Origin of the sequence: Mesorhizobium sp. B2-2-4 (genome assembly GCF_006442375.1) — a bacterium.
In the GTDB taxonomy this organism is placed as follows: Bacteria; Pseudomonadota; Alphaproteobacteria; order Rhizobiales; family Rhizobiaceae; genus Mesorhizobium.
The window spans coordinates 1-57,113 of sequence record NZ_VFWB01000002.1; the positions used below are offsets into that span (position 1 = coordinate 1).

Here is a 57,113-nt window from a genome sequence, read left to right on the forward strand (position 1 = left end):
GTGGTCGCCGTCTCGTCAAGCGCTACCGTAACGCCGGTGGCGGCGACAGCCGTCACCTTCGGCCCGTCGTCGTCGAAACTGATCTGGCCCGAGACGTCGGCGCTGGCGCTGGCGGAGTCGCCATCGCTATCCGTGATCGTGACCTTCACGGCCAGCGAGCCGGCGGTGAGTGCAACCGTGTCGTCGGGATTACCGGTGTCGGAATGGTGGAGCGACAGATATTGCTCGACGGTCACCTTGCCGGTGGCCGGATCGATCGACAGCGCGAACGCGGCCTCGCCCTTGAACGCGCCGCCCTGCACGACTCCGACAACCGCTCCGTTCGCAAGCGTCTGCAAGGTGATCGTTGAGCCGTCGGTGACGGTCAGGCCGGAAACGGCGTTCGTGACGCTCAGCTGATAGACGGTGGCGGTGCTTGCCGCCGGGCCGTCGCCGCCGAACAGCGCCGTCACATTGACCAGGGCGCCGTTGCTGGTGCCGGAGGTGATCGCCCCGGTACCGCCGATATCGGGATCATCGCCCTTGACGATGGTTCCTGTGTTGATCGCAGCCGCCATGCTCAAGGCCTGCGTTTCGTCGAGTGAGACCACGGCGCCGGCGTCGGCGACGACTGTTACCAAAGGTCCATCGTCGTGGAACTGGATCGCGCCGCCGATCTGGGCACCGCCGAATGCGCTGTCGCCATCGAAGTCGGTGACGGTCACCGAGGCTGTGATCTTGCCCGAGAGGGTCAGCACGTCGTCATGGGCAGCAGCGCTCGATCCATCGACAGTGTGCTCCAGCGGAGCGTATTGGGTGACCGTAAGCGTGCCATTGCCGTTGATGACGATGGTAAAGGCGGTGTGGGTGCCGCCGTTCTGATAAGTGCCGGTGACCGTCGTCGCATTGGTCTGCAGCAGCGTGATCGCAAAATCGCCAATGGCCGTCTTCAGGCCCGAATCGAGCGATGCGACATTGCCGGTCAGGCCCAGCGCATAGGCGATGCCGCCGCCGGCGGCGGCGCCGTCGGCACCGAAATTGGATGCAACGGAAATAATCGGGTTGGCGCTCGTCACATCGATCGGAAAGCCGGCCGGCGAACCGGCATTGGTTTCATCGAGCACCGCGGAACTGGCTGCCGTGTTGCCCACCGTCAGGGCAGGGCTGTCGTCCTCGACGATCACGGTCATGTTGGCCGTTGCCGAGCCGCCGAACGGATCCTGCACGGTAACCGGGACGACGATGGAGAGGTCATCCTCGAAACCGGCCAGCGGGTGGTCGAGGGGACCGAGCAGGGCGATCTGGAAGGTTCCCGTGCTCGCATCCGTGATGGTGACGCTGATCACGACGTCCGATCCGACCCTGCCGACGAGATGCGTCGAATCGACCAGTTCCCACACGACGTCGGTGCCGTGCGAGGTAAGCGTCGTGGCAGGCACTCCGAGGCCGTAGGTCAGCGGATCGCCATTGGGATCCGTAGCGCCGAAGCTGCCGTTGATCACCGAAAGATTCGATTCGTCGAAGGGTGAGCCGGGATCGCCGTCCGGGTTTGCGCCGGAAAGCCCTTCTTCCGACACGCGGACGGTGAGATCGCCAAATTCCGGGTTCGCATTGGGAAGGAACAGTTCCCGCCTCTCGGCCTGCCCGAACTGCAGATCGGTCGGCGGCAAGAGCGCCGAAAGATCAAATCCATCGCCGATGCCGCCAGGAGGAATTTCAAAATTTCCACCGGCGCTCGAGGTCGAACCTCCAGGGCCAGCCGACATCGAACCATCGGCGCCGAAGGCGACATCCACATGGCTCGCCTCGAGCGCGGCGATCAAGGCGACGCGCGGCACCTCGACATCGCCAAGGACGAAGGTCGGCACGTTGAGCGCGCCGTCCTTGATCACGATGACCGAGCCGTCGGCCTGTTCGAGCACGAGATTGTGGCCGTCAACCTTGATGTTGTCGATCGAGACGTTCGCCGGAAGCTTCACGACGTTGCCGGCGTCGGCGACGTATTCGTGCGGCGCGGCTGCCGCCTGGGCCTTCGCCTCCGCGGGTGCTTCCGCCGGCGCGCCACTGCCCACATCGACCGGCACTGGTTCGGCCGCTGCCGGCGCGGCCTGTTGCGTCGAAGCCGCCTGTGCGACCTGGAACTCTGCCGGCGAGGTCTGGTCGTGACGTTCACTGGCCATGGAATGCTCGTCCCACGAACCCGAAACGGCGTCCAATTCGTTATTGATGGTCATTGCTTGTACCCCTCCGGCATTTCCCCGAAAGAGACAGCGGCAACCATTACTTTGCAACCGTCCGTCAATCTACTTTATATACCATTATATGCCTACAATGGCATTTTTTACGCGTGGTAAACTGGGAGCATATATTCTGTTATATAAGTCGATATGTGCCGGTGCGGATGAGGCCTCGCCCCCGGTTGCATGGTAAATAGAAGTATAAATTCAAATAAAATTTTACGAAAAATAGGGGAAACAAGTTTCGTCGCCATTATCTACCTTCATTGCCAATAATTTGAGACAAGATCGATACCGTCCACAGTCAAAAGGTGGGCGTTATGAAAAAAGAAAAAACCGCGCCGGGAACAGCCGGCCTCAAGCTACTCTTGCTGACGATCAGCCTCGCAGGCCTGCCGCAGCCATCGCTCGCGAGCGTCCATTTAGAGGACACCGCTTCGGTCGGCGGGCTTGTTGAAGACGTGCGGATGCCGCCCAGCCTGGGCGGCGTTTCCCTGGAAAGATTCCAGCCTTGGCGATCGGCGGTAGGATACCAGCCCGACCTGGTTTCCATGAGTTACACGATCGACGATGCCCAAGCGGGCGTTGCGCCGGCGCCTGCGAATGTCGGAATTGATCCCATCAAGACGGCAACGATTATCCCCGGCGTGTTCGGCTCGGTCGCGTTGTCCATGCATAACTTTCCCGTCGCCGCGCGGTGGGCACCGGTCTACCAGGCAATTGTCGGCTGCTCGGCGGGCAGTGCCTGCGAGCAGAAGAGCGCGGCTTTTGCCAGGCTGATCTCGTCGGCACAGGGCAAAGGGTTCAGCGAGAAACTGTCATTCGTCAACAGCGGCATCAATCACCTGATCGCCTACAGGAAGGACAGCGTCATCTATGGCAAGCTCGATTACTGGGCAAAGCCCACCGAGGTGCTCGATAAGCGCGCCGGCGACTGCGAGGATTTCGTCATACTGAAGATGACGGCGCTGCTGAGGGCCGGCATCCCCGCGCAAAGCATGGCGTTGGTTGTTCTCCAGGATCGCAGGCGGGGATTCTTCCATGCGGTCCTGTCGGTAAGCACGGCAAGTGGCGTGTTCATTCTCGACAGCCTCAACAACACCGTGCTGCGCGACAGCGATCTCCCCGATTATGTGCCGCTTTATTCCTTCAGCACGGACCGAGCCTGGATCCATGGTTCGAGATCGGGCAGCGCGCAGGTCGCGGAGATCAAGGGCGGTTTTGCAGGCGTCGCGCCCGGCGAGGGATTGCAGCCCGACACGGCTTCTGGAGCGCTTGCCCGTCGGTGAGCAACCGCGGTTCGCCGGCTTTTATGGAAAACGCCGAACCGCTCTATCTCTTTGTTTTGCGCAATTCCCAAGGGAAAGCGCTACACGCTTTTCCCGGGAAGCGTTTCGCACTTTTCCTGGAACTGCTGCTAGCCGCTGACGAATGCCATCAGCAGGTCCTGCCCGACCAGCGGTGCTCGCACGGCATTCAATTGGCCGCGATATCGGCGTTCGCCGGCGCCGATGACGAACCCGCTGGCGACCGGAATCTCGCCATTGGCATCCAGCCGCGCGAAGATGTCCGCCACGTTGAGATCGAGCGCCAGCCTGAGATCCTGACGCCCGTCATCGCTCGGCGCCGTCGGCAATTGGCGCTTTACCAATTGTTGGAACGGAGCGTTGAAGGTCAGGATCTTTTTCGACGATGAAAGGGCGAAGGCGGGCGAGGGGCAGGCGACCAGTATCGCGGTGATCGTCCTGATCGACGCAAGCCTCTTCAACGTCAGGTTTTCTTCCGTCAAGTCACGAATGCAGGCAACCCTGATCGCCGACGTCAGATTGCCGGCCGGAGGCTGGCTCTCGGCGATCTCATCGACAAGCATGCCGATCGTGCATTTGCGGCTTTCCGCCATCTGCCTGAGCGACGTCCAGAACGTCCGCTCCAGGCGGATGCCGCGGCGGATGCCGCGGCGCGCGACAACCCGGAACTCCATGCCGAGGTCTTCCGTGGCCATCGGCACGAGCAACCGCTCGAGAACAGCGGGAGGCGTGGCGCTATCGTTCACTCATCGCCTCCTCTCGTGCCTTGTTGATGGGTTTCAGCAGGTAGGTCAGGATCGTCTTGCGGCCGGTCTTGATGTCGACGGAGCAGATCATGCCCGGGATGATGGAATAGGTCTTGCCATCCCGCGTCAGCGTCGACCTGTCGGTCGCGACGCGCACCTGATAATAGGGCTCGCCTGTCTTCTGGTCGACGAGACTGTCGGCGGTGATGTTCGAGACCTTGCCTTCGATGCCGCCGAAGATCGAGAAATCATAGGCGGTGACCTTGATCAGCGCCTCCTGGTCCGGCCGGATGAAGGCAACGTCGCGGGGCGAAACCCGCGCTTCGACCAGCAAGGTCTCCGAAGTCGGAACGATGCCGGCGACCACCGCGCCGGGCTGCACGAAGGCGCCAACCGTATTGATGTCAAGCGTGTTGACGATACCGTCGACTGGAGAACGGATGTCGGTGCGGGCCACCTTGTCGGTCGCGCCGCGAATGGTTTCATCGACCACCGAGAGGTCAGCCAGCGCCTGCGTGAGGTCGCTCAGCGCCTCCTGTTGCAGCTGCAGGCCGAGCTCGTCGACCTGAAGCTGGGCCTCGGTGATAGCCGATTTGGCTTTCTTGGTGGTTTCTCCAGCAAGCGTCAGCTGCCCATTGAGCTCGGTCTGCTCGCGTTCGACCCGGAGTTGCTCGGTTCGCGCCATCAGGCCTTTCTTGACCATGGCTTCGACCAGCTTTGCCTCCTGGTCGCTGACGACCAGATTCTTCGTGAGGCGATCGGAATTGGCGGTCGCCTCGTCCAATTCCTTCTCGCGCTGATCGAGGCGCGACTTGAGAACCGACAGCTTGACTTCGAAGTTGTCGCGGCGGGCGACGAGCAGCTTCTGCTCGTTGTCGCAGATTTCCGGGGCGACCTTCTGGATTTCGGCTGGACATGGAAATTCGCCTTGCAGATCGCCGCTCTGCTCGAACTTCAGCCGTGCAATGCGGGTCTGTAATGCCCGTGCCTTGGCCTGTTGCTCGCCAAGGCTGGAGGTGTTGAACGTATTGTCGAGGCGGATGATGAGGTCGTTCTTCTTCACGACCTGCCCGATCTTGACGGCAATTTCCTGGACGACGCCCGGCTCGCTGGCCTGGATGATCTGCGTTTTGGAAGCAGGTATGACCTTGCCGTCGCCGCGTGCGATTTCATCCACCTCGGCAAAGGACGCCCAAGCAACGGAAGACACGAAGAGTGCACCTATGATAAATATGGACGCCGACGCAAAGAGCGGCGGCCGGTCTTCTCTTGCAAGCATTTCCCACGGCCCCAACGCATTGAATACTTTGATAGTTTTCGTTCTTCAGGTGCTTTTTTTCTGCAGCGCCTGTATCACTTGGTCCTTTGGTCCATCGGCAACGATCCTGCCTTGCTCGATGACGATAAGCCGGTCGGCAAGTTCGAGCATGCTGAAGCGGTGCGTCGAGACGATCAGCGTGGTGTTTCGATCGAAAGCCACTTTGAGCTGCTTGATCAGTTGACGCTCGGAAGCCAGATCCATCGAGCCGGACGGCTCGTCCAGGAAGACGACTTTCGGTTTCGTCAGCAACAGCCGGGCGATCGCCATCGTCTGTCTCTGGCCGCCCGAGAGATTGGTGCCGCGCTCGCCGACATTCATGTCATAGCCACGCGGGTGGCGGGAGACGAAATCGTCGACGCCGGCGGCCTTGGCCGCTTCGACGATCTGCTCATCGGTCGCCTCCGGACAGGCCATCAAAAGATTTTCCTTGATGGTGCCTGAAAACAGATCGTTCGCCTGCGCGACGATGCCGACGGCGGCGCGAACCTCGGAGGGGTGGTATTGACGGATGTCGATGCCGTCCAGCAGCAGTTCGCCGGAACTCGGCAAGAAAAGCCTGCCGATCAGCCGCCCCATCGTCGTCTTTCCCGATCCTATGCGGCCGATGATGCCGATCCGCTCCCCCGGCTTCACGGAGAAATTCAGGCCGGTCAGGACTTCGTTCTCGGAGCCGGGATAGGTAAAGCCGACGTTCCGGAACACCATGGCGCCGTTGCGGATGGGCCGGTTGACGAAGCCCACAGTGTCCGGACGATCCTCCGGCTGAGCCATGATCGAATTCACCATCCGCAAAGAGAGCATGGCCTGGCGCAATCTGGACAAGGTGATGGCGATCTGCCCGAGCGGGGCCACAGCCCGGCTGGCCAGCATGACGGTGCCGATGATGGCTCCGGTGGAGACATGTCCTTCGGAGAAGGCGTAGGCGCCGGCCACCACCAGCGCGACGGTGACCAGCTGCTGGATGGCCTGCGTTATATTGCCGGCGGCGGCCGAAAGCTGCTTGATCTTCTCGGAGGTGTTGGAGGCGTTTTTGGAATGCTCTCCCCATTTTCGCAACAGGTAGGCTTCGGCGCGCAGCGACTTGATCGTCTCCAGCGTGGAAATGGATTCGACCAGCAGCGCCTGGCGCTGCGAGGCCTCGTTCATGGAGGCCGCCACACGCTTGCCGATGCGCCGCTGCGTGACCAGTCCGACGATCACCGACGCGACGAAGGCCAGCGCGGGTATCATGACCAGCCAGCCGCCTATCGCATAGATGACGAGGAGAAAAACAAACACGAAAGCCGTGTCGATGAACACGCTGATGGTGTTGGACGTGAAGAATTCGCGCACGAATTCATATTGGGTCACGCGATTTGCGTATTCGCCCGTCGAGCCCGGCCGTGCCGCCAGAGACGAGTTCAGCACCTTCTCGAACAGCATGTATGAAATGCGCAGATCCGCCTTGCGCCCGGCATAGTCGATGAGCGATGCCCGGGAGGTCTTTAGCAGCAGGTCGAACAGGATGACCGCGCCGATGCCGATGGCCAGCACCCAGAGCGTCGATATCGCTTTGTTCGGCAGGATCCTGTCGTACACGTTCATGGTGAAGATCGGCGAGGCGATGGCGAGCAGATTGATGAACACCGCCGACAGGACAACCTTCGAATAGGTGCGCCAGAACGGCCCCATCGTTCCCGTCAGCCAATGTCGCCGCTCGATTTTCGGCGCCGAGCCGACGCTCATGGCCTCCGTCGCGTTGGCGTAGGTGATCGAGAAGGACGCACCGCCGCTGATATAGCTGTTGGCCAGTTCCGACCGGCTGATCGTGGTGCGCCCGTCCTCCTGGGGAGCGGTGAAATATTCGCCGGCTTCACCATCGGCCAGCAGCGCGACCGGCAGCTGGCTGACGCGAAAGACGATCGCGGGGAGGTCGATGCGCCCCCGAACAAAGTCGCGATGGCTGAACTCGGTTATTTCAAGGCCGACGCGCTCGGCAAGATGCCGGATCGCGTCGATGTCGATGCGCGTTTCCGCCAGCGGCACGCCGGCAAAGAGCACGGTTTCGGCGCTGGGGCGGCCGAGATATGCGGCGACGGCCGAAAAGCAGGCCTTGAAAGCCTCTTTCGGTGACAGAATGTTGGGTTGCTGGTTCACGATCCGCCCGCGGGGACTCTCGATCGATCCTTAGGCCCGCCTATTTTTTCCTGACCGGTGCCAGAATATCGAACGGCACGTCGTTTTTCTGTTCCGAGGGCGTGCGCGCATAGGTTTCGGTGTCGGCCGTTTCCGGCGCGGCGAACTCGGTCCGCGCGTATGCCGTAGCCTGTTTTGGCGGGTGGACGTCCATCGTTTTCAGCAACTGCCCGGTCGCCGCCAGAAGCCGATATTGCGCGAAAAGGGATGCGTAGGACGCGGTGTCGGCCAGTGTCGCGGTGTTGAATCGCGTGTTCTGCGCATCGAGCACGTCGAGCAACGAGCGCTGACCGACCTTAAACTGTTCGCGATAGGACGCGACCAGCTTTTCGTTGGAGACTGCTTGTAGCTTCAGGGTCTTGGCCAGATCGGCCTGCCGGAAGCGACGATCCCATGACGTGCGAACGGCTTCCTCGATCTCTCGGAGAACCTGGTGCATCGCGAGCCGCTGCTCGCTGGTGCGGCGGATCTGCTCCTGCTCATTGGCCTTGTCGATGCCGCCCCGATAGAGATTCCAGCGCAACACCAGACGTGCCTGCAGATCGGATGCGTCTCCATTGTCGCCGTCAATGTCGTAGCCCGCCCGGGCAGAGCCTTCGGCAATGATCGAAGGGCCGTATTTCGCGCGCGCCGCGTCCACCAGCGAGGCCGCCGCGGCAATATCGCTGTTGGCCATGTGGACGCGCGGGTTGCTCTCGCGCGCAAGGCCCAAGGCATCGTCCAGCGACCTTGGCAGCGTGCCGGACACGTCAGCCGGCCTCGCTGCATTGGTCAGCGGCTTGCCGACAGTCTTGAAAAACCGTATCCGCGCGGCCTCCAGTTCCTCCGACGCTTCCTGCATGCGGGCCTTGGCCGCGAACAGCCGCTCCTCAGCCTGTTGCCGGTCGGCTTCGTTCAACCCGCCGCCGGCAATGCCTTCCTGGATGTCGTGGAGGATTGCTTGATGGAAGCCCAGGTTTTTCTTTGCCTCGGCAACAATCGAAGCCTGGAGCATGTATTCGAGGTAGTCCTGGACAACAGAGAGGCCGATGAATTCCGACCGTTCCAGCACTCGAAACGACGCGCCATCGACGCGGGAGGCCTGGCGGTTCAATTCTGCGCGCCTTGCGCCGCTGTCATAGAGCGTCTGCGAAACGGTCAGGTCGGTTTCTGCCGGATAAAGCGCGTCGTCCTCTATCGAGAGTGCGCGCCGTGACGAATTGTCGAGACGGCGAGCGCCAGCCGACGCCTGCAGGTCGACGCTGGGCAAATAGAGGCCCTTTGCCTGACGCAATTCGAACTCGATCGCTTCGCGATTTTCTATCGCCTGGCCGATCTCCGGATTGGATTCGACCGCTACCGCCACGGCCTCCTTGAGCGTGAGGGCGTTCGCCCCCCCGCAAGTCAGCATCGTAGCCGCCATCAAAAGACCAAGGCGCTTGCCTATGGCCGACATGCCAGTTCTATTCATTTAGCCCACCCGTTTCCCCAACGCCTTCCTCAAGGCGCATAAGCGGGCCAACCCCAGGCCCACCATTGCCGAATTACCCGATATATTCAGAAAATACGTGAGCGAATATTAATTTAGGCGACTCTAAATGGGTTTTCCCAGTCATGAGCAGCGACATGTAGCAAAAATAACACATAACAGCGGGACCGATGGGGGTGGGAGAATGCCGATCGGCTGCAACGAAAAAATGCCTTGGTTGGAGCGGCTAGGGCACTTTTTGAAAAAAACCGCATAATGGTCCCGAAAGTTGCCTGGGCCGAGACGGTGGCGCTGTTGCCGAACGGGGATGCCGGACGCGGACTATAACGGATGTAGCCTCCGATAACTGCCGATAACGCGTCAATGGAGTGCTGCCCATCCAGTCACAAGAATAAGGGCAAGCGTAACCAGCGCTCCCGAAACGTACAGAACCGTCCTGACACTGCCTCCCTTTGCGGCGTTTCCGCCACGTAGGTAGATTCCCAGATGAATCAGGCGTATCGCCAGGTGCAGCCCCACAAGCGTCGCCAATGTGGTCGGTCCAACACCAACCATCATCGCCAGCACCGCGGGCACGACAAAGGGCGCCAGCGCCTCAACCGAGTTCATGTGGACGCGGTCGATCCTGTAGAGCGGGTTGTGGTCGTCCGCCGGGACTACCGGTCCTGAAAGCACCCCTGCAAATCCCTTGGACGAACCGGAATAGACTGCCAACACCACCGACAGCAAACAAAGCGTAAGCACGCCGAGGATGCTTAACCAATAGACTTCCATATTGTCTCTGCTCCTGGAATCTCAGTGGGCGATACGGTGCTTGCGAGTCATACCCCATGAACTGCAACGCGGTTGTCAGGCTGTCCGATGGTTGAACAAGTCGTGGAACCGTTGCAGGTAGAGCGGCCAGCCCTGATCGCTATCAACTGCACCCCTCACGCCTACCCAGCCTTCCCCATGGCGCTCGAAATGCCGGTGCTCGATCTCAACTCGGGTTCTGTTCTCGGTCTCGGCCGTGAACCGGACCTCCCATTCGCTCGTCTTGTTCGGGTCGGTCTCGATCTGCCACCGAGGGCTGATGTCCCAGCTCAGAACCAGCCGGCTGGGCGGATCGTAGGCCAACACACGAGCCCAGCGGCACTCGCTGCCATCCACACCTCGGTCGTAAATGTGCCCTCCGACCCGGGGTTCGAAGATCGTTTCTGCGATCGGAACGGCAAGAAGATTGTGCTCTCGAGGTTTGAATCTCCCGAAATCCTCGGTGAAAACCTTGAAGGCACGCGCAATGGATGCCTCGACAACGACGAAATGCCTTACGGGCGCGAGTGCAGGGTCCTTACTCATGCTTGGTCCTTTTTTGGATACTCGACGGCTAATTTGTAGCCCGCCAGGGTCTTGCTCCAGAACTGGTCGATTTCCGCGCGCAGGCCTGCCAGCCCATCCTGATCGATACGGTATATGCGTTCTTTGCCCGAGCGCGTGTCGGCCACAAGCCCGGCAGCCTTGAGTATCTTCAAGTGCTGAGAGACGGCCGGCCGGGTTACAGGCAGGGCACGAGCAAGTCCGCTGACCGAACAGGGCTGTTCGACCAGCAGTTCGAAGATCGTGCGCCTTGTCGGATCTCCGAGCGCTGTCCAGTAGTTCGCGTTAGTGGCCACTAACGCGAACTTAAATCGATGGCCGCGACCTGTCAATATCGGGAGGTCAACGATGCGTCGTCCAAGCCCCCGTCCGGCTCCGCGGGATTAAAGGAAACCATTCAGCGACCTGCGCCGTCTCGTGGCGTGAATCATGCGGCCGTCGCAGAGAGTGCCCGTTGCGCTTTGACGGTATCGGCATACCGAATTGCATTTTTTGAATTGGTCTTTGCCGACCTGCCTTGGCATTTATCGAGCAGTCAGTTGATGCTGGGATCGAGGATGGCCAAAGTGGCGCAAGTCTATTGCAATCGGCGTTACATGCCCGAAGACGAGGCGCGCATCGGTCTCTTCGATCGGGGGTTCCTCTTTGCAGACGCGGTCTACGAGGTGACCGCCGTGATGGGCGGCAGGCTGATAGACAATGATTTCCATCTCAATCGTCTCCAGCGGTCGCTTGCCGAGATATGTATTCCCATGCCCGTGACGCTGCCTGAGATAGAAGCCATTCAATTGGAACTGATCTCGCTCAACGGATTGGATGAAGGAACGGTCTATCTCCAGATTTCGCGCGGCGAAGCCAAGCGCAATTTCCTGTTTCCCGATGATCTTGAGCCGACCATGGTCGCCTTCACAAGCGCCCGCAAACTCGTAGGAACCAAGGCTCAGGCCGAAGGCGTCGCCGTCGACCTGGCGCCTGATCCGCGCTGGGCGCGGCGCGACATAAAGACTGTCATGCTGCTGGGGCAGGTTCTGGCAAAGCATGCTGCAAGCGAGAAAGGCTTCGATGATGTCTGGTTTGTCGAGGGTGGACAGGTGACCGAGGGCGCATCGGCGACGGCTTTCATCGTTACGCACGACGGCCGTGTCATTACTCGCGCCAATTCTCAAGCCATCCTGCCCGGCTGTACGCGGCGAGCAGTGGCGCGTCTATGTGAAGACCAGGGCATTTTGTTTGAAGAGCGTGCGTTCTCGCCAGAGGAGGCGTTTTCGGCGGCGGAAGCGTTCCTGACCTCCGCCTCCAGCCTGGTCACCCCCGTCATCCGTATTGCCGGCCACAGGATCGGAAACGGCCAACCTGGTCCATTGACACGCCGCCTGCAGGAAATTTACGTCCAGACAGCTTTTGCAGAGATGAACGGGCATGCGGCCGGAAGAGCGGCCCTTGCTTGATGAGTGGGATGTGAAAATGGGCGCGGCACGGCGTTTAGGCCTTTGCATGGGGCGGCTGCCGCCCGGCCCGAACAATGCGATCACGGACGTGCCGGGTGTCCTGGTCGGCCATAAGACGATCATCGCCGACGGACTTGCGACAGGCGTCACCGCCGTCTTGCCCCATGGCGGCGACCTGTTCAGATCCAAGGTCAGGGCGGCGGTCGATATCATCAACGGTTTCGGCAAGTCCGTCGGGCTCATGCAATTGTCCGAACTGTGCACGATCGAAACGCCGATCCTTCTGACCAACACGTTCTCGGTCGCACCATGTGCGGAGGCGCTGATCAAGCGTGCCATTGCCGCCAACCCGGAGATCGGGCGCAAGACCAGCACGGTCAACCCCGTCGTTTGCGAATGCAACGACGGCGGCATCAATGATATTCAGGCAATGGCGGTCACCCGGCATGACGCCGAAGCGGCGCTGGATGCCGCGAGCGCCGGTCCGGTCGAACAGGGCAGCATCGGCGCCGGCACCGGAATGACGTCGTTTGGCTTCAAGGCGGGTATCGGCAGCGCGTCCAGGTCTGTCGAGATCGGGTCTCGCGCCTTCACGCTTGGCGCTCTGGTGTTGTCCAACTTCGGCAGGGCAGGGGATCTTGTCCTCCCGGATGGCCGCAGAGCCGATCCCAAAGGGCTCGGCGAGCCTGAAAGCGGGTCGATCATCATCATTCTCGGCACGGATATTCCTCTTGACGACCGGCAATTGAACCGTGCCGCCAGCCGGGCCGGCGCCGGCATTGCCCGCCTCGGTTCGTATTGGGGACACGGCAGTGGCGATATCGCCATCGCCTTCACGACCGCCGATCCTCTGCCGCACGTCTCGCCTTCACCGTTCATTTCGATTTCGCGTGTCGATGACAGATACATCGACCTCGTTTTCGAAGCGGTTGTGGAAACCACGGTCGAGGCCGTTCTGAACGCCCTGTGCGCCGCGCAAGGCGTGGTTGGACGAAATAGACGCAGGATTCCGGCGTTGACCGACTGGCTGAAGGAGCCCCTTTGAGCATGAAGATTTTCATTTCGGCCGATATCGAAGGCACCGCGGGCATTCAATCCTGGGACGAGGCGGAAAGAACGCATGCCGACCACAGGGAATTCCGCGAACTGATGACCGGGGAGGTCCTGGCCGCCTGCGAAGGAGCGCGAGCCGCTGGCGCCACCGAAATCATGATCAAGGATGCGCATGACAGCGGGCGCAACCTTATTCTCGAACGCATGCCGCCTTTCGCGCGCATCGTGAGGGGCTGGTCGGGACATCCGGACGCAATGATGTTCGGGATCGATGAAAGCTTCGATGCCGCGCTTTATACCGGCTACCATTCCAAGGCCGGCGTCGAGGACAACCCGCTTGCACACACATCGACATTGCGAATATCGCGGCTGATCCTGAATGGCGAAACAGCGTCCGAATTCACATTGAATGCGTTGTGCGCCGCGCGCTATGGCGTGCGCTCGGTATTTCTTTCCGGCGACGAAGGCATTTGCGCCGACGCCAGAGCCCTCGTCCCGGGGATAGCCACTGTCGAAACCCTCAAAGGCATCGGCGCGGCCACCATCTCCCTGGCGCCTGCGGCGGCGCGCGGCGCAATATGCGAGGGCGTTGAAAGGGCGTTGCGCGACAGGGCGCGGCAGGCTTTGCCGCCAATGCCGGAAAGGGTCGAGATCATCATCGAATTCAGCAACCCCGTCGATGCCTATCGCGCCTCCTGGTATCCCGGAGTGCGCCGGCACGGGCCACGTGCCGTCGCCTTTGCATCGAACGACTATTTCGAGGTGCTGCGCGCCTTCCGCTTCATGAAGAGCTGAAGGTCGCCGTGCCCGCGGCTGGCGCGGCGGGCCTCAACGTTTGCGCCAGCGTCTTGGATGATTGCCAAAGAGCCTCTACCATGGTGCTTCGCGTCTTCTCCGAGCTGCGATACAATCGTACCTCGAGATCGAGCGTCCATGTGCTGTCATTCGAACAGATGACAAGGGCTCCATTGGAGATGTCGTTCTCGACGAGGCTTTCTGGCAGCCAGCAGATGCCCGCGCCGGTCAGCGCAAGTTCCTTGAGTCCGGCGCTTATTGTGCTTTCATGCACTGTCTGACGCCGGAACGGCGAGTGCTTCGAGAACAGTTTTCCGAGGGCGACACCAAAGAAAGAGCTGTAACCATAGCCCAGATAGGGCAAAGCTCGCTTTGCCGTTTCCGGACTGTCCAGAATGCCCGCCGCGGGCACGGTCGACTTGTCGAAGCGCAGTTCCGGCGCCGCGACCGGGATGAGCCGATCCGATCCGATAGCCAGATGAGAAAACTTGTCGCGATCCAGGTGAAACGGCACTTCACGGTGCGCATAGGTCAGGAAGAAGTCGGTTTCGCCATCGGTCAGTGCAGCCAGGTTCGCCTCGATGCCACCCCTGTCAGCCATGAAGGATGTGCCGAAGGTGCGAGTGTTCCGCTGCACCTCCCGCAGCCAAACCGGAAAGAACGTGATGGTCAATGTGTGAAGGGCCGCAAAGCGTACAAGCCCCTGTTCCGCAGGCGGGCGCAGAGACTCGCGCACCGAATAGAACATCCTGATGGCGTCTTGCGCCATCGGAAGAAAATTGCGTCCGGCCGATGTCAGTTCGGCCGGCATGGTGGCACGACTGATGAGCGGTGCTCCGAGCCACGTCTCAAGCTGCTTGATGCGCCGACTGAAGGCCGACTGGGTGACATTGCGGATTTCGGCTGCCCGCGAAAAGCTCGAGGTTTCTGCAAGCGTCACGAAATCTTCGAGCCATTTGATTTCCACGCGGCCTCTCCTCCACTGCGTTCGAGCATTGATCGAGCCGCAATGGGAGCATATTTCATTATAATTGCAATGTTATGCAAATTTTGCATGCTTGATTGCGAAAACCGAATTGGCCTTGTGATCGCTGACACCCCAACGTCTGCAAAACGAAAAAGCTGGCAACTGGAGCCGGTGGCAGGGGAACGTGACGTCGAGCGCGGGAGAAGAATCTGACCGCACACGAAACGGAATGCCACTCAAAGTCAAATGTATGTCGGCGACGTCCGTGAACGCCGGGGAGAAGAAAAGGCAGCATGAATTCGCAGAACCAAGCCGATCTCGTTTTGCATGGCGGCAAGATTTGGACCGGTTACGGAAATCCGATCGCGGAGGCGATTGCGGTCTTGGGCAACCAGGTCGTGGCCAGTGGCTCCAACGCCGATATCAAGCCCCTGATCGGAAAGGGCACGAGGGTCGTGGATCTGGCCGGGCGCTTCGCAATGCCCGGTCTGAACGATGCGCACCTGCATCTGATCTCGACGGGGCTCCTGCGCGGCAAGGTCGATGCGACGCCGGATGCCGCGCCGACCCGCGACGCGCTGATGGCTGCGCTGCGGGCACGGGCCGCCGAAACGCCTAAAGGCGCATGGGTGACCGCGCGCGGTTTTGACCAGACCCGCTATCCCGACGCACTGATGCCGACCGTGAAGGAGCTGGACGCCGCCCTACCCGATCATCCCGTTTCGGTCACGCGCGCCTGCGGCCATGTCACTGTCGTGAATTCGCTGGCGCTGGCGCTGGCGGGAATCGATGTCGACACGCCAGATCCGGATGGTGGCCTCATCGGGCGCGAGGCCGGGCAACTGACCGGAATGCTGGCTGAGAACGCCCAGACCCTCGTCTACGACGTCCAGCCGACACCCTCTTTCGCCGAGATACTCGATGCTATCGAAGCGGGGGGCCGTGACCTTCTGCGGTTCGGCATAACGTCCTGCATGGACGCGGCCACTGGCCAGATCGACGGTATGACCGAGATCGAGGCTTATCATGAGGCCGAGCGCAGCGGCCGGCTCCCGGTACGGGTCTGGGCAACACTTCTGGGCGACCCCGGTTCGTCCATCGTCGAGCCTTGCCATGCCGCGGGTCTCGTTACCGGGGTCGGCAGCGACATGTTCCGCATAGGCGGCGTAAAGATATTCACGGACGGCTCGGCCGGCGGACGCACGGCCTGGATGCGCCAGCCATATATTGACCAGCCTGACAATTTCGGTGTCCGGATGCTGCCAGACGCTCAATTGTTCGAACTGGTCGACCGCTACACCGCAATGGGCTACACCATGGTCTGCCATGGCATTGGCGATGCCGCCATCGACCAGCTCGTGCGCGCTTATGAACGTGTGCGCGCCGCCAGGCCGGATCACAAGCACCGGCACCGGATCGAGCATTGCGGCTATGCCGATGATGCCATCAATCAGCGGATGTTGAAGGCAGGCATCCTGCCTGCGCCGCAGCAGGCCTTCATCTATGATTTCGGCGACGCCTACGTCTCTGTTCTCGGGCCGGAGCGCGGGTTGCGCTCCTATCCGATCGGAACCTGGGATCGCCTCGGCATGAAGCCGTCCACCGGCAGCGACTCGCCGGTCTGTTCGCCCAATCCCTTCCCGGACCTCTACGCCATGCTGACGCGCAAGACGCACAAGGGCACGGTAATGGACGCTTCCGAGATACTGACGCCCGAACAGGCGTTGCGCGCCTATACCGAACATGGTGCCTACTCCCAGGGCGCGGAAATGGTGAAGGGCCGGCTGGAGCCTGGAATGCTCGCGGACATCGCCGTGTTCTCCAACGACCTCCTGACGGCCACACCGGAGACAATCCTGCGTGAAACGCGCTGTGAGATGACAATTCTGGATGGGCGCATCGTCCATGAAGGAAGTTGAGGCGGAATGCCGGCTGGGCCCGTCTCTGACAGGAAATCAACAACGAACCACAGGGAGGAATTGAGGGATGTTGAACAGACTTGGCTTGATCGCGGCGCTTGCGCTTGGGACGGCGACCGCCGCGCTGGCGCAGGACGCCACACCGAAGGATGGGGGGAAATTGGTGTTCACCGCGCCCTATGGCAACTCCATCACATCGCTGGACATCACGGCGACACCGCATACGCAAGACGAGATCGTGGCCAAAGCGATCAACCGCTCCCTCTACAAATGGAACCCGGAAAGCGGCAAGCCTGAGCTCGACCTCGCCGAAACGGTAGAGAAGTCGGCGGATGGCAAGACCTATACCTACAAGCTCCGGGAAGCGACCTTTCACAATGGCGACAAGCTCGACGCCGATGACGTGATCTGGTCCTACAACCGTCTGGCCGATCCCAAGAAGGCCCTGCCGGGCGCCGAGCAGATGTTGCAGATCGCCGGCGTCGCCGAATTTCAGGCAGGCAAGGCCGATCATATTTCCGGGTTGAAGAAGATCGACGACAGGACCATCGAAATCACCTTCATCAACCTGGCCGATCCGGGCTGGAACCTGATGTCCAACTATGCGCCGATCTACTCCAAGGACTATCCGGAGGATCAGCTCGCCTCCAAGCCGAACGGCCTTGGCCCGTTCAAGCTCGCCAATTACGTTGCGGGCTCGAAGGTCGAACTGGAGAAGTTCGACGGCTACTATGAGAAGGGCAAGCCGCATCTCGACAAGCTCGACATCATGCTGATGGGCGAAGCTTCGGCTCGCGACGTCGCCTTCCGCAACGCGGAGATCGATACCAACGTTCTCGGCCCTGTGCAGTATGAGGCCTACAGCCAAGATCCGGCGCTGAAGGATCACATCCTTGAGGTGGCCGAAGTCTACACCCGCAATATCGGCTTCAATCCGAAGGTCGAGGCATTCAAGGACAAGCGCGTCCGGCAGGCGATCAATTATGCGATCAACAAGGACCTGATTGTCGAGAAACTCTTGAAGAACAAGGCTTATCCCGCGGTCTCCTGGCTGCCGATTTCATCGCCGGCCTTCGACAAGGACGCCAAGCCCTATGCCTATGATCCGGAAAAGGCCAAGGAACTGCTGAAGGAGGCAGGGTTCGAGACCGGCCTGAAGTTCTCGGTCACCGCGACCTCGAACGAAAGCTGGGGCCTGCCGATCGTCGAGGCGATCATCCCGATGCTGGCCAAGGTGGGCGTCACCGTGACGACCGACCCGGTGGAAAGCTCGGTCCTGTCCGACAAGATCCTGTCCGACAATTTTGATGCCTTTATCTGGTCGAACTCGTCGGGCCCGGATCCGCTGAAATATCTGAACTGCTTCTATTCGAAGACATCGCAAACCGCCTGCAACTACGTCAAGTTCAACAATGCCGACTTCGACAAGCTGATCGAGCAGGCAGGCAACGAAACCGATCCGGCCAAGCAGAACGATCTTCTGAGGCAAGCCAACAACCTGCTGCAGGACGAGGCTCCGGTCTGGTTCTTCAATTACAACAAGGCCGTCATGGCCTACCAGCCATGGGTTCACGGGCTGAAGCCGAACGGCGCGGAACTGGCGATCCAGGATTACGAGGACATCTGGATCGACGACAGCGCACCCGCATCACGCAAGTAGCGCGATGGCATGGCTGGCGGGCGGGACCGGTTTGTACGGCCCCGCCCGCCGCATGGCGCCCACTTCCCGCCCGCCGCATGGCGCCCAGTTGTTGAAAGGCAGGATTCGCGGATGTCGCGCTTCATCTTTCGTCGCACGCTGCAGATGATCCCGACCCTGCTGGCGGTCGTGCTGATCATTTTCGTGATATTCAGCGTTATCCCCGGCAGCTTCATATCGAGCCTGATGTCGGAGGGGCGCAACGCCACGAATGCCGATGTGATGGCGCATCTGAACGAGCAGTTCGGGCTGGACAAGCCTCTGCCGGTCCGCCTGTGGGACTATCTGTGGGGGCTGGCGCATTTCGACCTTGGAATTTCCTACCGCACCCGCGAACCGGTGTGGAACGTGATCGAGCCGCGGCTCTGGCCTTCGATCAAACTGGCGCTGGCGGCGATGGGCTTTGCCGCGGCGGTCGGTATTCCTCTGGGATTTCTGGCCGCGCTGAAGCCCGGCAGCGTGTTGGACACCGGCACGATGATGCTGGCGGTTTCCGGCCTGTCGGTTCCCGAATTCTGGCTAGGCTTGCTGCTAATGTACGTCTTTGCGCTGCAGCTCGGCTTGCTACCGAGCTTCGGCTACCAGCCCGGCGGCATCCGCTACATCATATTGCCTGCCATCGCCCTCGGCGTATCGCCGATGGCGCTCCTGGCGCGAACCACCCGCGCGGGCGTTCTGGACGTGATGAACGCGGATTTCGTGCGCACGGCGCGAGCCAAAGGGTTGACCGAACCGCGTCTGGTGCGCAGTCACGTTACCCGCAACGTGCTGGTGTTGATCCTGACCACGCTTGGCCTTCAGATCGGTTCGCTCATGGGGCAGGCGATCGTGATCGAGAAACTGTTTTCCTGGCCAGGGATCGGGTCGCTTCTGGTCGACAGCGTGTCGGCACGCGACATTCCCGTGGTTCAGGGTACGGTCATCGTGATCGTGTTGTGGTTCCTTGTCATCAACATGCTGGTCGATATCGCCTATGCCATGATCGACCCGCGCATCAAAGTGGCCTGATCCATGCGGTTGCGTTTCAATTTCGCCCTTGGGCTGGCGCTGGCGTTGCTCGTGGTCGCCGCAGCTGTCAGCGCCGGCTGGATTGCCCCGTACAACCCGATATTCGACGCCGACCTGATGAATTCTGAAATGCCGCCGAGCTGGGATCATCTTTTGGGCACGGACGGGCAGGGTCGCGACGTCTTTTCCCGTATCCTCTACGGCGCCAGGGTGTCGCTGACCGTCGGCCTCGTTTCGCAGTTGATCAACTCGTGCATCGGTATGGCGCTTGGGGTTTCGGCCGGTTATTTCGGAGGCTGGTGGGACGACCTGGTGAACGGGCTGACCAACGTCATGCTGGCGATCCCATCCCTGGTGTTCGCGCTCGCCATCATGGCGGTGTTGGGACCCGGCTTGCCAAGCCTCCTGATCGCATTGGGCCTGACCAACTGGTCCTGGACCTGCCGCATCGCCCGCAGCTCCACCTTGTCGCTCAAGAATCAAGGGTTCGTGCAGGCCGCCAGGGCGGCCGGCTTCAGCGACGCCAATATCATGCGCACGCAGATACTGCCGAATATCGTCGGTCCGGTGCTGGTCATCGCGACACTTGGCATCGGCGGCGCGGTTCTGGCGGAAGCTGCACTGTCTTTCCTCGGCGTCGGCATCCGGCCGCCGCAGCCGAGCTGGGGCAACATGCTGACCGACGCGCGCGAACTGATCCGCACCGCCCCCTGGGCCTCGCTGTTCCCCGGCCTCGCAATCTTCGCCACGGTCCTTGGCTTCAATCTGCTCGGTGACGGGCTGCGCGACATGCTGGATCCGCATATGAGGATCAGGCAGGCATGAGCGGCATTCTTCCCGACCCTGTTCTGTCCATCCGCGACCTGCGCATCGGCGTCGGCAAGCGGAAGGAAATCCTTCACGGCGTGTCTTTCGATATCCTGCCCGGGGAAACTTACGGACTTGTCGGCGAATCCGGTTCGGGCAAAAGCATCACCGGCCTTTCGGTGATGGGGTTGCTTAAACGCCCGCTGGAGGTGACCGGCGGCTCGATCTTCTTCCGGAGCCAGGACGTGTTGAAGCTTGGCAGCCGCGCCAGGCGTCGTCTACGCGGCGACCGTATGGCGATGGTGTTTCAAGAGCCCATGACGGCGCTCAATCCGCTGATGGCGATTGGCCGTCAGATCGCGGAAATGTTCGTCGTTCACAGGGGCTTCGGGTGGTCGGATGCGCGCAGGAAAGCCGTCGAGGCGCTGGAAAGCGTTCGTGTGCCGGCGCCCGAGGAACGCGCCCTGTCCTACCCTCATCAACTGTCGGGAGGGATGCGCCAGCGCGTCATGGTCGCCATTGCACTGGCCTGCCGTCCCGACCTGCTGATTGCGGACGAGCCGACCACCGCACTTGATGTGACGGTCCAGGCAGGCGTCCTGGAATTGCTTGCCGAACTTTGCACGGCTGAAGGAACGGCCGTGCTGCTGGTCAGTCACGATTTGGGCGTGATCGCCAATATGTGCCGGCGCGTCGGGGTCATGGACCGGGGGCGGCTCGTCGAGGAGCAGGACACCAAGGCTTTGTTCGAAAATCCGCTGCATCCCTATACCCGAGGCCTGCTCGCGGCGCGCCCGCGCCTGGGGTCGCGAACGCTGGTGGGACGAGCCCGCCTGACCGAACTGGACCAGGTCGTGACCAGCGAGGAGCGTGGACATGACGCACCGACGCTGACCACGCCGCGCGGCTTTGGCCTGGAGGCGATCGCATGAACCAGCCTCTTCTGGAAATCCGCGACCTCAACGTCCATTTCCCGCTGCGGCGTCGCTCGCTGCTGGGGCCAAAGCGGACGCTTCGTGCCGTTCAGGGCGTGAATCTGACCCTGAACGAGGGAGAGTGCCTGTCCATCGTCGGTGAATCCGGCTGCGGAAAATCCACCACCGCGCTGACCGTGATGGGCCTGCAGGAGCCGACTTCGGGAAAAATCCTGTTCCAGGGCAAGCCGTTGACAGGCCCTGGCGCTCCCGCCCGCAAGGAGCGCGCGCGCATCGCTCAGATGGTGTTTCAGGACCCGTATGCGTCGCTGAATCCGCGCCAGACCATCGGCCGCATGCTGTCCTCGCAGCTTTCCCTTCATGGAATCGCCAAGGGAAGCGAGGCCAGCCACCGCGTCGCCGAGATGCTGACCCGTGTCGGCCTGACGCCCGATCACGCCGACCGTTATCCGCATGAATTCTCCGGTGGGCAGCGCCAGCGGATCGGCATCGCGCGGGCGTTGATGCTCGATCCGAAGATCCTGGTGCTGGACGAGCCGGTGTCGGCGTTGGACGTGTCCATCCAGGCGCAGATCATCAACCTGCTGATGGACCTGCAGGAAACGCTGGGCTTGAGCTACATCATGATTTCCCATGATCTGAGCGTGGTCGAGCATGTCAGTGACCGGGTTGCCGTCATGTATTTCGGCCGCGTGGTGGAAGAGGGTGACTGGCATTCGATTTTCAGCCGCCCAACGCATCCCTACACGCGTCGCCTGATCGGTTCGGTTCCCGATCCCGACGCGATCCTGACCGGGGCACGCGCCTTGCCAGATGCTGCCTTCGTCCCAGACGCCGCCCGCTTTTCGCCCGACATTTCGCGCCGTCCGGACCCCGACGAAGAACCCGAGTCAAGCGAGCTTGTCGAGATCGGCCGCGGTCATCGCGTCCGCCTCGCGCAATAGGAATTGCCGATGACCTTCACCGTCCTTACCTGCGAATTCATGCACGAGAGCAATACGTTCTCGCGCTTCCGCACCGATTTGCCGCAGTTTCAGGTGGACACGCTTCTCCTTGGCGACGACGCGATCCGCGCCCGCCGCAACGCCAACACCGAACTTGCTGGGTTCATGGATGTGGCGGAACCGGCGGGCTGGAACGTGATCCACGCGATTTCGGCACATGCCGTGCCCGGGGGGCGGGTGACGAAAGCTGCCTATGACCACATCGCGGGTATTGTCCTGGAGGCAGCGCGTTCGAACAAGAGCCGCCTCGACGGAGTGCTGCTTGGACTTCATGGCTCGATGGTGCCTGAGTTTTGCCCGGACGGGGAAGGGTATCTGCTAGGCCTTCTGCGGGCCGAACTTGGAGCGGACATTCCTGTTGCGGTAACGCTCGACCTTCATGCGATGGTGTCCGAAGACATGGTTCGGGACGCGCAGATCCTTGTTTCCTACAAGACCTATCCGCATGTGGACATGCGCGAAATCGGCGCGCATGCCGCCCGTATCCTGGATCGCGCAATGAAAGGTGAAATCGCGCCCCGGACCGTCAGGGCGCATGTGCCGATGCTGGACGAAGCGAATTCCGGCCGCACCGACATTCCCGAGACGCTGGCCCTTTATGACCGCGCCCGCGAGGCCGAGGCCGAGGGCTTGCTCGCGGTTTCCGTCAATGCAGCCTTCACGGGCGCCGACGTGTCCTGCGTCGGTCCCACCGTGCTCGCAACCTATGACAGCCGTGATCCCGGCGCCAAGCCAGCCGCCATGCGTGTGACAGAGGAACTTGCGGACAGGATCTGGCAGGGCCGGACCAAGAAGCGCAATGTTTTCATCGAGGTCGACGAGGCGGCTGCCGAGGCGCATGCCTGGCGCGGCGACAAGCCACTTGTCATCGCCGATTACGCCGACAATCCCGGCGCCGGTTCCTACGGCGACTCGACCGCGCTGTTGAAGGGCCTGCTTGATGCGGGAGTAAAGGGTGCGGTACTCGCGCCGATGATCGATCCTCAAGCGGCAAATGAATTGCACCGTCACCGGCAAGGCGAGACTGTCACGGTGACGATTGGCGGCAGGGGCGACCCCAATTTCGGCGGTGGCCCGCTAACAGTGACGGGTGTGCTGACCAGGCTTTCGGAGGGCAGCTATGTCGGTGACGGACCGATTCAAGGCGGGCTCACCCATAGTTTCGGACCCACCGCCGTAATCGATGTCGACGGGATCGAAGTCCTGGTCGTTTCAGAAGCGCAGCAGATGGTCGACCTTCAGCAATTGCGCGCTTTCGGGATAGAACCGACGGCTCGCCGCGTGTTGGTCCTGAAATCGATGCAGCATTTCCGGGCGGCATTCGAGCCGATATCGGGCAAGGTCATCGTCTGCGATGCGGGCGCGCTGGCAACGCCGCGGGCAGAGCGGCGCCCCTATATCCACGCGCCGCGCCCGCTCTGGCCGCTCGACAAGGATTTCGAGCGCTTCGTTCGTCCCTTGGTCGACACATTCTAAATTACCAAAGCGGGCCAGTGCAGACGGCCCCTTCCTGGATGCGAATGCTGACAGCGAGCGCACTCTTCGCAGGCCCTGCATGTCGACCGGATTTGACCTCGCCATCCTCCTCCTCAGCGCGCCCTCGATACCGTCCAGTACGATGCCGCGCACACGCGTGGCGACGCGGTGCTATCGATCACCGACCGTCAAGACATCGCCACGTTTGCGATACGCTTCAGCTCATCTATTCGCTCCGGCCCGCGGGCCTGCCCCGGCCGTTCTTCGAGGCTGGGAAAACGGCGGCGTCCGCGCTGCATCGTGACGCGGGTCGTCCCGGTACCAGAAGTCGAGAACGGCTGCGGTGATAGCCTCTGGCGCGTCCTCCTGAACAAGATGCTTCGCATCCGGTACGACAATGAATGGAGCGTTTGGGATGCGCCGCGCGAGTTCTTCACCATCTTTCAACGGGATAAATTCATCCTCGGAGCCCCAAAGAATGCTCACGGGGCAGCGGATTTCACCGTAGCGGTCCTCGACCTCTTCGCTGTACTTGTCGTCCATCTGCGCCACCTGGCGCCAGAACGCCTTCTTGCCCTCCTCGCTAAGCCAAGGCTGGAGGTAAAGCCGCATCTCCTCTTCGCGCAATTTGTGCTTCGCTGCGGCACCGATATACGCGCGCAGGACGGCTTCATGGATATAGGCTGGTAGACCGGCAAAAACGTCTTGGTGCACCTTGGCCGCCTGCACCAGCGCGGATCCCTGCGGGCTGATTGCGACAGGATCGATCAGCATCAGGCTGCTGTAGTCGATGCCGTCCATGAGATGGGCGCGCAGCGCGGCAGACCCGCCAAAGTCATGCGCGACGACGTCCGGGCGCTCTATACCCCAGTGCTTTACCAGCGCCGCGAAAAGTCCATTCTGAAGACCATGCAGGACGTCGGCGTCCGGCTTGTCGGACTGCCCGAAACCCAGCAAATCATAATAGAAACCCGACGGTGCCGCGCGAGCCACGGTGCAATTCGCCGCCACACCAGCGAGGAAAATGGCGAGCCGTGCAGGAGGATCGCAGCCTGTCCCTCGCCGAGCGTGCCCCAGGCGATCGCATGACCGCGGTAGATGAAGCGTTCAGGCAGAGTCCAGTTCGCAATCATCTCGTCCTCCGTATCCAGAGACTTGTCGAGGAATCCGACAGGAAGCGGGTCGGACCGAAACTCTCAGCCATGGTGCGATGGTGCGAATTCCGGCCCTGGACAATCTCTCGGCGACAGAAACCCAGGTGGTAGCGTCGTCAGGCCAGCCGTGCAGCAGCAAAGCCGCTGTGTCATGCTTCGCGCCTTCCTCCAGAAAGGCGATGTCGAGCATTTGTGGCCGCGGTTGACGGCATGATGAAGCGCGCGTGGGTCTGCATCCCTGCCCAACGAGGACGGCGCGATCGGGTTCCTTGGCATGCGACCATCAGGCCGCTCTTGTCGACCTCCGTCCGAGGCAGCCCGTTCACGGAAAGCCTTCCCCTATCCGAGCCGGACTTGCTTCATGATCCTGTTCCTCAGATGACCCCGCCATTCGCTCGGACGATCTGGCCGTTGATCCAGCCGCTGTCCGGTCCAACCAGCAGGGAGACGACGCGCGCGATGTCGTCGACCTCGCCCAGACGGCCGAGCGGGTTCATCTGTTTGATACGATCGAGCGTAGCCTGATCCTTGCCTTCGAGAAAAAGCTCGGTGGCCACCGGCCCCGGCGCAACCGCGTTGACCGTGATGGCGCGGGATCCCAACTCCTTCGCCAGAATGTGGGTGAGCGCTTCGACCGCGGCCTTGGTGGCCGCATAAACGCCATAGGTCGGCTGGTAGAGTCCGACGACGCTGGTCGAGAAGTTCACGATGCGGCCGCCGTCGCGCAGGCGCCTCGCCGCCTCGCGAAGGCCGTTGAACGTGCCCTTGAGATTGATCGCGATGGTCTGATCGAAAGTCGCATCATCAAATTGAGCGACCGGTGCGAGCTTCATGATGCCGGCATTGTTCACCAGCACGTCGACGCCGCCATGGGCCGCTTCGGCGGAATCGAACATCCGTCTCACAGCTTGGGGGTCGCTGACATCGGCCTGGAAGGAGGTGGCCCGACCGCCGGCCTTTTCGATCTCGTCCACCAGCTTGGCGGCCGCTTTGGTGCTACCTGCAAAGTTGATGACGACCGTGAGGCCGTCGCTCGCCAGTCGGCGGGCGATGGCCGCTCCAATGCCACGAGACGCTCCCGTGACGATCGCAACTTTGTTCGTTGAGGTGGTCATTGTCGTTGTTCCTTTGCCGTGTTGTTGCCGACATCAATCCTTCGCTCGATATTCCTGCGGGATCACGAAGACCTCGTCGGCGCGGGCGTAACCGCCGTCCTTGACCTCCTCGATCAGGACCATGGTATGCGGCCGAGCGGCCTCGGAGAAATATTCCACGAGCATCGCGGTGGCCCGATGGACGATCTCTTCTTTCTGGGCCCGGTTCAGCGCCGCCTCGGGGACCTTGAAATTGACGAAAGGCATGATCTTCACTCCTGTCGATCTGAGGACTTGAATGGTGTGAAGATAGCCGTTTTTAAAACCAGCACTAGAAAGCCGATTTCAACATCACCATTTCAAAAGCCATAACAATCGACTACGAGATGGTCATGGATCGTATCGACGTCATGCGGCTCTTCGTCAGGATCGTCGAGCGTGGGAGCTTTGCCCAGGCCTCGCGGGACCTGCAGGTTCCGCGGCCCACTGCCACCCATGCGATCCAGCGCCTGGAAGCGGATCTCGGCGTTCGGCTCCTCGAACGGACAACCCGAAATGTGAGGCCGACGCTCGATGGCGCACTCTACCATGAACGCTGCATCCGGCTCCTTGCGGACCTGGATGAGGTGGAGAGCGTCTTCAGGAATGCGGAACCCAAGGGTCCGCTTCGTGTGGATATGCAGGGGACCATCGCGCGGTTTTTCGTCATGCCCGCCTTGCCCGAGTTCATCACGCGCTATCCCGGCATCTCGCTCAGCCTCAGCGAAGGCGACCGGATGGTCGACCTCATCACTGAAGGCGTCGATTGCGTCGTGCGAGCCGGCGAACTGTCCGACTCGTCTCTGGTCGGTCGCCACATAACCGCATTCGAGCAACTCACCCTGGCGAGCCCAGCCTATCTTGAACGTCACGGCGTCCCTTCAACACCGGATGATCTCGGCGGCCATCGCATGGTTGCCTATACCGCCTCCGCGACAGGGCAGCCGTACGCGCTGGAATTCGAGATGGACGGCGCGGCAAGGGAAATTCCACTGCCCTACGATATCGTCGTCCGGGGCGCCGAAATCTACACGGCCTCCGGCGTCGCCGGGCTCGGGTTGATACAGGTCCCGCGCTATCGCGTAGAGCATCAGATCGCCACCGGGGAATTGGTTCCGATACTGGAAACCTTCCCACCACCGCCGATACCCGTATCCGTGCTCTATCCCCAGAGCCGCCATCTGTCTTCGCGGATCAGGGTGTTCATCGATTGGCTGGCGGACGTCTTTCGCGCCCCTCGCGGCGCTGCCGGGAGTTCCTCTCAGAAGGGCTCGGTCGAGATATCAAGCTGAGGCAGTTCATCGTTGCACGGAAAGGCGGAACAGGTACACCACGCTTCGGCACACCGTCTCATGGCCTGCCCCTCGACACGAATATGAGATGCCTCTGGTGCATTCTCAGGCGAAGGCGTCTGGCGAGCAGAAGCGCCAGACCAAGCGCAAATACGATGCCGCCCGCCACCAGCGCCTGGGCCGCCAGAACCAGCACCGTCTGCTCTGTCGTCGAGCCTGCCCGCATCTGGCGCACATCGGCTGCCGTGACGCTGACTTGCGGGTTTCCGAAGCGCGCTGTCACATAGTTTGCAAGGGCCGCCACCTGGCCGTCGTCCAGCCAGCCGTCAAAGGCCGCCATCGATTTGCGGCCCGCGACGCCGCCTGCCTTGACGCCTTCAAGGATGGTCATGACGACATTCTCAGGCGAGGTTACGCCGAGAGTGCTGTTGTTGGTCAGTGATGGATAGGTGCCATCCGCCGATCCGCCTCCATTCAGGCCATGACATCCCGAGCAGAGCGACCGGTAGAGATCGTCGCCCACCGCGACCCCGCTGCCCTCCACGCTGGTCTTCGTCCCGGCATCGCGGGCGGCTGCGGGCGGATTGGTCCACGCGAAGCGCGGCCGCTTCTCGTCTCCCGATTGGGCGGGCACGGTCCTGAGATAGGCGACGATGGCATGAATGTCGTCGTCCGAAAGATATTGCAGGCTGTTCATGACCGTTTCCGCCATCGGACCGCCCGCATATGCCTTTCCAGGCATGGCGCCGGTCTTGAGAAACCGAAACAGCTCCTCATCGCTCCAGCCGCCTATGCCCGCGATCTTGTCGCCGCTGATGTTGAACGCCTGCCAGATACCGGCGCTGCCGCCGGCAAGCTTGCGATCTTCATCCATGCCGAACGTCGTATTCCTTGGAGTGTGGCAGGCGCCGCAGTGGCCAAGCACCTCCACCAAGTAGGCGCCCCTGTTCCATGCGCCGGTTCGGCTTGGATCTGGTCCGAAGCCGCCGGCGTGGAGGTTGGCAAGTTTCCACAACCAGAGCGTCCAGCGCTGGTTAAATGGAAAGGGCAGTATGTTTGGCGGCGACGGCTGAGAAATCGGCGCGGTCGTGAGCAGGTAGGCTCGGATCGCGAGCACATCCTCGCGGTTCATCCCGACGAAGCTGTCATATGGCATGGCGGGATAGAGATCGGCCCCGTCGCGTCTGACGCCTTTCTGCACGGCTCGCACGAATTCGTCGGCGGAATAGCGCCCGATGCCTGTGTCGGGGTCCGGTGTGATGTTGGTGGAATAGACATCGCCGAACGGCGTCGGCACCCGATAGCCTCCGGCGAAAGGCCGGCTCGGATTGGACGTGTGGCAGCCGACGCAATCGGCGGCTCGGGCAAGATATTCGCCTTTCTGGATCTCGTTCGCCCGCAGCGGCGTGCCAGGCGCCAGCGACGCCATGACGGCCGCGATTCGTAGGAGAACGGCGAGGAACGGAACGCTTGCAGCAGGCCAACGCAAACGCTGCCCAGGGCGGATGACCGCTCGTCGGCTCCGCTGCACAGTCACAGTTCGCATCCGCTGAAGATCAATCCGGCCGCCATTTGCGCCAGCATGACGAGCGTGAACAGGGCCCCGATGCCTACCGAAGTCCTGGCCAGAAACGCGCGCGTGCGCGCCTTCAGGGGCGGGCTCGTGCCGTGCCCTGGATCATGAACGGCGCGCCATGACAACAGGACGCCCAGCGCCGCGACGGCGGCGCCTGTCAGCGAGAACAGAACAGTGGGCTGAAACCCGGCGTCGCATTGCCAATATGCGATTGAATAGTCGAGCTGCAGCGATATCGCCCACGCCGTTGGTCCGGTGGCCATGCCTGCCCAGGAAACGCCCGTGCGGATCGCCTGCATGTTACATCCTCGGAACCCAGTAGATTACGAGATAGAGCACGACCCATGAGACGACCACGAAGTCCCAGTAGAAGGCATTGTCCGACACGTCGCTGAAGTGGCGTCCGGTGTTGCCTTTCTTGGTGAACATGAGAACGGCGAGCACGATCGTGTCCCCGACATCGGTGAGGAGGTGTGTCGTGTGCAGGCCGAGCAGGAACCAGACGATCGACCCGTAGGCGTTCTGGTCCCAGGAGATCCGGAGCGCGGGAAATTCCCAGATGCGCACGATCAGGGGAAGAATTCCGGCGATCGACATGACGACGATGCCGATGCGCACCTTCACAAGGTCCTGCCGCCGCGCCCAAAGATCGATCAGACGGTTGGGGACGGCGCTGGCAAGCAGAATGATCAATATTGCCGTGCCCGGCAGGAGGTCGGGTGCTGGCGCTCCGATCGGCCAATGCCGCGCCTGCACAGCCAGGTAGAAATAGGTGCCGATCGCCAGGGCAAAACCGGTTGCTTCAAGGGTGATGAAGGCCACCGTTCCCCACCAGATCGGGCTTGCCGATCCAAAATCATAGGTGGGCAGGTGGCTGACGTCGACGGTTGGCCAGTGTCTCATTCTTCGTCCTCCGGCTCGCCTTTCGGCCAGAACCAGCAGATAAAGCCGATCGAGACCGGTATCGCGCCCCAGACCACCGCCCATGGCGTGTAAATCGAGCCCAGAAACGCGCCACCCACGGCGACGGCCGAGAGCAGCGGCCAGATCGAGTTGTCGGCCGATGGCACGCGCAGTTGCGGCACCGCATCGGCGACCGTGCCGGCAAGCACTTCGCGCGCATCGACGCGCAGGCCCTCGACCACCGGGAGTATGTCGGGTTCGGCCCAGAGCGGCTCGCGATGGGTCACCACTGGCAGGCGCGAAAAATCGTAGGAAGCCGGCGGTGACGTCGTTGCCCATTCCAGTGTGCTCGCCCCCCAGGGATTGTCTCCCGCGAGGCGACCGTTGCGAAGGCTGAGCAGCATGTTCAGGACGAGAAGCGCGAAGCCGGCGAACACCACCAGCGACGAGATGCTGATGAACAGGTTCGTGCCGCCCCAGCCGCTCGCCGGCGGATAGGTGTAGACGCGCCGCGGCATGCCTTGCAAGCCAAGGATGTGCATCGGGAAGAAGGTGAGATTGAAGCCGATGAAGACAAGCCAGAAATTCCAGCGGCCGAGCCTCTCGGACAGCATGCGGCCGGTGATCTTGGGAAACCAGTAGTAGACGGCGCCGAGCAGGGGGAAGACGGCGCCTCCGACCAGCACATAGTGGAAATGTGCGACGACGAAATAGGTATCGTGCACCTGCAGGTCGAGCGGCACCGAGGCGACCATGACCCCGGTCAGCCCGCCGATCACGAAGGTGAAGATGAAGCCGAGCACGAAAAGCAGCGGCGTGGCAAAAATCGGCCGGCCGCCCCAGATCGTCGCGATCCAGCAGAAGATCTGGATGCCGCTCGGAATGGCGATCATCATCGAGGAGGCGGTGAAGAAGCTTTCGCCGAGCTGCGGCAGGCCCGTGGCGAACATATGGTGCACCCATAGTCCAAAGGATAGGAAGCCGATCGCAACCAGCGACAGCACGATCCCGAGATAGCCAAAGACCGGACGGCGCACGAAGCTCGGCAGGATAGCCGAGACGAAGCCGGTCGCGGGAATGAAGATGATATAGACCTCCGGGTGGCCGAAGAACCAGAACAGGTGCTGCCAGAGCAGTGCGTCGCCCCCCGCCGCCGGGTCGAAGAACCTGGTGCCGACCAGCCGGTCGAGGATCAGCATGGTGCTCGACACCATCACCGCGGGCATGGCGAACAATATGATGAAAGCCATGACGAGGACTGACCAGACATAGAGCGGGATGCGATCGAGCGACATGCCAGGGGCGCGCTGCTTGAACACAGTCGCGATGATCTCGACGGCGACCGCGAGTGCGGACACTTCGGTGTAGGTCACCATCTGCGCCCAGAAATCGGGGCGCTTGCCGATCCCATATTCAGGTCCGGCGAGCGGCACGTAGGAAAACCAGCCGGCATCCGCGCCGGTGTCGAAAGCGAAGGCGATCCAGATCATCAACCCACCGGAGAGATAGACCCAGTAGCTGAAGGCGTTGAGCCGCGGGAAGGCGACGTTTCGGGTGCCGATCATCAGCGGCACCAGGTAGATGGCGAACGCTTCCATGACCGGTACGGCGAACAGGAACATCATCGTCGTGCCATGCATGGTGAAGAGCTGGTTGTAGAGATCGGGGCCGATATGGCGTGCCTCCGGCGTGGCAAGCTGGAACCGCATGGCAAGTGCCGACAGGCCTGCAAGGGCGAGGAACAGGAAGGCCGTCACCATATAGCGCCGGGCGATCAGCTTGTGGTCGACCGTGACCAGCCAACCATAGAGGCCGTTCGGCGTCCGCCAGGCATGCGCCAGATAGTCGTGCAGTCTTGCCTCGTCGAGCCCGGTGTCGCGGATGCCTTTCAGGGCCGCTTCCTGTTTTCGCCTAGCCGTCTTCCTGGCAACGCCACTCATTCAAGACTTCCAAGATAGGCGACGACCGCACGAAGATCGTCGGCGCTGAGAGCAATGCGCGGCATCTTCGCGCCGGGTTTTATGGATTGCGGATCGGCGATCCACGCGGCGAGCGCGCCGGGTGTCATGGCCAGCGTGTCGGCGGCCAATGCACGCCGGTGTGCGAGATGGGTAAGGTCGGGCCCGACCGCTCCCTTGGCCGGCGTCCCCCTTATCGTGTGGCAGAGCGCGCAACCGGTGGAAAGAAAAGCCCGCTGGCCGCGGCGTTCCTCCTCGCTGGCAGGCGCGATGGCGGCGGCGTCTTGTCTGGACCGCCATGCCTCGAACGCTTCGCGGCTTTCCGCGATGACGGTGACGGCCATGTGAGCATGCTGGTAGCCGCAGAACTCGGCGCACTGGCCGCGATAGATACCAGGCCTGTCGGCAATGAGGGTGATCTCGCTCGGCCGGCCCGGAATGAGGTCCCTTTTACCGGCGAGGCTTGGCACCCAGAAGCTGTGAATGACATCGGTCGAATCGAGTTCCACCTTTACCCGTTCGCCGACGGGAAGATGGATCTCGTTCGCCGTGACAATCATGCGCGACCGATCATCGTTGGGATAGCGTATTTCCCACCACCATTGATGCCCTGTGATGCGGATGGTGAGCGTCTCCTTTCCGCCCAGCGAGGCAATGGATTTGCCGGCGAAGAAGCTCGTTATCGTCAGCGCGGCGAGAACCAGCACGGTCGCCGCGACGGCGCTTCCGACTGCGCGGCTAAACCTGTGCTCCTGATGGCTGTCGATGACCAGCGGCGGGGGTCCTGCTTGTGCCCGGCGCTGATGGAAGAGCGCCATTGCCAGGGCCAGCATGACGAGCAGCCAGGTGATGGTCGCCACCGCGCCAAAAGACCAGAGGAGATCGAGAATCGCACGGGCATTCGCACCATGTGCGTGGAGTGCGGATTGCCAGCCGCTGCACCCGCTCAGGACCGGTGCCGAGACCACTGTAGACGCGAGGCCGAGCCATTTCAGGACGCCTGGAAGACGGCTGCCGGACGTGCTTCGAGCTGGACGTGCAAAGGCGGACGCAATGGGCCATTGCCGCCGTTGCCGCAGGCGGATGGACGGGCCCGTGCATCTTGCCATGTGAAATCCCCATGGATGCCAAGGCGATAACGCGAATCGCTGTAAAAGGATGCTTGGCAACGATGGCCGGCTTTTCTCCGCCATGCGATTGGCGCCGGGCCGATGCTTGCGCGCCGGGAGCGCAACCAAATGGCGGATATGTCCGTTTCTCCAGGCAAAGGCGCGGGACGCGCATCGGACGGTTCCACGTCGCGAAAGCTTAGGAACTAGCCATGAGCAACACAGACAAAACGGCCGGCGGAAATCGAAGCGTCGCAGGCAAGGACGATCGCAGCCAGGACGCGACGCGCAACGACCGCCGAGGCAGGGAAGAGACGCGGCAGGAACAGGCTGCGGACAGCCATCCGGAAGAGGATCCGGCGGAGGGCTCTCGCCAAACGGTCGAGCACGAGTTGGACAGGCTGGATCGGTCGGGGCGCAGCGCCTCGCAATCCGCGGGCGAGGGCCAAGTGGAACGCGCGCGTGAGGAGCTGCGGAAGCAGGTCAGCGAAGAGACGCAATTACCGGGACGAGGTTCCGCCTGACAGCGGCTGTGGATCGCCCCGCGGTTGGCTTTTTGTTTCGATTCTTCGGTGTCAGACGGCACGCAGGTCGTGTCGGGCCTGCCGTCTTCCGCTTTCCCGGATCCAGAGGGTCGCCATGAGCAGCGCCGCCCCGCCATAGATCAGGCCGGCGAGGGGAAGGTGCGGGTGAAGAGCCTCACCGCACTCTTTTCGACCGTCGGTCCCAGGCATATCCATGTCGATCTTCAAGGCGATGCGGCTCCAGCCGCATCAACGGCCAAGGCGGGCGCTGCGTTTCATTGGCGGTTGGCTTCCACAGGAACAAAAAGCTTGACCGGAGGTTCGAACCTCAATCTCGGCATCGGCACTTGGTCGGAACAATCGACATGATTTTTTCCCGTGTGGTCTCATTGGACACGCATCTCCCATGAGTGGAGCAGCTGACGATGCCGGCCGAAGCGAGGGAGAGCGAAAAGACGGCGGCATCACACGCGCTCTCGGGCTCGGACTGATCACTGGGGCGGCTGACGACGATTGCTCGGCCATTGGCACCTATGCGAGTGCCGGAGCCCGGTTCGGGCCCGACCTTTTGTGGACGGCTCCTGTCACTCTCCCGATGATGTACATCGTCGTCTATCTCTCGTCCAAACTTGGCCAGGTGTCGGGCCGTGGTCTTTTCAAGGTCATTTCCGATTTCTATCCGCGTTGGCTGCTGTGGTCCGTGCTGGTGGGCGTGCTGATCGGCAACACGATCGAGGCAGCCGCCGACCTTGGCGCGATGTCGGCGGCTGTCGTGCTGTTCGTTCCGCTGCCTTCAAACTCGGTCGTCATCGGTGTCGCGATGATTATTTTTGCCTTGCAGATGTTCGGATCCTACAAGCTAATCCGCAACATATTCCGATGGTTGGCACTGGCCCTGCTCGCCTATGTGGTCTCCGCTGTGCTCGCCAAGCCGGATGTGGTCTCGGTGCTGCGCGGCACCTTGCTGCCGAAAATCGAGTTCAGCCGCGAATATCTGTCCATCATCGTCGCCATCATCGGCACGACGCTGTCCGCCTATCTCTACACCTGGCAGTCCAATCAGGAGGTGGAGGAGGAGATCGCCAAGGGCAGGACGAGCCTCGAAGAGCGCAAGGGAGCCACCGAGGGTGAACTCCGCCGGTCCCGGCGCGATATCCTGATCGGCATGATCTTTTCCAACCTGATCATGTATTTCATCATCCTTTCGACCGGATCGACGCTCTACGAGGCGGGGCATACCCAGATCGAAACGGCAGCGCAGGCGGCCGAAGTGCTGCGGCCGCTTGCGGGCGACGCGGCGGGAATTCTCTTTGCGGCCGGGGTGATCGGCGTCGGTTTCCTGGCGGTGCCGGTCATGACGGCCGGCGCCGCTTTCGATTTCGCCCAGGCCATGGGGTGGAAGAATGGCCTGAACGCCAAGCCCCGGCACGCGCCCAAATTCTACATCGCGACGGGAGTGATCACCTTGGTGGCGGTCGTTCTCAATTTCTTTGGCTTCAACCCGATGAAAGCCTTGGTCTGGTCCGGCATCGTGCAGGGTTTTTCAACGCCACCTCTGCTGTTTCTCATGCTCATCATGACCAACAATCGCAAGATCATGGGCGACAAGGTCAACAGCAGGGCCACCAACATTCTGGGTGGCGTGACGACCATAGCGGTCTTTGCGGCGTCCGCGGGACTGGTGGCGACCTGGTTCATGTAGTTCGCCGGCGCGGAAAGGACGTTCAGGCGCAGTGGAACATCCACGGTCAACTCTCGTTGAAATGCGTGTGAGAGAAAGGGCTGTCCATGTCAAAGCTCCAAGCCGCCACTCAAGAGCATTTAGAGCAACTGAGACTCGAGGCTTCGGCTCGTTTCGCCCCGATGATGCTGCATGAGGCATTGTTGCGTCTTTCCCGGGCCTGCGGGGGTGATAGCCTTGCCCGGTTCGAGAAAGCCATGGTCGATCAGATCGAGGCGACCAAGGACGATCGAGCCGATTTCGAGGCAATCAAGGAATTCGCGATCGAACAGCTTTATGCCTGGATCAGGAACGCGAACGAATCGCCGGATAAGAAGCAACCGCTGGAAAAGATAGAGGACCGCAGAACCCCCGGCCGCTCGGAAGAGCCGCAAACGCTGGAGGATCAGCTGCAGGCCGGTCTGGAAGATTCCTTTCCCGCAAGCGACCCGCCAGCGGTGGTGTCCACCTCCATTCCAGGCGGAGCCAAGAAGCTGGTCGGAACCGACGAAGTGCTGAGAAAACAGCGGGAGGCCAAGGAGCAAGACCGCCCCTAGCCCGCACCGACTGGAATCCCGCTGGCCGAACCGCCGCTCACGGACGGGAATCCGTGCCGGTCGATAGCGTCACAGCTTGACGGCCGCTTCCCGGGCCCACAGCCGCAGCTTGCGGCAAGCCTGCACGAATGTGTTGGCGGAGGCTGCGGAGTCCAGCCGCATCAATCCCTCATCGGCATCGGCTGCGACGCCTGCCTTGGCCAGCAGAGGCGCGGCTCCCGGTGTGAAGCCGATGAATTTGCAATGCGCAAAGGCATCCGACACGAAGTCCTTCGCGGCTGCCTCCTTGACCAACAACTCGGCGCCCGGCTCGGACAGGAGCAGTACCACGGCGTCGAACAGGACCGACGGACCGCCGTCGATCATGTGTCTGGCTTCGATGTGGGTGCCGTCTGCGGCCTCGACGCCGCCCACCTTGGGCGCTATCACCTCCATGACCGCGCCTTCCGTTTCGATGGCCGAGCGAAGTTGTTCGAAAAGGGCCGTGTCGGCCCCGTCGCTCAGCAAGACGCCGACCTTGCGGCCTTTGAAACTGTCGGGGCCGTTCTCGATAATGCTGAGAGCCGGAGACGGCGGCAGGTCGTCGCGCGGCGGGACGGCGGCCTCGGCAGGGTCGGGCATGTTTCGAATGCCAAGCTTGTAGGCGACTTGAGTCGCCAGCGTTTCGTCTATGTTCAGCAGATGCGCCACCATGCGTTCGCGGATCGCCGGTGCCTGCACCTTGCTCAATTCGAATGTCAGCGCCATGGCGATATGGCGTTGCTCCGGCGCTGTCTGGCTGTTGAAGAATTGCCGCGCTTGGCTGTAGTGGTCGGCGAAGCTCTCCGCCCGCAGACGCACCTTCTGCCCCTCTTCGGCGTCGGCGAAAGAGCGGAAGCCGCGTTGCGGATCCTCGCGGGGACCCGATCCCCACGAATTCGGCTCATAGTTGGCGCGGCCGACCGGGTTGTGCATGGCCATGTGCCCGTCCTGCTGAAAATGTGCGAAGGGGCATTTCGGAGCGTTGATTGGAATATGGGTGAAGTTCGGGCTGCCCAGCCGCTTCAACTGGGTGTCGAGATAGGAGAAGTTGCGGCCCTGCAGAAGCGGGTCGTTGGAGAAGTCGATCCCGGGCGGCACGTTCTGGGTCATGAATGCAACCTGCTCGGTCTCGGCGAAGAAATTGTCCGGCATACGGTCGAGCACCAGCCGCCCGACCGGGATTGGCTCAATGATCTCTTCAGGGATGATCTTCGTAGCGTCCAAGATGTCGAAGTCGAAGCTGTCGGCAAAATCCTGGTCGAACAATTGCACCGTCAGCTCCCATTCCGGGAAGTTTCCTGACTGGATCGCTTCCCACAGGTCGCGGCGGTGGAAGTCGGGATCGGCGCCATTGATCTTGACCGCTTCGTTCCAGATCACCGACTGCATGCCGAGTTTCGGCTTCCAGATGAATTTGACGAATGTGGATTCGTCGTCGGCATTGACGAGGCGGAACGTGTGGACGCCAAAGCCTTGCATGAAACGGAAGGAGCGCGGTATCGCTCGATCCGACATGATCCACATGACCATGTGCATCGATTCCGGCATCAGGCTGATGAAATCCCAGAAATTGTCATGTGCGGTCTGGGCCTGCGGGAAAGCCCGGTCTGGCTCCTGCTTGGCAGCATGGATGAGGTCCGGAAATTTGATGGCGTCCTGGATGAAGAACACGGGAATGTTGTTGCCGACGAGGTCCCAATTGCCTTCCTTGGTGTAGAGCTTGACGGCAAAACCGCGCACGTCTCGGGCGAGATCGAACGAGCCCTTGTTGCCGGCAACGGTCGAGAACCGCACGAAGGCAGGCGTCTTTTCGCCGGCGCGCTGGAAAATGTCGGCACGCGTGTATTTGGCCAGCGATTCATAAGTCTCGAAATAGCCATGAGCGCCGTAACCGCGGGCATGCACCATCCTTTCCGGGATGCGTTCGTGATCGAAGTGGAAGATCTTGTCGCGAAAGTGGGAGTCCTCGATCAGAGACGGTCCGCGCTCGCCAATCCGCAATGTGTTCTGGTCGTCGGAGACAGGCGTTCCCAGGGCAGTCGTGAGAACAGGCGTGTCGGCTTCCGCGATCTGGTGCAATTCGCCGCCATTTGCGCGCGCGGCATTCTGATCGTGCATACGCGCCGATTTGGGAACTGAACGGTGTGCGGATTTGGCCATGATTTTTTCCTCGATTGACGCCCGTGGGCTGACTTGGCTCAAGGCGCCGAACTGCCGGTGCATGGCTTTGTTCCCGCACAACGGCGCGTCGCGCTATCCTAAGCCAGCGCGAACACGCTGGTGGACGGCGCGCAAGGGGGGCGCGGCCGCAGCAGGATCGTTCGGCCGCATCAGAATTTTCTGGAGAGTTGTCTTCAACGCCCGGAACGATACAAACGTCCATGCATTTAGCTGGGGTCTGCATTCATACTTCTTTCTGGGAGCTGGACCATTGTCAGGCGAAGGCTATCTTTTGGCCGACCAGGAAACCCATGAAGTTTCCATCGTTGACCTGATACCCGCGCTACGGGCTTTCGCGCGCACCTTCTGCCGTATCCCCGACGATGCCGACGATCTGGTGCAGGAAACGTTGACGAAGGGCCTTGCCAACATCGACAAGTTCGAACCCGGCACGCGCATGAAGTCGTGGCTCTTCACGATCATGCGCAACACCTACTACACCCGGGTCAAGGTCGCGGCCAGGGAAGCGCCTGGCCTGCTCGACTGCGCGTCCTCGAGGCCGATTTCGGAAGCCACACAGGAATGGACCGTTCAGAGCAAGGAAGTTCACGGCGCCATCCAGAGGCTCCCTGAACACCAGCGCGAGGTGCTGATGCTGATCGGCGTCCTAGGTGTCAGCTATGAGGAGACGGCCGAGATATGTGGCTGTGCGGTGGGAACGGTCAAAAGCCGGCTCAACCGTGCCCGCGCCGCCGTTCTTGAGTTCCTGGGGGAGAGTTCGCTGCAGACGCTGATGGAAAGACGAAATCATCTGTCGGACGGGCAGATCGATATCGATGCCGACAGCCGCAGATAGTCAGTTCTTTATGTCGCGCCGGCGTTTCGCAAGGAGCGCGTTTTGCAGTTCGATCGCCAGTCTGGTCAAGCGATCAGGAACCTTTTCCTGCTCGATCGCGATCAGCAGAGAGGCAATCTCCTGATCCATCGCCATTCCTGCGCGCGGGTCCATTCTATCATCGCTCGAACGAGACATCGTATTCCCTGGCTGGATGGATGGCAGTCCGTCATCCTATTGTGATGACAAGCAACCGCCATTACAAGGAGATGCCCGGTGCCGAAACCCTTGCCGGCAGCCGTTGCACAGGTTTTTCTTCCACTCTCGATTGCCGAGGTCACAGATCCACTGCGGCGCTTTCAGTCCTTCGGCAATCGATTTGCGGCATGATCCTGATATTGATCGGACTTGATCTGATTGCCGTCCAGGCCGCGTTCCTCGCTGTGCTGCTTCTTGTCCCTGTTGGATAAAACGGCATTCTCTTCGATCTTGTCCTTGGCCAGTTCGGTCATTGCTCCGGCGCCGGCCCCTTTGCCGTGGCTGCCACGGCCGATATGTTTCTTGCTGCCGGATGCCATGCTGTCCTCCTTCGAATTGGCGCCGCTCTTCAGCGTCGCTGTGTTCGACGCCCGAACTGGCATTGGCTGGTAATGTTCCGTCACGCCGGCAAGCAGGAAGGCGTCGCCGTCCCACAGCCGAAACGGCTTTTCGCCATCGACGAGGACCTGCAATCCGTGACGTTGCGCCAGGCGACATATATCGGAGCGGTCCAAAAACAGTGATTCGCGATATGAGTAGTTCAGCAAGGCCAGCCTGCCCGGCCTTTTGAGGACGCGCGCAATTTCGCCGAAATGCCGCTCCGCCACGCCGGCTAGCACCAAATAGGGGAAACTGTCGACCGCCAGAACGCAGTCGAAACTCGCGTCGCCGAACTCCGCCAGATCCAGGCCTGAGGTCCGCCGCAACTCTACATTGCCAAGCGCTGCGCATTGCTCACGGGCGATCGATATCATCCTCGACGATATGTCGATACCGACGACCCGCCCACAGGACGCCGACAGCGCGCGTTCGAAACGCCCGATGCCGCAACCGATGTCCAGAATGCTGCGTCCAGCGCCGGTGAAGTCTTGCGCTGTCAGCCATGCAACGATTTCGTCGGTCGTGGCTGCCAGCCTTTCCTCATCGCCAAGGGAAGCCAACTGGACACTCGCCACCCGGGAAATCGCTGCCGCGGCATCAAAGCCCGAGGCCAGCCGCGTCACGACATCTGCATCCGTCTCGTCGTCGTCGCGTTCGTGACGAACGGCAGAACCCGTTTTCTGCAACGTGGCAAAAACCTCCGATCCGCGGCGAAGCAGCCCGGCTATCTGCTGGAGCCTTTCCCTGTCTCGAGTATCGACCGGATCGATCTCCGCCACGATCTTCGCCAATTCGACTGCCCCGATGCCTGGGTGGAGATGCAGCGCCAGCCTGGCGATGACGGCCTCGGCACTGACAGCGTCCGCCATACAGTCCTCGACCGCCAGCCTGACCGCTATCCGGCGGCGCACGGATGTTGGTTCCATCGAAACCATGGTCTCATTTCCGCGTCCAAGTCCTTCGCATCGTCCACCTGTCGCCAGCGCCCCAGCCATATTTGTACGGCTCCTGGCCGCGCAGGAAGTCGAACTCGCGCGCACCTTCGCGGATCGATTCGGCGATTGCGTGGCCGACCAGGATCGCGCCTGGACTTTCCTCGGCATAGGCAGGATCGAAACCGCCAAGATAGGCATAGGCACGGCCGCGATGGTGAAATCCGTAGTAGACGCCGATTGGCTTGCCGTCGATGGCGAGCACCCAGCGTCGGGTCAGATCTCGAGCGTCGAGCAGGGGAAGCGAGCACCTGTGGAATTGCTCGACGGCGAGGTCGGCCAGCACGCCGCCTCCGTTTCCGGCCCAGCGCGCGCCGTGCAGGCCTATCAGGTGGTCGAGGAACAGTTGAGGATCGCCTCGTACCGGCGACAACTCGACCCGGCCGCGTCTGGATGCGGCGCGGCGCGCCCGGCGCAACTGGCGTCTGCGCCGGGCAGGGACGCAGCCCGCCAGCGTTTCATCGCCGTCGGTGGCAAGCACGGGACAAACGGCGTGGCCGACCAGTCCATCGGCTTTCAATTCGGGATGTTCGATCGCCAGACCGGCACTGCCTTGCGGCAGATCCGGCAGGATCCACTGCGACCACTCGATCGAGAGTATCTTCTCTGCAAGGGCAGTGGCGACCTGGGCCTCGCTGCCGGGCACACACAGCACGTCCAGATAGTCGCTGAGGGAAATGCCGATCGGAAGCAGTTTCGAGCCTTCCGTGCCATGTTCGAGATAGAGCGGCGCCAGGCCCACCAGATCGTTGCCGCGCCAGATGGCGACCGTCGCCAGCTCCCCCGGAGCGAATGTGCGCCACCACGGCAGCAGCCAAGCGGGACATTGAAAGGGCGTCGCCGACGAACTCTGCTCCCACAGGTTCCACCAGTGCGGCGCCAGTGCATGCAATTGCTCTGGATCGCCGATGATCTCGCTGCGCAGCATCTGCTCTTTCACCGCACCGCGGCGAGACGCCTGCGGTCGGCGCCGAGCCGGGCCAGCGCCAGATAGGCGCTCATGTAGAACGAGACCATGCGCTCGAGCGAAAACCGCCGGCGCGCCTCGCTTCGGCACGTCTCGGCATCAAGGCTGGGTGCCGCGACAATTGCTTGCGCCATCTCGTCGACATTGTTGACGATAAAGCCGGTCTTGCCGTGCTCGACCACTTCGGGAAGCGCACCATTTGGAAAGGCGATCACCGGTGTGCCGCAGGCGAGTGCTTCCATCGCGACCAGCGAACTGGTCTCGGCGGCGAGGCTCGGAACGACCAGGCAGCGTGCTGCATTGAGCAAGCGCCGCTTGGCGATGAAGCCGAGCGGACCGAGGAAGCGGCGCCGACGATCGAGGCGAGGTTCGACCTCATCGCGAAAGTACTGGGTATGCGTCTCGTAAGGATAGACCCGCCCGCCGATGACCAGCGGCACATCAGCCTGCCTGGCGGCATCCAATGCCAGGTGTATGCCCTTTTCCGGGCAGATGCGGCTGAGCACGACGGCGAAGTCGCCCCTGGGCCGCGGCTGGTTCAGCGCGTCGATATCGACACCATTCGGGATCGGGGCAACCAAGCTTGCGTCCGGCGGTGCGGTTCTTTGCTGGGCTGACGAGACGGCGTGAAGCCAGAGATCGTCGCGCCCTGGGCGCAGCGCCCCGGCCGGATACCAGTCGAGCGGCAGGTGAAGCGTCACCAGGGTCGGACCGTCGGCAGGCAGGTAGGCGTCGAAGTCGATGCCATGCAGGTGAACCACGTCGATCGGCCATTGGGCGCGGGCAGCGGCGATCGCGGCGCGATGGGACTCCTGTGCCCGGTTTTTTGCTGACTGGTCGAGCACGCCGGCTTCGGCGGGCGTTTCCACCAGAATGCCGCTTGCACTGGAACCCTGGCAGCCGATGACGATGGACCGGTGACCGGCGCGGGTCAGGGCCTGATCGAGCATTGACAGCACCTGCTCGGCGCCGCCAACGGCGTTCGGTCCCACCGGCGCGAGAGGATAGGCAACATTGAGCACTGTGAGCGTCATGGCTGGTCGAGCCGGAGCGCCTCGTGAGCACGGGCGCTTGCATGCAGCCAGGTGCCGGGCTCGAAACCCAGCGGCAGCGATTCATAGTAGAGCCTGCCCTCGTTGGGCAGCTTCAGGAAATCATAGGTCGGCGCCAGCCGGAAACGCTCGGTGCGGGTCGAGAACGGCGCCAGCGTCCGCTGCTGCGTCAGGTGGCTGGCCAGCATGCGCTGCTTTTGCTGAAAGGCCGCTTCGGTCAGGCAGACCTCTATGCGATCACTGCCGGTGCCGCTGGCGAAATCCTGAAATACCGGGCCGTCCGGGCCAGCCGAATAAAAGGCCATTTCGATGATGGTGGGCACGGGCCGGCGGTCACGGCGCAGAAGATGGCAGGCCGCGTGAACGGCAAAAGCGGTCGCGTCGTGGTCGGGATGGCCTCCCTCGAAAGGATGTGTGCAGACGAAGCGGATGTCGGGTTCGCAAACAAGGCAGGCGAGTTCCTGCGCGAGCGCCACGAGATTCGCCGCAGCCTCCTTGTCGGGATAGCCAAGAGCGGTCAGGCCCGATGGCGATATGCCGGCCGCGGCCAAGGCTTCCGTCAGTTCCGCACGGCGGGCATCGGCATAGTCCTGCCATGTCTCGAAACCATGCGCTTGCGCGTCGGCAAGATCGCGTGGTGCTCCGTCCGTGACATGGACGATGCGGCATGACCGCAGTCCGGCAAGATGCCCGCCGATGCCGATTGTCTCGTCGTCCGGATGCGCGACGACGACCATGAGGGCGGAGCCATGAGCTGCGTCACTGCCCGTCAACAGCGCCGCGAATTCGCCCAGGGTTGCCGACGGTTGATGCATGGGAGCCTCACGCTGCCGAGGCTCGCCGCTTCGACGTGGAAGCCACGCCGGGCGCGTAGCGGCGGATCATGGTTGCACAGAATTCGGCGAATTCCTCCGGCACCAGCGGCGGACTGGTGTGGTGAGGCATCATCCCGCGATGCTCTGGCGTGAAGCAGAAGGTGACGGTCACGTCGAAATCGGCGAGCGCTTCCATCTGTCGGTCGAACCAGTTCAATGCATTCGGCCTGAAACTGTCGGCCCAGGAAAGTCCGGTCCGCATATTGGTGACCCCGAGCCGCTTCATCCAGGCGACGGCGTCGTCCAGCCGCGGGTCCTCGAAATGAAACCACTGCACCAGCCCCATCTCGGGCGTATGGCGCAGGAATTCCTCCAGTGCCGGTTTTGGCGTGCCGTCCTGGCGCAGCAGCCCCATATGGAAGTGACGATAGTAGGAGGAGCCTTCCGCTTCGCGATGGCGCGTTGTTGCTTCCCATTCGCGCGGAAGATCATAAAGGCTGTACCACTGGATGCGCGGAGCGTTGCCGAGCAGCAATTCAGCGGTGCGCCTGAGGCCCCAGACCTGGATCTCGTCGGCGCCGAAGGTCGATACGCCAACTTCGCTGACCCAGATCGGGAGATCGGTGACGGCCGCGATCTCACCGATCTTCTGTGGCCATTCCTGGATCTGCCACAGGTTCCAGTCGAGCGGAAAGCCATGCACCGCGACGGCATCGACGTGGTCCAGCAATCTGAGTTCCTTCATGCGCGTGACGAAGCCGGGGTCGATCGGAGAGATGCCGCCGAGCACCTTGGTCAGGGCCGGGTTCTCGGACGCTATCGCATCCGCCGACAACATTGCCATGGCGGCGAAGCGGCTCCAATCGGGGTCGAGCTCGGGATCCCAATGCGATTTGTTGTTGGGCTCGTTCCAGATCATCGCGGCTTCAATCATGGATCTGTCCTTTCGACGGGTAGACGGCGCCGCCGCCGGCCGGATCGCCGGCGGAACGGCAAAAATAAACCTCCTGCTCGGGGTGCAAAAAAATCTCGAAGCCGGCGCTGCGCAACATCGCTTCGGTGCAGGCGCGGTTGGGAATCCACCAATTGGTCGGATCGTCGGCATATCGATGTTCGATGAAATGCAGTTTCGGAAATTCCGGCCGCTCGAACAGGTCGTGCGTCCAGAAATGATAATTCTGCTCAAGCGCAGGCAGATCGGCGCTGCCGCGTTGCATGGACTGGAAGATCATCAGGTCGCCGGCGACATGCCCGCGGATCAGGTCGAGCGCGAGCAGGGGATGGCGCAGGTGGTAAAGAACCCCCATGAACAGCACGATGTCGAATGTCTCGCGCAGGGCGCCGACGTCATAAACCGAAAGCTTCTGGAACTCGATGTCGCAGTCCGCGATCTCGGCGGCAAAGCGCGCCTGTGCCAGATAGGCCTCGTCGAAATCGATGCCGAGGACGCGACCGGCGCCGCGCCGTTTCATTTCGATGGAATAGAAACCGGCATTGCAGCCGATATCGAGCACGGACTTGCCGGACAGGTCGGCTGGAATGGCATAGGCGAACTTGCGCCATTTGACCAGCGGGTAGTTACCGAGAAAATGGTCCGGAGCAGTTTCGACGCCGGCCAGTTCCATGTTGTGGAACCATGGGCCGAGGGCATCGATACGGCGTTGGATTTCAGCATGGGAATGCAGCATGGCTAAGCTCCTTCGCCCGGAACGGCATGCGAATGTGCCGTAGGCGCGATCATCGTGGGCCGGTGCTGTTTGGACGCAGCATCGTCGTCGAGCAGCCGAAGGGCCGCGCGATAACCGTTGAAAGTGCCGACATCGACGTAGGCGGCCCCTGCCTTCACCCCATACGCCTGACCGCCCGCCGTCAGGTAGGCGTTGATCAACGTGCCGATATATTCGTCATAGCAATCCCGCTCGCGCCAGAGTGCCGCGAGCTGGTGCAGGACATGGCCCGGCATCTTGAACGCGCCCCATATCCAGTTCGTCGCCGCGTCCTGCCGCTTGACCTGGATTTCCCGCACCCGGCCCTCCTCGTCGAGAACCACAGCATCGAAGAATTCCGGCCGATCCACCGGGAAGAGCAGGAATGACAGCCGGTCGTCCGGCAGACGGCAGAAGCCGTCTTCGGGAAACCAGATCGTATCGGGAAGCCCGATCAACACCGTCTCGTCCGGTGCGACGAGGGGTGCTGCCCGGAAGATGGCGTCGCAAAGGCCAACAGGGTTGGGTTGTACCACGAACAGAGCGGTCGCCGCTCCGTAGCCCGCGGCATAGTATTCGAGAATGTCGGATTTACCCGATCCGATGATGAAACAGACCTTGTCGACGCCGGCGCGCACCATCCGCCGCACCAGGTACTCGCTTACGGCACATGGGCGCTCTGTCTGTCCATCGATCCGGCTCCCGACCGGCAGCAGCTCTTTCGAGAAGCCGAGCGGTTGAATGCGGCTGCCGCGTCCGGCAGCGGGCACGATGCCCAACATCAGACTGCTTCCTTCATCGGTTCGCCGGCCGACCTCTGCAAGGCTTCGTTCAGGATGCGATCCAGTTCCGCCGCGCGCCGCGTGGATGTGTGTTCGTCCAGAACCCGTTCACGCGCACGGCTTCGAATTGCATCGAGCTCGTGCGATGGCAGTTTGAGCGCCGCGATCACGTCGTCTGTGTCGTACGCCAGCAGGATCTCGCTACCGGGTTCGAAGAAACTGCTGAGGCCCGGCCAGGTGTCGGTGACGATCGGCACGCCGCATGCCGCTGCTTCGAACAGCCGGCCCGAAGGGCACCACCCCTTTTGCGCCATCGCCTCGCGCGTCACATTCAGCGTCAGGCGGGACGACGAAAAGAAGGCTGGATGATCTGCCGGCGGAAGATGCCTGACGAAGAAGATGTTGTCGCTCCACGGGAATTCCTGTGGATATTGTGCACCGCCGATGATGAAGCGGTGGTCAGGCAGGAGTGCGGCCGGACGGACCAGCAGTTTCTCGACGCCGGCCTGGCGATCTGCCGCATAGGTCCCGAGATAGGACAGATCGCCCGCAAATTCCGGCCTAGGTACTGCCGGCCGGTGTTGGTCGGGATCGACATGGCCATAGAGCGGCACCACGTGGCGTGCACCGAGAACCGACTTGAGTGCATCGATTGCCGAGCCGCCCGTGTAACTCAGGACGAGATCGAAATCGGCAAGCCCCTCGGGCCCGAAATAGGGCGGGCGTTCACCTTGATCGAGGCGCGCCAGCGTGATCGGAGTGTCCAAGTCGTAAAAGACGCGCAGCCCGCGGCATGCCTGCTGCGCCAGGCGCGAAGCGTCCACGGCGTCGGGGCAGTAGGAGGTAACGATGACGACGTCCGATTGCTTGATCGTCTGCTCCGCGACCCTCCGGATGTCCTCCCAGTCCGGGTAGAGCACGATGTTGCCGCCGTCCAGCTGGTCGAGGTCCCGTGCACCGGCATAGTAGGGGGTGTTGCGCTCGAAAAAGGTGATGGACCAGCCGTACCGGGCCAGCGCCCGGATCAGCCCGCGCCACAGGGTGGCGTGGCCGTTTCCCCATGAGGACGTGACGGTGAGACCGAAAATGACCATCTGCATCCGGCAAGTCCTCGTCAGGCAAGTTCGTTCAGGCGGATGAGCTTTGCTCCCCAGTCTCCAGACACGATCGTCGTGACGGAAGCGGGGTCGATATCGAAGCGAAAGCTGTCGCCGACGGGCAGACCAAGCACATGGCAGATGGCTGCCTTGATCACGTCGGCATGGCTGATCAGCGCGACGCATTGATTCTGATGCCGCTCGCGAGCCTGATCCATCAGCGAGACGATACGCTGTTGGACATCCAGCATGGTTTCGCCGCTTGGGGTGCTTGCTTCCTGCCGCCGGCTGTTCCACGCCTGCCAGCCGGCATCGCCGTTCAGCTCCTCGAACGTCTTTCCCGACCAGATGCCGAAGTCGATCTCGTCGAGTTCGGCGCAGATCGCGATTTCGCCGACATTACAGGCAGTCGCGATCGGCTTGGCGGTTTCCTGCGTGCGCTCGCGTGGGCTGCACCAGATAGCGGCAATCGGCTCGCGGGCCATGCGGCGGCCAAGATGCGCCGCCTGAGCCCTGCCGGATTCGCCAAGGCGAACTCCGCCCATCCGTCCGGCCAGATAGGAGCCGACATTGTCGTGTGCCGCGTGCCGGATCAGGAAGAAGGTCGTCGTCATTCCGCGGCATCGAGCATAGGCTCGTCCCTGCCTGTGATGAATGCGAGCGTGCGCTGCCGAGCTTCGGCATCGGTGAACTGCTCAGGCGGAGACTTCATGAAATAGCTGCACGGACCGGTCAGCGCGCCGGCGATGCCGCGGTCAAGCGCCAGCTTGGCGCAGCGCACGGCGTCGATGACCACGCCGGCCGAATTGGGCGAATCCCAGACTTCCAGCTTGAGTTCGGCGTTGAGCGGCACTCCACCGAAGGTCGTGCCTTCAACCCGGATGTAGGCCCATTTGCGATCGGTGAGCCATGGCACATGGTCACTGGGGCCGACATGAATGTTGCCCGGCTCCAGGGGAACATCGAACTGGCTGGTCACGGACTGCGTCTTCGAGATCTTCTTCGATTCCAGCCGCTCGCGTTCCAGCATGTTGAGGAAATCGGTGTTGCCGCCGAAGTTCAACTGATAAGTGCGGTCGATGCGGACGCCGCGCTCGCGGAAGAGATTGGCCAGCAACCGATGCACGATTGTCGCGCCGACCTGGCTCTTGATATCGTCGCCGACCAGCGGCAGCCCGCGTTCCTCGAAACGCAGGCGCCATTCGGGCCGTGACGCGATGAAAACCGGTATGCAGTTGACGAAGGCGCAGCCGGCCTCGAGGGCGCATTCGGCATAAAAGCGCGTCGCTTCCTCCGACCCCACCGGCAGGTACGAGACCAGCACATCGGCACCGCTGTTCCGCAGGATTTCGCTGACATTGGCAACCGGCTCCGGCGCTTCCTCGATTTCCGTGCGCAGATATTTGCCGATGCCGTCCAACGTGGGGCCACGCTCCACGCGAACCCCGGTTGCAACCGCATCGGCAAAACGGAACGTGTTGTTCGGGGCGCTGTAGATCGCATCGGCCACGTCGCACCCGACCTTGCCCTTGGCGACATCGAACGCACAGACGACCTCGATGTCGTCGACGTGGTAGCCGCCGAGATCGGTATGCATCAGCCCGGGGATCGGCTCATTGCCTTTTGCGTCTCGGTAATAGGAAAGGCCTTGCACCAGGGAGGATGCGCAATTGCCTACACCGACGATACCGACACGAACTTTCTTCGATCCCACGAAACTGCCGTCCTGTGCTGTCCAAGGTAAGTTCCTGGGCCCGAACCGTCAGCTTGCCGGAATGTTCCTTGGCATGTGGAAAAATTGCGCGCGGCAGGATGGATCAAAGCCGCGCATGCCGCGTTGGCGCACGGCGAGCTTGGAATCGGTGGATGATCGTCTACGGCGACCACAAACGAACGGAAGACGCGCGACAGCTTCGCGAGGCTGCAAGCGAAATGGCTGAAAGCCTCGATTGCAGGCCCTGCGGCATTCAACGCCACGCTGCGCTGGTAGGGTTGTTCGTCAAGGTCTCGGAACTGGTCCAGGCACAGGCCGATGTCGAGTTCGAGGCCCGCGGCGGGGACACCCCTTCGCCGAGGCAGCGGCAAGGTGCCAAGCTGCTGGTCGGCCTTGCGGCGGAAGTGGCGAGGTCCTGGCGAAGCGGCTTCACAGTGACTGGCGCCGTCGATCCCGTGCTGAGGCATATGCTGGCCGCGCTCGACTGCCGGGGCAAGGTTCTTACCGGCACGGCCGAGGGATACGCCCATTATGCGCTCTATCCTGAAAGCTACCTCGGCGCGGGGCGGGCATCAGGCCTCGACGCGAATACATGCGTCATCGGCATCCGCAGCATTGGCCTCGGGCTTGCCGCCTTGGTCGCCGCGGCGATCGACGCGCCGGCACCCATCAGCGTGCGCCCGATCGGCCATCCTTTCCGCAGGTATGTCAACGCCGACCCGGAATTGATCGGCGCCTGGAGGGGCAAGCCGTCGGCTTGCTTCGCTGTCGTCGACGAGGGCCCCGGCCTGTCGGGCAGTTCGATGCACTCCGTCGTCGCATGGCTGCGGCGGCTGGGCATCGATAGGGATCGCATTCACCTGTTCCCCAGCCATTCCGGCGGCCCGGGTGCCGAAGCCTCTAAGGAGGTTCGTGAGACATGGTCGGGTTGCCGAAAACATGTGGCGCGGGCCTTCGAACGCACCTTCCCGGGCGGCGCGCAAATGCCGACGCTACGCGATTGGGTGGCGGAGGCTGCCGGCAGCCCGCAATTGGCCCTGACCGAAATATCCGCTGGAGAGTGGCGAAACCTCCACTACGCCGAGGAGAGGCTCTGGCCGCCGAGTCAACGCGGCATCGAGCGGCGAAAATTCCTGGCGTCCGCGGGACGCGATCGGTGGCTCGTCAAATTTGCCGGCCTCGGTCAAACCGGGCAGCGCAAGATGCAAACCGCGGAGATGCTGCACGAAGCCGGCTTCGGACCGCAGATCGTCGGGCTTTGTCACGGTTTTCTGGTTGAACGGTGGATCGAGGGAAAGACAATGGATCAGGCAAACCTGTCCAGAGACAGGCTTGTCGCGGAGCTCGCGCACTATCTCGCTTGGCGTGCGGCCAATCTCAGAACTCCGGAACTGGGTGCTGGATTGCCGGAACTCGCTGAGATGGCCGTCCACAATGGCGCCGAAGCCCTGGGTGAGCGGCGCGCGGCGGAGCTGCGGAACTGGTTCTCGAAGCGTGCCCCTGCGCAAGCGCTGCCACGGGTCGAGATCGACGGAAGGCTTCACCCGTGGGAGTTTCTCGTTTGTGCCGACGGGACGTTGATCAAGACGGATGCCGTCGATCACTGCCGGGGACATGATTTGATCGGCTGCCAGCCCATAGAGTGGGATATTGCCGGCGCTCGCGTCGAATATGGATTTTCCGACAGCGAGCTAGCGACGTTGGTCCACCGCATGGAAGCCGGGGAGCGGCTCAATATCGATACCGGCCTCATTGACTGTCTCGAACCTTGCTACCTGGCGTTTCAACTGGGACTCTGGGACGTTGCTGCCCGATCCGAGCATGGCCCGGAGAAGCCAAGGCTGGTAGCTGCGGCAACGCGGTACAAGAAAGGGCTGCTACGCTTCCTGGAGAGGTCCGGGCCGTGACGATCAGTCCAGTCTCCGCAGCATGTCCGCTTCGCGTTCGAGAATGGTGGCCACTTCCTCGCGCTGCAGATGCGTCATCATTAGGCTGACGCAGCACTCGAGATAGGTGATGGAGGCCCGTCGCAGAAAGGCAGCCGTCTCTCTTTCCGCAATCTGCTCGATATCCTTTGCGGATCGTTTGGGTTGCACAGGTCCGTTCTCCATAGCGGGATCTCATCGTCAAACCCCGAGCTTGCCAGGATGTTCCGCGCAATCCGCAAAAGTGCGGCAGGAGGCATGACCGTGCTTGAGCGGTCATGCCGGAACACGTGGCTGCGGCGGCCTGGCCTCAGGCCGGAAGGTTCTGCAACCTGCCCGATCTTGCGTTTGTCGCAATAGCTGTCATCCGGCCGTCGATCCCGCTGGTTTCGAGATTGGAGAAGTATCCGATCGTCTGCATCAGCCCTTGCCTGAGCGGCACTTTCGGCGTCCAGCCGAGCAGCGCCTTCGCACGCGAGATGTCGGGCTGCCTCCGGCGGGGATCGTCTTGCGGCAAGGGCAGGAATTTCAGATCCGACTTGGTTCCGGTCATGTCCCTCACCATGGATGCCAGTCGCATGATGGTGAATTCTCCGGGATTGCCAAGGTTGACGGGTTTTCCGGGATTGAGATCGAGATCCATCAGGCGCATCATACCTTCGATCAGATCGGAGACGTAGCAGAAGGACCTTGTCTGCAACCCATCACCGAATATCGTCATCGAGCGCTTCTCAAGCGCCTGCATGATCAGGTTCGAGACGATGCGGCCGTCGGCGGGGTCCATCCTGGGACCGTAGGTATTGAAGATGCGAGCCACGCGAATATCGGCTTTTGCCGCTCTCAGATAATCGAAGCAAAGCGTTTCGGCGGTGCGCTTGCCTTCGTCGTAGCAGGCGCGCGGGCCGGTGAAGTTCACATGGCCAACATAGTCTTCCCGTTGCGGATGTTGTTCCGGGTCGCCATAAACTTCACTTGTCGACGCCTGCAGGAATCGCGCATTGTTGCGGGCGGCGAGTTCGAGCAGGTTGAGCGTTCCGATGACGCAGGTGCGTGTCGTGTGTATCGGATCGGCCTGGTAGCGCGGCGGCGAAGCAGCGCATGCCAGGTTGAAAACGCGATCGACCGGCTCGCCGAGGTTCAGCGGCCGGCAGATATCCTGCTCGATCAGCCGGAAGCGCGGCTGGTCCATGATCGAGACGATGTTGTCCATGCGGCCGGTAAGGAAATTGTCGACGCAGATCACACGCCAGCCGTTGCGGAACAACGTTTCGCAAAGATGCGAGCCGAGGAAACCCGCGCCACCGGCGACAAGCACTGTCTTCGCCCTTCGCGCTTTTCTTGTTTGCCGCATCGCTGTTTTCTCCTGTCTTTCAGTCATGCTGCGGTTCCGATATCGAGATCGATCATCGCCGCTCTCGGTCGTGTCAGCAGCGACACGAATTCGCGGGCCCTGGCCGCACCGGTATGTGCTGCCAGGACGAGTTCGCGCGCCCGGCCGGCCATGGCGAGCCGGGCGCGCTCGGATTCCCTGAGCAGGATATCGACGATGTCATCCGCCTTGTCGGCCGTGCGGATCGCCGAAGCAGGAAAGAAGCTGTCGAGACCCGGCCAGCGATCGCTGATAATCGGCGTGCCGCAAGCGGCAGCCTCGAAAAGCCGTACGCTGGGCGACCATCCGGCGGCGATCATCGATCTGCGCGTGACGTTCAGCGTGTAGCGCTGGCGGCTATAGAATGCGGCATGGTCGGCCGGCGGCAAATGTTCGATTCGTTCGACATTCTCAGGCCAGACGATGTCGGACGGATATTGCGAGCCGGCGACGACGAAACGGCGCTCCGGCATGCGCCGTGCGGGCTCGAGCAACAGCGCGTTGAGCGTTGCCTGCCGGTCGGTGCTGTAGGTGCCGAGATAACCGAGGTCCCAGCCGACTGGGTCGGCGGTTCGGTGATGCCGTTGCGGATCGACCGAACAGTAGAGCGGTTCGGCACGGCGCGCACCGAAATCCTGCGCCAGTCGGCCAAGCGTCGGCCCGCCGGTGAAGGAGAAATAGACATCGAAATACGGAATCTGCCGCCGACTAAGATAGTCGCATTCATCCGTCGAAAGCTTTGCCAGGGTCACCGGCGTGTCGATGTCATAAAAGCAGAGCGCCCCTTTGCAGAGCGCCACGGCAATGTCGATGACCGCGCGCCCCTCCGGAACGAAGGACCCGACGACCACGACATCGGCCTGTTGCAAGCATCGTGCCCAGTCCTGTTGCAACTCCTGCGTCGTTTCGTAGTAGCGCAGAGTGCAGAAATCGGGATCGCGCAAGTCGCGGTGATTGGCATACCACGGCACGTTGCGCTCCAGGAAGGTCACGCGGTGACCGAGTTCATGCAGGCCTTTCAGCAGGCCTCGAAATGTCGTGGCGTGGCCGTTTCCCCAGGACGAGGAGAGGGACAGGCCGAGAAAGACGATGTTGAGCCGCTTGGTCATTACGCCGCCTCCACGGTCCCGCGCTCGAAGTGCCGCCTCAAGACCGTATCGGTCACGGCCGCTCTCATGGCGTAGGTATGTTCACCGCGGACGCGGCGCAGCGCGGACGCGCCGATCGCCTTTGCCCGATTGGGGGTCAAGGTGCGCATGATTTCGGCGACATCGCCGCCGTCGCGTGCGACCAGGATCTCCTCGCCGGGTTTCAGGAACAGTTCGACGCCCAGCCACGCATCCGTGATGAGGCAGGCACCAGCGCCCGCCGCCTCGAAAACGCGGGTGGCGGGCGAAAAGCCGTTTGCGGCCATGCTGTCGCGGCTGATGTTCAACACCGCCTTGGGCGTGACATTGAAGGCGTTGTGGTCGCGGGTGCCGACGTGGCCGAGCCAACTGACATTGCCGGGAAGCGGCTTGTCGCCCCAGCCCGATCCGCCAAGCAGGAAACGCTGCTCCTGCAAACGGCTGGCCGGATCGAGAAAAAACGCCTCGACGCGCGCCTCACGGTCCGGCAGCCGGTTTCCGAGGAAGGCGAGGTCGCAAGCAAAACGCGCCTGACTGGCGACTGGATGATGCGTTTCAGGATCGAGCGCATTGTAGATCGGCACGCATTCCTTCGCTCCCATGGCGCGATAGGCCCAGACCACGGGGTCGCCGCCGCCATAGGTCAACACAAGATCGATTTGCCGCAGCGCGGCATGCAGCGGATGGTCCGGTTCATCGCGCAATTGGCCGAGCGTCGCCGGAGCGTCCACGTCCCAGAACACCACGAGCGCGTCACGACGCGCGTGATCGAGCACGGCGCGCAGCAGCGCCTCATCCTCAAAACCGACGCCGCTCGCCTTGACGACGATATCCGCCTCGGCGGCGTGCGCCGCCACCTGCATCAGCGCGTGCCGGGTCGCCTCGTACACGACGACGGCGCACCACTCCGGCGCCTCGATGTCGCGGTTGTTCCGGCGGTCATAGACGTCAGGTTCATAGAAGGTGATTTCGTAGCCGAGTTGGGAAAGCGCCTTGAGCAACCCACGGTAATAGGTAGCGGCGCCGTTCCAGTAGGACGACAACAGGCTCGATCCATAAAAAGCGATCTTCATTCAGCAGCTTCCTTTGCGGCGGTCGGATTGGTGATGTGTTGAGGTCCGCATTCGGCGAGCACGCCGAACAACTCGTCCACGCGGTGCCGGCATGTGTGCCGCAGGCGGATGGTCTCGAGACCAGACGCCGCCAGGGAGGCAGCGAAATCCGCGTCGCCGAGTACGGCCCGGAGGTGTCGCCGCATCTGGGAGCCATTGTCCGCAAACAGGAAATCGACGCCTGGTCTGAACAGTTGCTCGGTGTCGGACCACGGGGCGGAAATCAGCGGAATGCCGCAGGCGAGCGCCTCGAACACGCGGATGGTCGGAATGCCGGGCAGGCCTTCCCGATAGGGGCGGCGCGGAACATGCACCGTGACACGATGCGCTGCGAACGCTTTCGGCACGTCGGCATTGGCGATCCAGCCTTCATGGCGCAGGCCGGCGGCTGCGAGATCGGCGAGCGCCTGCCTGGGGTAGCGCACGCCATGAACGGTGGCATCGAGGCCGAGTTCGTGCACCGGCTCGATCAGAAATTCCGTGAGCTCCGCGGTACGCTCGTCGTCGCCCCAGTTTCCAATCCAGATCAGATCGGAGGTCGGGCGGATCTCAGGATGCGGTCTGAACAGGCGGTCGTCAGCCGCCTCGTGCCAGGTGAAGACGCGTTTGCCCCACCCGGCGCGCAGGTAGCTCTCGCGCAACGCTTCGCCAAAGGCCAGAACGCCGTCGTAATGCTCCAGCTGGAGCGCCGAGATCGCCTCGGTCGCCGACACGGCGCGGTGGTGGGTGTCGTGAAACAGGAGGATGAAATTGCCGCCGCTGGCCCTGGCGCGACCAATGCGCGCCACGAGGTCCGGCTCGGTCCATTCATGGACGACCACCACGTCCGCATCGGTGATCCAGGCCTCGTGGTCAAAGCCGGCATCGTAAGTCACCGGCATCAGCTCGGGGAAATCGTTCCTGAAGCGCTCGATGGCGAAGGAGCCCTTCTCGGCCAGCAGATTCGAGCGGCTCCAGCCGTCCGCCGGCTCCAGCGCGATCGCCTGATGCTGGCGTGCGACCAGCTCCCGCATGACGCCGCGCAGGAAATGTGCGTTGCCGTGGTTCCAGTCGGAAACGACCGAATGGGTATAGAACAGAAAGCGCATGATCAGCGCTCCGCCATCGCTAGGGCCGCTTTGTCGTAGACGTCGCGCATGGCCGTTGCCTGCCTCGCCAGCGAAAACCTGCGGCTCCGGCGCAGGGCTGCCCGTCCGAGCTCCCGCCTGTGCTGCGCATCCGCGGAGAGACGGTTGATGCAGGCGGCGAGGTCGTGCGGGTCGCGCGCGTCGTAGAATAACGCGGCCCCGTCCCATAACTCGCGGTAGGTGGCGATGTCGGATAGAACCAGCGGCGTCGCCGACATGGCCGCTTCCAGCGTCGCCAGGCCGAACGGCTCGTAGAGCGATGGCGACACGAAGATTCCGGCGCGTGCCATCAGGGAGCGCATCTCATCATGCGGTAGCGCTCCGAGAGCGACGGCATGGCTGAAGCCGGCGCGCTGGCCGTCCGGACCTAGCGTGGAACCGGCTGCAAAGACGGGCCATTGCGTTATCGACGCGGCCTGGTCGATCACCGCGGCGTTCTTGGCTTCATCCCACCAGCGAGCGGCGGCGAAGACGAGCGGTTGACGCTTTTCGGCTTTCGCTACCGGGCGGGCGCCGTTGGCGACGACATTAAGATGCGCGATTTGTCCATAGCAGGTTTCGAGCATGCCGGCGTGGCTGTGGCTCGGCGCGATGACGGCGTCGGCCCTGTCGAAGCCGCGCCTGTTGCGCTGCCTCTGCCAGTCCCATGCTCTGTCCACCGCCTGTCCCTTGACGGCATGGAACCATGTGACCACGCAGGAATGCGAGACCACCACGACAGGGCAGGGCGCATCGAGCCCCACTGCCTGCGTCGGCGCATTGAGATGAACAAGGTCGATGGCGTGGTCACGAATGGGCGCATGCAGCTCCCCCGGCAACGCATCGAGGTCGCTGGCATTGCGGGTCATCCAGTCCGGCGGCGTGTTCAGCCAGCTCAGTGTCGCCAAGGACTGTGCTTCTTCGGCCTGTTGCGTGGATGGTTCCGGACCGAGACCGGCGAGCAAAACGCTGTCCCCGCCATCCACGAATTCCCGCGCCAGATCAAGCGCGTACCGCCACACGCCGCCCACGGCATCGACCGTCATCAAGATGCGCCGCGAACGCGGGGTCAGTGTCCGCAACATGTCGCCTCCAGTTCCGCCAGCGGACGCGGGCGCTTCTCCTGGATGTCGCTGAATTTTTGGAACGAGGCGAGATAGTGTTCATGCGCGCGCTCCCACGCGATGTCATCGGGCTCGCCCCAAAGCTCGCGATAGCTGGGCGAACTCGGGTAGGGATAGAGCGGTACCGGCTCATTGGCCCATACCCCGTTGTCGATCAGGTGGTTTCGCCAGTAGTCGACCAGGGCAGGGTCATCTTCGACCACGCCGATCAGATTGGCCTGGACGAACGGAACATGGCGTCTTGCATCGACGAGCAGCGCGGCGAGTTCCTCCGTGCCCAGGCGGCAGCGCTTGGCCAGCATGGCCCGGCCCTCCACTGTCAGGCTTTCGAGGCCCGCTTCGATTGACACGCAACCGGCCGCGCCAAGCAATTCCAGCAGTTCGGGCTTCCACAGGTCGATGCGGGTCTGTACGCCGAATTTCACGTCACGGTCGACCAGTGCCTCCAGCAAGGCTTTCTGCGGCAGGAAAATCTCGTCGATGAAGTAGATATAGCCGACACCTTGGGCGATCAGCCGGTCTATTTCCGTCACGACCGCCTCGTGATTTCGGCGGCGATAGGCATCGCGGAAATCCATCTTGGCGCAGAAGCTGCAATTGTAAGGGCAGCCGCGCGACGCCTCGACTTCCGCGCCGAACCCCACCTGGTGGTCGTCGAACCTGTGATGGTGGTGCGCGTGCGCGGCGATCCAGTCCGATGGCCATTCGAGCGGCGGATGGTCGATGAACGAACTGGCGTGGACGCCGCCGTTCGAGATCAGCCTTGCTTCGCTAAAGTAGGCGGTTGACGACACCGCACTCCAATCATCGCGCCGTGCAAGGTCGGCCACGACCTCCTCGCATTCGCCGCGCACGATGATGTCGACGCCGAGCTTGCGCAGCGTTGGCGCCGGTGTCGCCGAGCCATGCGGCCCGACCGCGACGGTGCGCCCGCCCCGCCCGGC

At 62.1% G+C, this 57,113-nt stretch carries 54 protein-coding genes and 1 pseudogene (1 of these 55 running past the window's edge); 18 read left to right on the forward strand and 37 right to left on the reverse strand.

Features of this window, described 5'->3' with window-relative positions; genetic code table 11:
* The coding region (locus FJ959_RS05095; protein ID WP_210239497.1) for a DUF5801 repeats-in-toxin domain-containing protein at positions 1-2,213 on the reverse strand (2,213 nt) is incomplete at its 3' end.
* A gap of 323 nt (positions 2,214-2,536) precedes the next feature.
* On the opposite strand from FJ959_RS05095, the gene FJ959_RS05100 reads away from it, so the two are divergent.
* A complete protein-coding gene (locus tag FJ959_RS05100) occupies positions 2,537-3,505 on the forward strand; it encodes a transglutaminase-like cysteine peptidase (protein WP_140628857.1) in 969 nt (322 codons plus the stop codon).
* 128 nt (positions 3,506-3,633) lie between these two features.
* Here FJ959_RS05100 and FJ959_RS05105 read toward each other — a convergent pair whose 3' ends face one another.
* The 7 genes from FJ959_RS05105 to FJ959_RS05135 form a co-directional block, all read right to left on the reverse strand.
* Entirely contained in the window at positions 3,634-4,269 is a 636-nt protein-coding gene (locus tag FJ959_RS05105) for a ribbon-helix-helix domain-containing protein (RefSeq protein WP_140515174.1), read from the reverse strand.
* The gene (locus FJ959_RS05110; RefSeq protein WP_140497322.1) at positions 4,259-5,548 is read right to left on the reverse strand and encodes an HlyD family type I secretion periplasmic adaptor subunit; all 1,290 of its coding nucleotides are present in this window, start codon (positions 5,546-5,548) and stop codon (positions 4,259-4,261) included. Before FJ959_RS05110 ends, FJ959_RS05105 begins: the two co-directional genes overlap by 11 nt.
* 45 nt (positions 5,549-5,593) lie before the next feature.
* On the reverse strand, positions 5,594-7,726 hold the full coding sequence (locus FJ959_RS05115; RefSeq protein ID WP_140564444.1) for a type I secretion system permease/ATPase: 2,133 nt from the start codon (positions 7,724-7,726) through the stop codon (positions 5,594-5,596).
* 40 nt (positions 7,727-7,766) lie between these two features.
* Positions 7,767-9,215: a TolC family protein gene (locus FJ959_RS05120; protein WP_140515176.1), complete on the reverse strand. Its 1,449-nt coding sequence runs from the start codon at positions 9,213-9,215 to the stop codon at positions 7,767-7,769.
* Between the two features lie 378 nt (positions 9,216-9,593).
* On the reverse strand, positions 9,594-10,007 hold the full coding sequence (locus FJ959_RS05125; protein ID WP_140515177.1) for an MAPEG family protein: 414 nt from the start codon (positions 10,005-10,007) through the stop codon (positions 9,594-9,596).
* A gap of 75 nt (positions 10,008-10,082) precedes the next feature.
* Entirely contained in the window at positions 10,083-10,571 is a 489-nt protein-coding gene (locus tag FJ959_RS05130; RefSeq protein WP_140515178.1) for an SRPBCC family protein, read from the reverse strand.
* Positions 10,568-10,885 carry a metalloregulator ArsR/SmtB family transcription factor gene (locus FJ959_RS05135; protein ID WP_210239498.1) on the reverse strand — a complete coding sequence of 106 codons (318 nt, stop codon included), beginning with the start codon at positions 10,883-10,885 and terminating at the stop codon, positions 10,568-10,570. The genes FJ959_RS05130 and FJ959_RS05135 overlap by 4 nt, the downstream gene beginning before the upstream one ends.
* 261 nt (positions 10,886-11,146) lie before the next feature.
* On the opposite strand from FJ959_RS05135, the gene FJ959_RS05140 reads away from it, so the two are divergent.
* From FJ959_RS05140 to FJ959_RS05150, 3 genes are read left to right on the forward strand one after another with little or no spacing between them, the layout of a single operon-like run.
* On the forward strand, positions 11,147-12,037 hold the full coding sequence (locus FJ959_RS05140) for a D-amino-acid transaminase (protein ID WP_140498074.1): 891 nt from the start codon (positions 11,147-11,149) through the stop codon (positions 12,035-12,037).
* Positions 12,038-12,053: 16 nt separating this feature from the next.
* Positions 12,054-13,082, forward strand: coding sequence for a P1 family peptidase (locus FJ959_RS05145; protein WP_140515179.1), 1,029 nt, complete (start codon positions 12,054-12,056; stop codon positions 13,080-13,082).
* Between the two features lie 2 nt (positions 13,083-13,084).
* A complete protein-coding gene (locus FJ959_RS05150; RefSeq protein WP_140628859.1) occupies positions 13,085-13,885 on the forward strand; it encodes a M55 family metallopeptidase in 801 nt (266 codons plus the stop codon).
* Here FJ959_RS05150 and FJ959_RS05155 read toward each other — a convergent pair.
* Entirely contained in the window at positions 13,872-14,852 is a 981-nt protein-coding gene (locus FJ959_RS05155) for a LysR family transcriptional regulator (protein WP_140628862.1), read from the reverse strand. The two genes, FJ959_RS05150 and FJ959_RS05155, sit on opposite strands and share 14 nt — an antisense overlap.
* Positions 14,853-15,145: 293 nt before the next feature.
* On the opposite strand from FJ959_RS05155, the gene FJ959_RS05160 reads away from it, so the two are divergent.
* From FJ959_RS05160 to FJ959_RS05190, 7 genes are all read left to right on the forward strand, one after another.
* Positions 15,146-16,771, forward strand: a complete 1,626-nt coding sequence (locus FJ959_RS05160) for an amidohydrolase (protein WP_140628865.1) — start codon at positions 15,146-15,148, stop codon at positions 16,769-16,771.
* A 67-nt stretch (positions 16,772-16,838) separates the two neighbouring features.
* The gene (locus tag FJ959_RS05165; protein ID WP_140515182.1) at positions 16,839-18,431 is read left to right on the forward strand and encodes an ABC transporter substrate-binding protein; all 1,593 of its coding nucleotides are present in this window, start codon (positions 16,839-16,841) and stop codon (positions 18,429-18,431) included.
* Between the two features lie 111 nt (positions 18,432-18,542).
* Positions 18,543-19,478 carry an ABC transporter permease gene (locus FJ959_RS05170; RefSeq protein WP_140628868.1) on the forward strand — a complete coding sequence of 312 codons (936 nt, stop codon included), beginning with the start codon at positions 18,543-18,545 and terminating at the stop codon, positions 19,476-19,478.
* Positions 19,479-19,481: 3 nt separating this feature from the next.
* Positions 19,482-20,303 (forward strand): ABC transporter permease, encoded by an 822-nt coding sequence (locus tag FJ959_RS05175; RefSeq protein WP_140497347.1) that lies wholly within the window; start codon positions 19,482-19,484, stop codon positions 20,301-20,303.
* Entirely contained in the window at positions 20,300-21,217 is a 918-nt protein-coding gene (locus FJ959_RS05180; RefSeq protein ID WP_140628870.1) for an ABC transporter ATP-binding protein, read from the forward strand. The genes FJ959_RS05175 and FJ959_RS05180 overlap by 4 nt, the downstream gene beginning before the upstream one ends.
* Positions 21,214-22,164, forward strand: coding sequence for an ATP-binding cassette domain-containing protein (locus FJ959_RS05185; RefSeq protein ID WP_140628872.1), 951 nt, complete (start codon positions 21,214-21,216; stop codon positions 22,162-22,164). Before FJ959_RS05180 ends, FJ959_RS05185 begins: the two co-directional genes overlap by 4 nt.
* Positions 22,165-22,173: 9 nt before the next feature.
* Complete coding sequence (locus FJ959_RS05190) at positions 22,174-23,700, forward strand: M81 family metallopeptidase (protein ID WP_140525149.1); 1,527 nt, start codon at positions 22,174-22,176, stop codon at positions 23,698-23,700.
* A 222-nt stretch (positions 23,701-23,922) separates the two neighbouring features.
* Here the strand turns inward: FJ959_RS05190 and FJ959_RS05195 are convergent, their stop codons facing one another.
* The 3 genes from FJ959_RS05195 to FJ959_RS05205 all read right to left on the reverse strand — a co-directional run bounded on the left by FJ959_RS05195 (position 23,923) and on the right by FJ959_RS05205 (position 26,215).
* Positions 23,923-24,693 (reverse strand): alpha/beta hydrolase, encoded by a 771-nt coding sequence (locus FJ959_RS05195; protein WP_246679023.1) that lies wholly within the window; start codon positions 24,691-24,693, stop codon positions 23,923-23,925.
* A gap of 535 nt (positions 24,694-25,228) precedes the next feature.
* Positions 25,229-25,969 carry an SDR family oxidoreductase gene (locus tag FJ959_RS05200; RefSeq protein WP_140628875.1) on the reverse strand — a complete coding sequence of 247 codons (741 nt, stop codon included), beginning with the start codon at positions 25,967-25,969 and terminating at the stop codon, positions 25,229-25,231.
* Between the two features lie 33 nt (positions 25,970-26,002).
* Positions 26,003-26,215: a 4-oxalocrotonate tautomerase family protein gene (locus tag FJ959_RS05205; protein ID WP_140497359.1), complete on the reverse strand. Its 213-nt coding sequence runs from the start codon at positions 26,213-26,215 to the stop codon at positions 26,003-26,005.
* Positions 26,216-26,340: 125 nt separating this feature from the next.
* On the opposite strand from FJ959_RS05205, the gene FJ959_RS05210 reads away from it, so the two are divergent.
* Positions 26,341-27,279 (forward strand): LysR family transcriptional regulator, encoded by a 939-nt coding sequence (locus FJ959_RS05210; protein WP_140525146.1) that lies wholly within the window; start codon positions 26,341-26,343, stop codon positions 27,277-27,279.
* Between the two features lie 58 nt (positions 27,280-27,337).
* Here FJ959_RS05210 and FJ959_RS05215 read toward each other — a convergent pair whose 3' ends face one another.
* The 5 genes from FJ959_RS05215 to coxB form a co-directional block, all read right to left on the reverse strand.
* The gene (locus FJ959_RS05215; protein ID WP_140525145.1) at positions 27,338-28,708 is read right to left on the reverse strand and encodes a cytochrome c; all 1,371 of its coding nucleotides are present in this window, start codon (positions 28,706-28,708) and stop codon (positions 27,338-27,340) included.
* A gap of 104 nt (positions 28,709-28,812) precedes the next feature.
* Complete coding sequence (locus FJ959_RS05220; protein WP_140525144.1) at positions 28,813-29,154, reverse strand: hypothetical protein; 342 nt, start codon at positions 29,152-29,154, stop codon at positions 28,813-28,815.
* A gap of 1 nt (position 29,155) precedes the next feature.
* Positions 29,156-29,758 carry a cytochrome c oxidase subunit 3 gene (locus FJ959_RS05225; protein WP_140515191.1) on the reverse strand — a complete coding sequence of 201 codons (603 nt, stop codon included), beginning with the start codon at positions 29,756-29,758 and terminating at the stop codon, positions 29,156-29,158.
* A complete protein-coding gene (gene ctaD / locus FJ959_RS05230; RefSeq protein WP_140628878.1) occupies positions 29,755-31,698 on the reverse strand; it encodes a cytochrome c oxidase subunit I in 1,944 nt (647 codons plus the stop codon). The genes FJ959_RS05225 and ctaD overlap by 4 nt, the downstream gene beginning before the upstream one ends.
* Positions 31,695-32,684, reverse strand: a complete 990-nt coding sequence (gene coxB / locus FJ959_RS05235; protein WP_224702949.1) for a cytochrome c oxidase subunit II — start codon at positions 32,682-32,684, stop codon at positions 31,695-31,697. The genes ctaD and coxB overlap by 4 nt, the downstream gene beginning before the upstream one ends.
* A 353-nt stretch (positions 32,685-33,037) precedes the next feature.
* Between coxB and FJ959_RS05240 the strand changes: the two genes are divergently transcribed.
* The 4 genes from FJ959_RS05240 (at position 33,038) to FJ959_RS05255 (ending at position 35,626) form a co-directional block, all read left to right on the forward strand.
* On the forward strand, positions 33,038-33,349 hold the full coding sequence (locus FJ959_RS05240; protein WP_140497373.1) for a hypothetical protein: 312 nt from the start codon (positions 33,038-33,040) through the stop codon (positions 33,347-33,349).
* A gap of 165 nt (positions 33,350-33,514) precedes the next feature.
* Positions 33,515-33,718, forward strand: coding sequence for a hypothetical protein (locus tag FJ959_RS31565; RefSeq protein WP_181167659.1), 204 nt, complete (start codon positions 33,515-33,517; stop codon positions 33,716-33,718).
* Positions 33,719-33,755: 37 nt separating this feature from the next.
* Positions 33,756-35,051, forward strand: a complete 1,296-nt coding sequence (locus FJ959_RS05250; RefSeq protein ID WP_140628881.1) for an Nramp family divalent metal transporter — start codon at positions 33,756-33,758, stop codon at positions 35,049-35,051.
* Between the two features lie 86 nt (positions 35,052-35,137).
* Positions 35,138-35,626 carry a hypothetical protein gene (locus FJ959_RS05255; RefSeq protein WP_140497376.1) on the forward strand — a complete coding sequence of 163 codons (489 nt, stop codon included), beginning with the start codon at positions 35,138-35,140 and terminating at the stop codon, positions 35,624-35,626.
* Positions 35,627-35,695: 69 nt separating this feature from the next.
* Here the strand turns inward: FJ959_RS05255 and FJ959_RS05260 are convergent, their stop codons facing one another.
* A complete protein-coding gene (locus FJ959_RS05260; protein ID WP_140628883.1) occupies positions 35,696-37,807 on the reverse strand; it encodes a catalase in 2,112 nt (703 codons plus the stop codon).
* Positions 37,808-38,099: 292 nt separating this feature from the next.
* Here FJ959_RS05260 and FJ959_RS05265 point away from each other — a divergent pair, with 292 nt between their 5' ends.
* Positions 38,100-38,663 (forward strand): sigma-70 family RNA polymerase sigma factor, encoded by a 564-nt coding sequence (locus FJ959_RS05265; protein WP_140498076.1) that lies wholly within the window; start codon positions 38,100-38,102, stop codon positions 38,661-38,663.
* Here the strand turns inward: FJ959_RS05265 and FJ959_RS05270 are convergent, their stop codons facing one another.
* From FJ959_RS05270 to FJ959_RS05320, 12 genes and pseudogenes are all read right to left on the reverse strand, one after another.
* On the reverse strand, positions 38,664-38,816 hold the full coding sequence (locus FJ959_RS05270; protein ID WP_181165412.1) for a hypothetical protein: 153 nt from the start codon (positions 38,814-38,816) through the stop codon (positions 38,664-38,666).
* A gap of 185 nt (positions 38,817-39,001) precedes the next feature.
* Positions 39,002-39,220: a hypothetical protein gene (locus FJ959_RS32050; protein WP_224519089.1), complete on the reverse strand. Its 219-nt coding sequence runs from the start codon at positions 39,218-39,220 to the stop codon at positions 39,002-39,004.
* A gap of 213 nt (positions 39,221-39,433) precedes the next feature.
* A pseudogene (locus FJ959_RS32055) lies at positions 39,434-40,276 on the reverse strand (methyltransferase domain-containing protein); the annotation flags it as partial.
* Positions 40,221-41,201: a GNAT family N-acetyltransferase gene (locus FJ959_RS05280; RefSeq protein ID WP_140564426.1), complete on the reverse strand. Its 981-nt coding sequence runs from the start codon at positions 41,199-41,201 to the stop codon at positions 40,221-40,223. The pseudogene FJ959_RS32055 and the gene FJ959_RS05280, both read right to left, overlap by 56 nt.
* An 8-nt stretch (positions 41,202-41,209) precedes the next feature.
* Positions 41,210-42,274, reverse strand: coding sequence for a glycosyltransferase family 4 protein (locus FJ959_RS05285; protein ID WP_140628889.1), 1,065 nt, complete (start codon positions 42,272-42,274; stop codon positions 41,210-41,212).
* On the reverse strand, positions 42,271-43,107 hold the full coding sequence (locus tag FJ959_RS05290) for a PIG-L family deacetylase (RefSeq protein WP_140628892.1): 837 nt from the start codon (positions 43,105-43,107) through the stop codon (positions 42,271-42,273). The genes FJ959_RS05285 and FJ959_RS05290 overlap by 4 nt, the downstream gene beginning before the upstream one ends.
* 7 nt (positions 43,108-43,114) lie before the next feature.
* Entirely contained in the window at positions 43,115-44,041 is a 927-nt protein-coding gene (locus FJ959_RS05295; protein ID WP_140497390.1) for a beta-xylosidase, read from the reverse strand.
* The gene (locus FJ959_RS05300; protein ID WP_140497392.1) at positions 44,034-44,795 is read right to left on the reverse strand and encodes a TIGR04290 family methyltransferase; all 762 of its coding nucleotides are present in this window, start codon (positions 44,793-44,795) and stop codon (positions 44,034-44,036) included. Before FJ959_RS05300 ends, FJ959_RS05295 begins: the two co-directional genes overlap by 8 nt.
* Before the next feature lie 2 nt (positions 44,796-44,797).
* Positions 44,798-45,595: a sugar phosphate nucleotidyltransferase gene (locus FJ959_RS05305; RefSeq protein WP_140497394.1), complete on the reverse strand. Its 798-nt coding sequence runs from the start codon at positions 45,593-45,595 to the stop codon at positions 44,798-44,800.
* Complete coding sequence (locus FJ959_RS05310) at positions 45,595-46,695, reverse strand: glycosyltransferase (RefSeq protein ID WP_140628895.1); 1,101 nt, start codon at positions 46,693-46,695, stop codon at positions 45,595-45,597. Before FJ959_RS05310 ends, FJ959_RS05305 begins: the two co-directional genes overlap by 1 nt.
* A gap of 14 nt (positions 46,696-46,709) precedes the next feature.
* Complete coding sequence (locus FJ959_RS05315) at positions 46,710-47,306, reverse strand: histidine phosphatase family protein (RefSeq protein WP_140564422.1); 597 nt, start codon at positions 47,304-47,306, stop codon at positions 46,710-46,712.
* Positions 47,303-48,406, reverse strand: coding sequence for an inositol-3-phosphate synthase (locus tag FJ959_RS05320; protein WP_140564421.1), 1,104 nt, complete (start codon positions 48,404-48,406; stop codon positions 47,303-47,305). The genes FJ959_RS05315 and FJ959_RS05320 overlap by 4 nt, the downstream gene beginning before the upstream one ends.
* 467 nt (positions 48,407-48,873) lie before the next feature.
* Here FJ959_RS05320 and FJ959_RS05325 point away from each other — a divergent pair, with 467 nt between their 5' ends.
* On the forward strand, positions 48,874-50,313 hold the full coding sequence (locus FJ959_RS05325) for a hypothetical protein (protein ID WP_246679022.1): 1,440 nt from the start codon (positions 48,874-48,876) through the stop codon (positions 50,311-50,313).
* Positions 50,314-50,316: 3 nt separating this feature from the next.
* On the opposite strand, the gene FJ959_RS05330 is transcribed toward FJ959_RS05325, so the two are convergent.
* From FJ959_RS05330 to FJ959_RS05360, 7 genes are all read right to left on the reverse strand, one after another.
* A complete protein-coding gene (locus FJ959_RS05330) occupies positions 50,317-50,502 on the reverse strand; it encodes a hypothetical protein (RefSeq protein WP_140497402.1) in 186 nt (61 codons plus the stop codon).
* Positions 50,503-50,641: 139 nt separating this feature from the next.
* Positions 50,642-51,682 carry a UDP-glucuronic acid decarboxylase family protein gene (locus tag FJ959_RS05335; RefSeq protein WP_140628901.1) on the reverse strand — a complete coding sequence of 347 codons (1,041 nt, stop codon included), beginning with the start codon at positions 51,680-51,682 and terminating at the stop codon, positions 50,642-50,644.
* A 23-nt stretch (positions 51,683-51,705) separates the two neighbouring features.
* Entirely contained in the window at positions 51,706-52,809 is a 1,104-nt protein-coding gene (locus tag FJ959_RS05340; protein WP_140497406.1) for a glycosyltransferase, read from the reverse strand.
* Complete coding sequence (locus FJ959_RS05345) at positions 52,809-53,900, reverse strand: glycosyltransferase (protein ID WP_140564418.1); 1,092 nt, start codon at positions 53,898-53,900, stop codon at positions 52,809-52,811. Before FJ959_RS05345 ends, FJ959_RS05340 begins: the two co-directional genes overlap by 1 nt.
* Positions 53,897-55,027, reverse strand: coding sequence for a glycosyltransferase (locus tag FJ959_RS05350; protein WP_140628904.1), 1,131 nt, complete (start codon positions 55,025-55,027; stop codon positions 53,897-53,899). The genes FJ959_RS05345 and FJ959_RS05350 overlap by 4 nt, the downstream gene beginning before the upstream one ends.
* Before the next feature lie 2 nt (positions 55,028-55,029).
* Entirely contained in the window at positions 55,030-56,130 is a 1,101-nt protein-coding gene (locus FJ959_RS05355) for a glycosyltransferase family 4 protein (protein WP_140628907.1), read from the reverse strand.
* A protein-coding gene (locus FJ959_RS05360) for a TIGR04295 family B12-binding domain-containing radical SAM protein (protein ID WP_140497414.1) crosses the window boundary here: on the reverse strand, positions 56,115-57,113 show its 3' portion. The gene runs 294 nt beyond the window's last position; the window shows 999 of its 1,293 coding nt (coding positions 295-1,293); the start codon falls outside the window, past its right edge; its stop codon occupies positions 56,115-56,117. The genes FJ959_RS05355 and FJ959_RS05360 overlap by 16 nt, the downstream gene beginning before the upstream one ends.

Coding starts and splice junctions, on each gene's coding strand:
- FJ959_RS05175 (WP_140497347.1), top strand. CDS start 19,482: ATGCGGTTGCGTTTCAATTTCGCCCTTGGGCTGGCGCTGGCGTTGCTC.
- FJ959_RS05170 (WP_140628868.1), top strand. CDS start 18,543: ATGTCGCGCTTCATCTTTCGTCGCACGCTGCAGATGATCCCGACCCTG.
- FJ959_RS05240 (WP_140497373.1), top strand. CDS start 33,038: ATGAGCAACACAGACAAAACGGCCGGCGGAAATCGAAGCGTCGCAGGC.
- FJ959_RS05300 (WP_140497392.1), bottom strand. CDS start 44,795: ATGCTGCATTCCCATGCTGAAATCCAACGCCGTATCGATGCCCTCGGC.
- FJ959_RS05205 (WP_140497359.1), bottom strand. CDS start 26,215: ATGCCTTTCGTCAATTTCAAGGTCCCCGAGGCGGCGCTGAACCGGGCC.
- FJ959_RS05350 (WP_140628904.1), bottom strand. CDS start 55,027: ATGCGCTTTCTGTTCTATACCCATTCGGTCGTTTCCGACTGGAACCAC.
- FJ959_RS05225 (WP_140515191.1), bottom strand. CDS start 29,758: ATGAGACACTGGCCAACCGTCGACGTCAGCCACCTGCCCACCTATGAT.
- FJ959_RS05325 (WP_246679022.1), top strand. CDS start 48,874: ATGCTGGCCGCGCTCGACTGCCGGGGCAAGGTTCTTACCGGCACGGCC.
- FJ959_RS32050 (WP_224519089.1), bottom strand. CDS start 39,220: ATGGCATCCGGCAGCAAGAAACATATCGGCCGTGGCAGCCACGGCAAA.
- FJ959_RS05125 (WP_140515177.1), bottom strand. CDS start 10,007: ATGGAAGTCTATTGGTTAAGCATCCTCGGCGTGCTTACGCTTTGTTTG.
- FJ959_RS05200 (WP_140628875.1), bottom strand. CDS start 25,969: ATGACCACCTCAACGAACAAAGTTGCGATCGTCACGGGAGCGTCTCGT.
- FJ959_RS05305 (WP_140497394.1), bottom strand. CDS start 45,595: ATGTTGGGCATCGTGCCCGCTGCCGGACGCGGCAGCCGCATTCAACCG.
- ctaD (WP_140628878.1), bottom strand. CDS start 31,698: ATGAGTGGCGTTGCCAGGAAGACGGCTAGGCGAAAACAGGAAGCGGCC.
- FJ959_RS05160 (WP_140628865.1), top strand. CDS start 15,146: ATGAATTCGCAGAACCAAGCCGATCTCGTTTTGCATGGCGGCAAGATT.
- FJ959_RS05140 (WP_140498074.1), top strand. CDS start 11,147: ATGGCCAAAGTGGCGCAAGTCTATTGCAATCGGCGTTACATGCCCGAA.
- FJ959_RS05120 (WP_140515176.1), bottom strand. CDS start 9,215: ATGAATAGAACTGGCATGTCGGCCATAGGCAAGCGCCTTGGTCTTTTG.
- FJ959_RS05285 (WP_140628889.1), bottom strand. CDS start 42,274: ATGACGCTCACAGTGCTCAATGTTGCCTATCCTCTCGCGCCGGTGGGA.
- FJ959_RS05280 (WP_140564426.1), bottom strand. CDS start 41,201: ATGCTGCGCAGCGAGATCATCGGCGATCCAGAGCAATTGCATGCACTG.
- FJ959_RS05255 (WP_140497376.1), top strand. CDS start 35,138: ATGTCAAAGCTCCAAGCCGCCACTCAAGAGCATTTAGAGCAACTGAGA.
- FJ959_RS05355 (WP_140628907.1), bottom strand. CDS start 56,130: ATGTTGCGGACACTGACCCCGCGTTCGCGGCGCATCTTGATGACGGTC.
- FJ959_RS05190 (WP_140525149.1), top strand. CDS start 22,174: ATGACCTTCACCGTCCTTACCTGCGAATTCATGCACGAGAGCAATACG.
- FJ959_RS05270 (WP_181165412.1), bottom strand. CDS start 38,816: ATGGACCCGCGCGCAGGAATGGCGATGGATCAGGAGATTGCCTCTCTG.
- FJ959_RS05185 (WP_140628872.1), top strand. CDS start 21,214: ATGAACCAGCCTCTTCTGGAAATCCGCGACCTCAACGTCCATTTCCCG.
- FJ959_RS05315 (WP_140564422.1), bottom strand. CDS start 47,306: ATGACGACGACCTTCTTCCTGATCCGGCACGCGGCACACGACAATGTC.
- FJ959_RS05310 (WP_140628895.1), bottom strand. CDS start 46,695: ATGCAGATGGTCATTTTCGGTCTCACCGTCACGTCCTCATGGGGAAAC.
- FJ959_RS05250 (WP_140628881.1), top strand. CDS start 33,756: ATGAGTGGAGCAGCTGACGATGCCGGCCGAAGCGAGGGAGAGCGAAAA.
- FJ959_RS05110 (WP_140497322.1), bottom strand. CDS start 5,548: ATGCTTGCAAGAGAAGACCGGCCGCCGCTCTTTGCGTCGGCGTCCATA.
- FJ959_RS05210 (WP_140525146.1), top strand. CDS start 26,341: ATGGATCGTATCGACGTCATGCGGCTCTTCGTCAGGATCGTCGAGCGT.
- FJ959_RS05165 (WP_140515182.1), top strand. CDS start 16,839: ATGTTGAACAGACTTGGCTTGATCGCGGCGCTTGCGCTTGGGACGGCG.
- FJ959_RS05215 (WP_140525145.1), bottom strand. CDS start 28,708: ATGGCGTCGCTGGCGCCTGGCACGCCGCTGCGGGCGAACGAGATCCAG.
- FJ959_RS05335 (WP_140628901.1), bottom strand. CDS start 51,682: ATGCGGCAAACAAGAAAAGCGCGAAGGGCGAAGACAGTGCTTGTCGCC.
- FJ959_RS05260 (WP_140628883.1), bottom strand. CDS start 37,807: ATGGCCAAATCCGCACACCGTTCAGTTCCCAAATCGGCGCGTATGCAC.
- FJ959_RS05340 (WP_140497406.1), bottom strand. CDS start 52,809: ATGACCAAGCGGCTCAACATCGTCTTTCTCGGCCTGTCCCTCTCCTCG.
- FJ959_RS05290 (WP_140628892.1), bottom strand. CDS start 43,107: ATGCATCAACCGTCGGCAACCCTGGGCGAATTCGCGGCGCTGTTGACG.
- FJ959_RS05100 (WP_140628857.1), top strand. CDS start 2,537: ATGAAAAAAGAAAAAACCGCGCCGGGAACAGCCGGCCTCAAGCTACTC.
- FJ959_RS05295 (WP_140497390.1), bottom strand. CDS start 44,041: ATGATTGAAGCCGCGATGATCTGGAACGAGCCCAACAACAAATCGCAT.
- FJ959_RS05130 (WP_140515178.1), bottom strand. CDS start 10,571: ATGAGTAAGGACCCTGCACTCGCGCCCGTAAGGCATTTCGTCGTTGTC.
- FJ959_RS05345 (WP_140564418.1), bottom strand. CDS start 53,900: ATGAAGATCGCTTTTTATGGATCGAGCCTGTTGTCGTCCTACTGGAAC.
- FJ959_RS05180 (WP_140628870.1), top strand. CDS start 20,300: ATGAGCGGCATTCTTCCCGACCCTGTTCTGTCCATCCGCGACCTGCGC.
- FJ959_RS05220 (WP_140525144.1), bottom strand. CDS start 29,154: ATGCAGGCGATCCGCACGGGCGTTTCCTGGGCAGGCATGGCCACCGGA.
- FJ959_RS05145 (WP_140515179.1), top strand. CDS start 12,054: ATGGGCGCGGCACGGCGTTTAGGCCTTTGCATGGGGCGGCTGCCGCCC.
- FJ959_RS05150 (WP_140628859.1), top strand. CDS start 13,085: ATGAAGATTTTCATTTCGGCCGATATCGAAGGCACCGCGGGCATTCAA.